Raw genomic sequence first — 57,671 nt, 5'->3', positions numbered from 1 at the left:
CTATCAATTACTTAACAAGATATATCATAACCTGTGGAGGTTACACCGTGATTGTTCCTGAGTTACACCCACATTAAGAAAAACCGGCTTAAATGACAAAGCGTAATGTGGTTAATAAGGTTGCAACATTAACCGGGTTTTCGACCTTTATTTTGCGCTGGTATGACGAAATCAGCGGTTTGACACAGTTTCTCTCGTAAATTAATCGGTCAAAAAGTGTGAATTTACCATCTTTTTTAGGCTAAACTGCAATTTCCAGCCAAATTCAACGCGTAAAGTTAGGCAACTCAGTGTGTTCTTCCGCCTTTCCGGCCACCAAAGTTCGTCCTCTACTATCAATTAGCTCGTAAATCACGTTACATCACAATCAGAGCCGGAGGTAGCCAGGGATGTAGCCAGCTGTGAAGGTGGTGTTGACTGGTGATTTTCCAGTCTACAGCACGGGCGACTTTGAAGACACGGGTTCTTCGTGGCTCCAAATTGAGCGAGAAGCCCGCCCTTTGGCTGAAGCGTCCCCACAGCAGGCGGAATCCCTGGCTACCGGAGTGCGCCTTTAGTTAAACAACAAAAAACGCCCATCGGACCTGCATCCGAGGGGCGTTACTTGAATTTAAACGTAAGTTGGTTGGTGCTACTAAACTAGGTTTAGTACCAGCCGTTTGCTTGCCAGAAAGCTTGGGCAGCTGACCATGAACCGTAACGGGAAGCAACGTATGAGTTAGCAACCTTTTCTTGGTTGGCGGCTGAGTAGTCACCATTCAAGTAGGAAGAGCTCAGTTGGTACTTACCGATGTATTGGCCGTTGGTAGCTGAGTATGAACCGCCAGATTCCTTGTTAGCGATCCAGGCCTTAGCACTGGCTTCTGAACCAGAAACACCAGTAGAAGCAGAAGTTGTGCTCGTGTGGTGGTTCGTGGTTGCCTGGCTAGTCGTGGATTGGCTAGCTGGCGTAGTCGTTGCTTGGTGACTGTAGTTTTTAGTAGAAGCGTTAGCTGAAGTCGTGGCAGCTTGCGTGCTGCTTGGCACGTTTAACTTTTGACCCACGAAGATCAGGTTGGAGTTGCTCAGGCTGTTTGCCTTTTCAATGGCACTAACGGATGAATCATACTTGCTAGCTAATGACCAAACAGAATCCCCCTGCTTGACCGTAACATTAGTATCGGCGTTGGCCGTGACATTAGTGGCGAAGATACCGGCACCGACAACGGCAACCGTACCCAAAGTATTAACTAAAGCTTTTTTGATATTCATAAGAATGAATGTCCTCCTTTGTTTGCTTAACGGGTATTAGAATAACCGATGGTTGTGTCAACCAGATTGGCGTTGTGTTACGCCAGTGTTAAGAAAAATATTACTGTATGACATTTCGTAATATTTGTAACGTCACTGTCACATAAACCGCTTTTTTGACCCCATATTTGCCCATTTTAGCGAAAAAGAGGGTAAATTTTTGGTGTGTTTTGCACCAAATAATCACAAAAATTTGGTCACTTTCATGAAAATTTGATGATAAATCCCCTCTTTTATCAACATTTTCATTATTCACCGCTATTTTCATCCCCAATAGCTTGGTCAAAACCACCTAATTTAGTCAAATTGACCGGCCCATTTCAAAATTCAGCGAATATTTTTATTCATATAATATAGTAGAAACTCGTTCAATCACCAAACACATATCAGCTAAAACCTTACGCACCCGTCACTCAGCACGACTTCAAGTACAGCAAAAAGGTCAGGCGCTGAGGCACCTGACCTTTTTATCTCTAGTCACAATAGTTCTTACTTCTCGACATGCTTACCGTCGTATTCGTCAATCATGATTTGCTTTAGTTCAGAAATCAAAGGTTCCTTAGGGTTAGCCGTCGTGCATTGGTCCTCGAAGGCTAATTCAGCCAACTTGTCCACGGCCTGATCGAAGTGCGCCTTGTCAACGCCGTTAGCCTTCAAGCTAAGGGTTACACCAACTGAGTGAGCCAAGTCGATGATCCGCTTAACCAGGGCTTCCTTCAATTCTTCCTTGCTGTTACCGGATAGTCCCAGGTAACGGGCAATCTGTGCGTAATCTTCGTCGGCTCTGAAGTGATCGTACTTTGGCCACATGGAGAGCTTCGTTGGTTCCTTGAAGTTGTACCGGATAACGTGAGGCAACGTAATCGCAATGGCCAACCCGTGTGGTAAACCGAATTCTCCACCTAACTTGTGAGCAATCGAGTGGTCGACCCCTAGGAAGGCGTTCGCAAAGGCCATCCCCGCCAACGTTGAAGCGTTATGCATTTCTTCACGGGCGTGAATATCACCATTGTAGGAATCCGTCAGGTTTTCCATAACCAACTTCATGGCTTGTAAGGACCATGGCCGCGTGTAATCGGAAGCCATGTTAGACACGTAGGATTCAATCGCGTGGGTCAACACATCCAAGCCAGAGTAAGCAACCGTCTTCTTAGGCACCGTTTCAATAAATTGTGAGTCCACGATGGCAACGTCTGGGGTCAATGCGTAGTCAGCCAATGGGTACTTCACGTGCGTCTTAGAGTCGGTGATGACGGAGAATGGCGTGACTTCTGAACCAGTTCCGGAAGTCGTTGGAATAGCAACAAATTGGGCCTTGTGTGGCTTGTTGAAGCTGTAAGTCCGCTTCCGAATATCCATGAATTTCTGCTTAGCACCAAAGAAGCTAGCGTTAGGGTCTTCATAGAAGAGCCACATGTTCTTGGCAGCGTCCATGGCAGAACCCCCACCTAAAGCCACAATGGTATCTGGCTTGAACATCCGCATTTGAGCGACCCCACGGTTAACCGTGTCAGTCGTTGGATCTGGTTCAACGTCAGAGAATAAGGAGTATTCAATGCCGTTTGGTTGCCGCTTTAATTCATTTAAGACCGTGTCAATGTACCCTAACTCAACCATGGCGGGGTCAGTTACTAAGAAGACCCGCTTAACACCAGGCATATCGTTCAGGTAACGGACAGACGTCTTTTCAAAGTAAACTCGAGGTAATTTAATCCATTGCATATTATTTCGCCGCTTTGCAATCGTTTTGATGTTCAACAGGTCGAATGAGGAAACGTTATGGGAAACGGAATTCTTACCCCATGAACCAGTCCCTAACGTCAAGGAAGGTACCATTTCGTTGTACAGGTTCCCAATTCCACCGATAGCGGATGGTGTGTTGACCAACACCCGACTAGCCTTCATGACGATACCGTACTTAGTGGCCAGGTCGTCATCCATGGTATGGATGGCTGCCGTATGCCCTAACCCACCGAAATGGAGTAACTGGTTGCAGAGGTCAAAGGCTTTCTCTTGACTGCTAGCCTTGTATACGGAAATAACTGGGCTGAGTTTTTCACGAGAGAGTGGGTACTTTTCGCCAACTCCGGTGATTTCAGCTGCTAAGACCTTGGTGCTATCTGGCACCTTGATGCCTGCCAAATCGGCAATCTTACGTGCTGACATTCCAGCGATTGGTCCCTTGACCCCACCATTTGGCACAAACATAGCATCGGCTAAAGCCTTCTCGTCGGCCTTCTTAATGAAGTAAACACCCCGGTCTTGCATTTCTTGCTTCACATCGTTGTAAATCTCAGCGTCGATGACGGCACTGTTTTCAGAAGCACAGACCATCCCGTTATCAAACGTCTTGGATAAGACGATGTCGTAAACGGCCCGCTTGATGTTGGCCGTCTTTTCAATGTAGGCAGGACCGTTACCGGGTCCAACCCCTAAGGCTGGCTTACCAGTTGAGTAGGCTGCCTTAACCATGCCAGGGCCACCGGTAGCCAGAACACTAGCCACCATCGGGTGATTCATCAGTGCAGTTGTGGCTTCCAAACTAGGCTTGTCGATCCATTGGATGACGCCTTCAGGTGCCCCAGCAGCAATCGCAGCATCCCGCACGACCTTGGCGGCCATGACAGAAGACTTCTGGGCTTGTGGGTGGAACGCAAAGATGATTGGGTTCCGCGTCTTTACGGCAATCAAGCTCTTAAACAGCGTAGTTGAGGTCGGGTTCGTAACTGGTGTGACCCCAGCTAAGATGCCAAGGGGTTCAGCCACCGTAATCAGTTGCCGTTCGCGATCATCTTTAATAATTCCGACCGTCTTATCGTTTTTAATTGAGTGCCAGATTTCTTCAGTGGCAAACATGTTTTTAACTGCTTTATCTTCCATCACACCACGACCAGTTTCTTCATAGGCCGCTTTAGCTAACGCCATGTGGTGGTCCAAGCCAGCAATGGCCATCTGATGCACAATGTGGTCAACTTGTTCTTGGGAAAAATCGTCCATGCCACACAAGGCATCATGGGCTTTTTGCGTGAGCCGGTCGATCATTTGGTCGACGGTTTCTTCGCTTTCTTTTGCATTTAATTTAGAATTCTCTTTCACATCTTTTAACATATCCATGCCTCCGTTTTTGAAAACATCTTTGTTAACTTCTTCACGAATATAATCTTAACATGTTTCTGAAAATCTGCAAGACCTTTTTGTTAAAAATATCACAATTAATTCGTTTGATTGCTTAACCGGCTTTACATCAGGCTTCTTATCACACCGTCCGCGTTGGTCGTGACCCGCATTTCGCAAAAGACTTAGCCTTAACATACGTGTGAATTAAATCACTATAAACTGCAAGCGCTTTCATTTTAATGATCAAGATTCTCACGGCGCACCACTCGTTTAGTCTCCTCAACGACAAAATATCTTATTTTTTCTGAGGACGGCGGTGGGATATGCTAAAGTAGAGATATTAATCAGGCTACGGTCTCCCTAGTACGTCTTCCACGCTAGAACTTCACCGGGCCCATTTGAGAGGAGCTGAGAACTGTGCAAGCTTGGCGGTTCTGGCGGGAAGCAACCCACCACTTTTTCCAACACTGGGGCAGTTACGTGACCCTGGTCTTCGTAACCAACTTAGTTATTAGCTACTTAGCAGTCCCCGCGTTCACTTGGTTGACTGCAGCCCTTATGAAATGGCAACGTGTTCCTTACGTTTCCTATACCAACATCGTTACCATCACGCTCCAACATCCCCTGGCTATCGCTGGTCTGTTGCTGATTCTCCTGGCAATTATCACCCTGATCTACTGGCAGTTTGCCTACCTTTTACTGGGGATCACCAACATTCGCAGTGGTCGACCGGATTCTTCCAGAGCCGTTTTGACTGAAACGGTCCGCAGCATTGCGGGGGCTTCGCCTAGTACCTTCCTATTCTTCATTGGCTACTTTATCGTCATCATGCCGTTTGGGAGCGAATTATTTACCACCCCTTTGCTCAACAAGGCCAAGATTCCTTCATTCATCGTCAGCTATCTCATGGATAACCCCCTGTGGGCCGTACTACTGGGTCTATTTTACGTGGTCGCTGCCTACCTCGGTACTCGTTTGATTGCGGTACTCCCGTTGATGATGATCGACCATTATCACAGTCGTGAGGCCATCCGTCTCAGCTGGCAGCGAACCCGCGGCGAATTTTGGAATTACCTCAGTAAAATTGTGCTGACTTTGATTATGGTCAGCATTGCCGTGACTATCATCTATGCCGCCATCTATCTGGGTCAGCTGATCTTCGATAAAACCAGCATTGCGTTGGCAATCGCGACGTTCAATCTCTTCTTAATGGAAGTTATCACAGAATTCATCGTCTGCTACTCGACCATCCTCTTTATGATGGTTATTCTGAGTAGTCACGATACTCACCGGCGGACACCACTTTCCCTCTTCAGTTTTCGGGAACCGGCCAAGACCAAGTTACGAACTCGCCTCCTGATCATCAGCGGTCTGACCGTCATCAGTGCCCTTATGGTTGCCTTCAACCTGATTTACTTAAATGGCCTGGCCATGAGTAAACCACTCACAATTGCCCACCGAGGTGTGGACAACGGTAACGGGGTGCAGAACACCATTCCAGCCATGGTTAAGACCAGTAAAGAAAAACCAGACTACGTGGAAATGGACATTCGTGAGACCAAAGATCATCAATTTGTGGTCATGCACGACGCCAACCTGAAAAACTTAGCTAATTTGAAACGGTCAGTCTCTAAGATGACGTTGGCCCAGCTAACTAAGGTCACCGTCACAGAAAACGGTTATCAGGCTAAGATTCCCAGCTTCGACCACTACCTGAACACCGCCATTCAACATCATCAGAAACTACTGATTGAAATCAAAACCAGTTCAGGTGACACCAAGGACTTACCCGACCGTTTCTACCGACAATTTGGCACCCGGATCATGGCCCATCATGAGCAGGTGCACACCCTGAGCTACGGTATCATGAATCGCTTGAAGCAGGCACATCCACAGCTCTTCGTCAGCTACATTCTGCCGTACAACTTAACCTTCCCCCACACTCGGGCCAACGCTTACACCATGGAGGCCACTACTTTAAACGATACCTTCATTGATCAGGCCAACCGAGAGCACAAGAAGGTCTACGCTTGGGATATCGACGACGTTACCACGATGGACCAGATGATGTTCATGGGCGCTAACGGTGTGATTACCAACAATCTCAGCCTGATTCAACAGGAAATCAAGGACAACACGGACCACCCAAGTTACGCGAACCTCCTGCTGACGTTCATGAATGATTTATCGTTAGAAACGCAAACGCAGTAACGGTGTAGGTGAGTTTTAGGTATTTTAGCTAAAGGTTGAAAGTTAGAGAACCGTTATCAAACCAAGAATAATAAGGCGTTATAGACTTAAAATTAGCCTCACCAGCCACCTGTGGCTGTCAGAGATTCCGCCTGCTGTGGGGAACGCCTGCGGCCTGAAAAGCGGTCCTTCGGCTCGGTTTGAAGCCTGGAAAAACCACCAGTCTCCAAACCCGTCCCACGCTGTAAGCCGAAAATCGGCTAACAGCGTCGACACAGCTGGCTTCACCTCTGACCACCTCCGGTTAAACGGGTTCTTGAAAAATAAGCTAGCTTGCATGCCTGAATGACTGCACTTACGCAATATTATTGGCGTACCACTAGGTAGCCAAGAGTGAGTCAAATTTGGACTCAGTCGTGAGATTTTCAAATAATTTTCTTGAAAATGGCGACTCAAAGACGGTTTTTGTGGCTTCAAGCGAGGGGTAAGACCGCTCTTTGGCTTGTCCCGTCCTTCCCAAAGCGTTCCCAGTCCAAATTTGGTGATCGGTGAGGCGGCAATTTCCTACTACTGACTAAATCTCAATACCCAATCCTTGTTATATCAGGCATAGTGGGTATTTCAATGACTAGCTTTATAAGCTGACTACCTGATACCCCATCTAGTCAAATCAAGTGAAACAGCCAATAGCGATTGCTTCATTTTCGGCTAAACACACTAACTTTCACATGAGACCACATTGTCGTCGACGGTTGGCAGGGCGGGGACCAGCCGTGTCGGTGTTGTAAGTCCGGGGGGCTTTCCCGAACTTACAACACGGAACGCACTTGGATACCCGTGACTTTTACGGGGATTCAAGTCGAGGCCAAAGACCGCCCTTTGGCTTTGGCCGTTTCACACAGCAGGCCCCGACCTGCCAACCGTCGGCACCGTTCCAGCCCATCTGCTGCGACCGGTAAGGCGCCAAGTATCGCATAGAAAAGGCTCGGACAAAATGTCCGAGCCTTTTGGTTGCACTATTTCTTTTCAATTTTACGTAATGGGCGTTTAATCAGCTTTAACAGCTTTTCAGACTGCAGCCGGGCGACTACAGCATCCACCGCGACCTGCATCAATTTTTCATTTAAGTTCTTAGTGGCTGGTTGAATCTGGTCCTCACCCAAATGATGCAAGCGATTCTCCAACTGCTCAATGAAGTTGTCATAAGCTTGCTTGGGATAGTCCCCAGCCGTAATCTGGTCGATACCTGTCCGAACCGTATCCGTCTGGAACATGGGTTTCAACAGGCTGATCATCAAAATATCCGTCAGCTGCATGGTTTGGTATTTCTTCTTCACTGGTGCCAAAATCACATTGTGTTTCACATAATTGTTAATCATTGCCGGCGTCACCATATCAATGCCCAACGGCCCTAACGCATCGTTGACCAGTGCGGTCACCTGATCCATGTAAAGATCAAACTTGGGTAAGTCATCCCAACGTGGCAACTTCACACCGTGCATCTGGTGTTCCCACCGCGTATATTGATTAAAATCCGCCATGTATCTTCCCTGCCCTTCCGTATCTAGTCTTGATTATACCATAGTATCTAGTCTCAATGACTAGATAAAGACTAGAAACGACAATTTATCCTAGCGCCAACGTATTCGACTAAGAATTCGGTGACCCAGCACGTCCTGAACGACGATGAATACGGGAATCACGCTGACCATGAGTGGCAAGTAGATTAGGGCCAAGCGCCAGTTGAGCAAATTAACCAGCGAAAAAATTGGACCAAAGAAGAGGAAGACCATCGCAAATAGTCCCGCCATCAACGCCACCAACCCAATTTTAAACCGGTTCAGTGGCCGAGCCACCATCAATAAGGCGTTGAGACTGATCATCCCCGTCAATAACACACTCAACGTGGAGGTCGTGGCAAAGGCGAGTTTAAACTGCGTTCCAAGTGCCATGATCACCAGAATATACCCAATGACGCAGACCGCTGCGGGCGCTGCAATTTCCATAACTTGCTTCATAAACCGTCCCGCAATCCGGGCGTAGTTTGGTTGCAAAGCCAGGAAGAACGTTGGAATCCCCACCATCAACGATGAGATAGGCGTCAATTGAATCGGTTCAAACGGGTAACTGTGATTCATGAAGATAAAAATTAGGGTCAGCGCCACGGAATACATCGTTTTAATCAGGAATAACGAGGCGACCCGCTCAATATTATTGATGACTCGCCGACCTTCATTTAAAACGTTGATCATTGCATCAAAATTTGAGTCGACCAAGACAAAATCAGCCAGACTCTTAGTAGCTTCACTCCCCGAAGCCATGGCGATACTACAATCAGCTTGACGCAGCGCCAGTAAGTCGTTGACCCCATCACCGGTCATAGCAACCGTATGTCCCGCCGTTTGATAAGCCTTGATCAACTGCTCCTTTTGCTGTGGCGTCACCCGGCCAAAGACGTTATAGTCTTGGACCAACTGCCCGTAATCAGGGGTGGCGCCCACCGTACTCATGTCAATCAATTGCTGGGCCCCGGTAATCTCCGCCCGTTCAGCAATACTGGCAACCGTTACGGGATTATCTCCCGAGATGACCTTCAGGGCAACGTCCTGATTGGCGAAAAAACTAAAGGTATCTTTGGCCCGTGGCCGCAACTCATCCGTAATTAGAATCAGCCCCAGTGCCTGGGGATTCGTTGGTTTGGGTGTCGTTAACCGGTCAGCTTGTGCTAATAGAAGTACCCGGTAACCCTGCTTTGCCAAAGCTTCGATCCGCTGCTTCACATTGGCAGGTACCGTCTCAAAAATGAATTCTGGTGCCCCCATGATGTACGCCCGGTCGGCCAACTCAGCCCCACTCCACTTTCTACCGGAGGAGAAAGGCAAAACATTTTGGGCAGCAACCACTGGCGTACCTAAAACGTTTTGAACAGCCTGAGCCGTTTCATTATCATCCCCCGTGGCCGCCACTAACTGGGCTAAAATCGTTTCCAGCTGGGCAACTGATGTCGTGCCAATCGGCTCCACCCGATCCAACTGCAGTTGGCCGTTGGTAATGGTCCCAGTCTTATCCAAACACAGGACGTCAACTCGTGCCAACGCCTCAATGGCCGGCAACTCTCGTACCAATACGTTCCGCCGGCCTAAAGTAAAGGCACCCGCCGCCAACGCTACGGAAGTCAACAGGACCAACCCTTCTGGAATCATCCCCACCATTGAGGCAACAGTTCCTAGAATGGCTCGGTTTTGGCTTTGCCCCCGCATCATGGACGAAATAAAGAGCGCGGCTCCCAATGGGACAATGGCGAAGGTCAAAACTTTAATAATACGATTAATGATTGTGAGTAACTCACTAGCATTGCGGCGCTTTTGCTTAGCAGAGTGGGCCAACTGCTTCACAAAGCTCCCGCTACCCACCGTTGTCGCCTGGACCATGGCCCGGCCGCCTAAGATGACGCTACCTGAGATCAGCGTGTCACCGGTATGCTTCTCAATGGGCGTTGACTCCCCAGTAATCTGGGATTCATCGACTTCCAAGCCGGCAGTGTCACGAATCAGACCATCGACGGGTAACTGATCCCCACGTCCTAGCGACAAGATATCATCCAACACGATATCATCTTGATGATGCGCTGTTAGCTGTCCATCACGGAGCACGTCAATCGTCCCCTCTGACAGCAGGGCAAGCTTGTCGACTTGGCGTTTAGACCGGATTTCTTGAAAAATACCGATACCCGTATTGACCACGACTACGCCTAGAAAGAGTAAATTTTTATAGCTCCCGGTTAAAAATACCAGGGCACCCAAGATAATGTTGATTAAGTTAAATAGAGTTAATAAATTATCCCGAAATATTTGTTTTACACTTCGGGTCAACGGTGGTAGCGGATCATTCTTCTGGCCCGCCGCCACCCGATCACTCACTTTCTCTGCGGTCAATCCACAGTCCAGTGGTGGTAAGTAACGCTCATGTGCCGTCATCACACCAAGCCTCCTTCACCGGTTCTTTACCCCATTGTACTAGATAAAGGCCCCCTGACACCCAAAATTCATTCAGCTTTTTCGAATCCTTTACCGAATCGCAACTACTCACATAAATGACTATAATGAAGGTGGTTTAATCATCCAAGGGAGGAATTACTATGAATCATAAATCATCTGCGATCATCTTATTTATCCTCTACATTGTGCTACTAGGTTGTATGCTCGCCCATCAAGATATGTTGGCTATGTGGTTAATGACGGCTGGGATGTTGATTGAGGCTAGTATCAACCTATACGACCAGTTTAAACGACCACGGTAAGCGTTGTCATTTTTATTGTTTTAGCCTAAGATAGTACTTATCGACTGACATAAAGGAGAATGACAATGGCACTTACCAGTATTTCAGATACCATCACCCTCGCTGACGGTAAGAAGATGCCCGCAATGGGTTTCGGCACTTACTTAATTAGCGACCAAAAAGCAATGAACCACACAATTCAAACCGCATGGGACGCTGGCTACCGACTCTTCGATACCGCAATGCTTTATCGAAATGAAGATATCCTGGGACCTGCTCTGCATCAACTCGGTTTACCCCGCGAAGCGCTCTTCTTAACCAGTAAGGTCGCCGAAGCTGTCCAAGGTTACGACCGGACTATGAAGGCCGTAGAAGGCTCACTAAAGCGCCTACAGACTGATTACTTAGACCTGCTGCTGATTCATTGGCCCGTTCGTGAACACTTCTTTGAAACTTGGAAGGCGCTCGAACAATTAAAGGCCAACGGTCAGGTCAAATCCATCGGGGTCTCCAACTACACCGTGGCCCACTTGGAATTACTGGCAACGCAGGCCAAGGAAATGCCTGTCGTGAACCAGGTTGAGTTCCACCCCTACTTAAACCAACAGGGCTTGCTGGCCTATGATAAGGAACAAAATATTGTTACCGAGGCCTGGAGTCCCCTGGGCCGACGAGCCGTCCTTGGGGACCCAATGATTGCCAAGATGGCGCAACACCATCAAAAATCGGTAGCTCAAATTATTCTACGGTGGGAATTACAACACGGTATTTTACCAATTCCCAAATCGCAACACGCTGAGCGAATTCAAGAAAACGCCCAAGTATTTGATTTCACGCTTGCCGAAGATGAAATGACGATGATTGATCTACTGAACAAAAACCAACGGACCGGGAATGAACCAGAAATTGTTTACGAAACGGGTAAGCAATACTAATCCGAAAAAATAAGGGTCCAGGACAAAAGTCCTGGACCCTTTCTTATCGCCACTGTTATCCTACTGAAGCGTGTGCCAGAAGGCAACTAGCTACCATCAACGCCGAACGTTAACGCCCACTAGCTAAACGCCTTCTGCCTCACTCGCTTCAGGATACAACACTTAATTAGTCGATACTGATTTTATGGTTATCTTCAACCTTCGTCTGCTTAGGCAGCGTTAGTGTCAAGATACCTTCATTGTAGTTAGCTTGAACATTTTCGAGATCAATGTCTGGCAGATAGAAGGAACGGGCCACGTTTTGACTGTGACGTTCTTGCCGCAAGACTCGACCATCGTCATCCTTAGTCGCTTGCTTAACTTCCGACTTACCAGCAATCCGCAACGTTTCGTCACGATAATCAACGTGAATGTCATCCTTCTTGAATCCTGGCATCTCAGCAGTTACAACGTAATTCTTAGCGTGTTCAACGACGTCGGTCTTCATGGTATCTTCACCATTAAACATGTCGCGGCCCAAGTTGCCCACTTCATTGAAGAAATTCATTGGATCAAAGAAATCATAGTTCCGGTTCATAACATCGTTAGTCATAATCAATAACCCCTTTCTGCTTTGCTTGATTACATTATCTATAATAGTCAGTATTGGTCAGCAATGCAAGCAATTAGCACTCGGATATCTAGAGTGCTAATTCAAAGGGGTGTAAGCTGATATTTAAGCAATTTCATTAATACGATTACATATTTCCTAGATAAAAAGAGTAAAATAGCTGTTTAAGGTCAAAGATAGTTAGTCAAATCAAGCAGGCGTATATCGAACCAGATCTCAGCGACCATCCATCGATCACCTCATACTCAGCTTAACCGATAGGCGTCCCCGTACATCCGCCAACTGAGTGGCCGCTTAAGCTGATAATTTTTATCCTTAATGAATTGACGTTGAACGTTCAATCGTGATAAATCCTTATGTGCCCGTTCTTGTTTCATTACCTTAGCTCGTGCTTGTAAAAACGCCCGCAAGTAGTCCGCCTGATTCCCACCTTGTCGGGGTGTTTTAGCAAACCGCTTAGCCTGGCGGCGAATACCGCCGAAGCTCTGACTATCTTCACCAGGACCATGAACGACCACAGCATCGTAATAAATATATTGACCCAGCGGGCTCAGATCATCCTGTTTGGCCGCCTTCAGAACCGGTCGTAAGTACTGGCGATTCAGGATTGTGTCCTGGGCGCGAATCATCTGCGGATCCTTGGCAGCCTGATGCCAAGCTTTAACAAAGCCCGAGCCCAGTCCCGTGTGCGATGCCGAGCCATTGACTCTGCGTAGGGCTGGCAAATAACGCCGTAACCCATTGTGATAGGATTTTAGCCGGACATACCGTTGGACAACCTGGCGCAAGTCACCCGTCGCGCTGGTGAACCCAATAATACCCGCTGTATAGCCACGGCCGTCGCCAATATCTTCAATATAACCGTACTGTTGGTGGTAATTGGTCGTCGAATTCTCCGCACTGGCCACCAAAGAAAACGTCGTCGCCCGTAATTTTCCCGTCTGAATTGTGTGCTTTGCCCGATAGCCTGATGTGGCGGTACACCCTGTTAGACCACTGACTAAAGCCAGCAGCAATAATCCCTGAACGATTCTTCTCATCCGTATCACCTGAATCTTCCCTAAAAGTCATTTTTCTTTCAGCCTACCAATTTGATGGTGCGTTCGCCACTAAGTTCCACTTTTAAACGTCCAAGTTAGCCACATGCTAACCCTCTCAATTCGCAGACAAACAAGCTACTAACTGGGTAAACTAAAAAACTTTTCTGAAAGACCCATCCGCTACTCATCCATGCTATACTTAGCTTCACGCCAAATTTAGTAGTCACCGATTCAGGGACAAAAAAGGCGTGCAGAAAATTTCTGCGCGCCTTTCTGAAAACACGGCCATCATACACAAGCGGTCGTGCCCCTGCCAAGTGCTTGTAGTATAGCACTTTTTCTGAACGATCACTGTCAAAAAAGGATCCAGTGCTAGGCACTGAATCCTTTATCACCAATTTTAGTAAGTGGTTTGTTGAACGTCATGATCAACAATCTTTTCACCCAGTGCATCGGCTAAGTCGTGCAAAGCGCCTTCACGGGTCTTGACGACGTCCATGTTAAAGATGATAGAATCAATGTCCCCACCGGCAAAGTCAAATTGCTCGAAGTAGACGTAAGGGTCGTGGTCATCGTCGTCGTTTAAGAAATGCTTCGTTACAGCATCAGATAGCGCGGTTGCCCAGGCTAAATCTGCCATCTTTGGTAGATCCTTTTTCGTCACATACCCCGGATCCAGAACCAACTTCGAAGCCTTTTCCACGTCTTCAGCTGGAATGTCGATCTTCGGTGTTTCTGCTTGTTCTTCCTTTGGTGTATCTGCCATAATCAAAATCTCCTTTGATGTTACTAATTCAAGTCTAGTCCTTTTTTTGCCAAACGTTAAGTATTCCATTCTATCTTGACTTTTTTGGCGATGTTCGGTTGCTAAGCGAACCTATAAAGGGTACAATTTGCTTCAATTCACCCCCTGTGAAATGGTGCTGAGACGCGCTATAATAAAGGGATAGAACTAATGAAATGAGGAATGATGTGTGGATAGCGGTCAGATAGTTGTGAATCTAATTATTATTTTAATTACCTTCTTTTTTGCAGCTTTCTTTGTTGCCTGCGAGTTTGCTTTGGTTCAGACTCGGCCTAGCGCTCTTGAAGAAAAAATCGCCGAGAGCGATAAGCCGTCAACCAAGCTTAATCGGGCCATGAAAATGGTCACCAATTTAAATGAATATTTATCAACAACTCAGGTAGGGGTGTCCCTTGCCGGTATTATCTTAGGGTGGATTGGGGAAACGTTCTTCGTTGACCTCTTGCTAGACGGGATTGCACCCGCCCACCTAAATGGCGCGACAGCTCACACTATCGCGGTCATTTTCGGGGTTTTACTCCTGACTTACTTAGAAGTGGTCTTCACCGAAATCGTCCCCAAGAACATTTCTATCGACATGCCAATGAAGGTTTTAATGTTAGTGGTCACACCTCTGCATTATTGCCACGTTCTATTCTACCCATTCGTTTGGTTACTCAACTCCAGTGCTTCCGGCGTTGTGCGCTTGATGGGTCTTAAAGTTGCTAACGAAAGCGACGAAGTCTTCTCCCAAGCTGAAATTTTGAACCTCTCACGGAGTGCCGTGGAAGGTGGGGAGCTTGAAAAGAACGACTTAGTCTACATGCAGCGGGCCTTCGAGTTGAACGACAAAGTGGCCAAAGACATCATGATCGACCGGACGCAACTTGAGGTTATCGACATTACGTCGACCGTCAAGGAAGCCTTGACGGTGTACCTCCAGGAACGGTTCAGCCGGCTTCCTGTGGTTGCTGACAATGATAAAGATAAGATTTTAGGCTACGTTTATAACTATGACTTAATTCGTCAAACGCAAGTGGATTCTTCCATTCGTGTAGACAAGTTAATTCGAGATATTTCAACTACGCCTGAAACCACACCAATTACCCAAGTCCTACAGCAAATGATCAAGAAGCGGACCCCTATCGTCGTTGTCGTTGACGAATATGGGGGAACTTCCGGGATCATTACGGATAAGGATATTTACGAAGAACTGTTTGGGACCGTCCGTGATGAAATTGACGATGCCAACGACCAATATATTTTCAAGCAACCCAACGGCACCTTCCAAGTGAATGGGAAGATGACGACCTATGACTTCGAACGTTACTTTAATACAGACATTAAAGGGTTTGAAGCCTCTGATACGGTTACGATGGCTGGGTTTATTATCGATAACTACCCAGATGTAAAGGTCAATGACGTCATTCAATTGAAGAACTTCGACTTAAAGGTCCTGGACTACGAAAATTCCTTTATCAATTGGTTAGAAGTTACGGTCAATCCGCCACAGAAACAGATCACGACGGAAGCACCTGATGAAGACAAAGAAAACTGAAGATAAGCCTTGTAGAAGCGCGACTTAGTTGTCGCGTTTTTTTTGTAAAAAAAAAACGGCCATTTGGCCGTAAACACCTTATGTAGACTGTTCTAACTAGTGACGAATCTTAACTAACCCCTTAACAAAATAAAACACGCCACCTAAGAATAGTAGGAAACATACCCACCAAAAAACACTGGCTACTCGGAATGGTAAAATGTTCCAAATCATCAGAAACATAATCAAGATGCCACTCCAGAAATCCAATGAATGAACAAAGCGTCGGTTGAAAGTCATACTGTCCCTCCTGCTTTTAATCACTAACTAGCCCCCGCCAGTCAGCTATTATTTAGAATCATCCTGGCCCATTCTAACAACGATTAAACCACAGAACAACTCGTAAATTCCCAAGACAATGAGTGCGAGTGAAAAAACTAGATCCAAAATACTCGTGGTCGTTAAGGGCGAAAAGCCCCAAAACCCCAAGATTTCAGCAGAAATTCCACCCCAAAAGTTCATTGATCGATAAAAATTTTTGTTTAAATGCATCCGTTACAACCCCCTACCCCGAAAACCAGCAAATGATGCCCTTGATGGTTTTCACTATTCATTGTATTACTTATACGGACGCGAGAAAAGGCGTGTCATCATTGACATTGCCAAAAACTTGATTACATAATAAAACCTAGTGTTATTTTCATATCAGTTTTGAGAGGAAGCAACGCACACCCTATGGATATTTCCCAGCTCGCAAATCAAATTATCTTAATGTTTATTCTAATGGCCGTCGGTCTACTCACCAATAAATTAGGGTTCATGCACGGCCAGACCGCTACCGACTTAACCAACATTCTCTTATACATCGTTTCCCCTTGCTTAATTATTAATGCATTCGAGCAACACTTCTCTACCAGCAGATTACGTACCCTAGGCATTGTCATGTTAGGCATCATCATCACTTACTTCATCATGGTCCTCGTAACGAACCTCATCTTTAAACGCGTCTCAAATCCTAATTTAAAACGTATCATGCAGTTTGGAGCGGTCTATTCAAACGCCGGTTTCATGGGTATTCCCTTAGCCAGCGCACTCTTTGGCAGCACTGGCGTTTTCTTCGCCGTTGCCTCCCTAGCTGGATTTAACGTCTTTTGTTGGACGCACGGCATTGCCCTTTTTACGCCCCATAATGGTCAAGATTCACGCGTCAAATGGCGCCAAATTCTTCTAAATCCCAACATCATCGCCATTATTATTGGCCTCTTAATCTTTATGAGTGCTGCGCAGCTGCCAAGCCTCTTAAACCAAACCATCACTTACGTCAGCTCAATCAATACGCCATTATCCATGATTGTTATCGGCAATAGCCTAGCTGCGGTTAAGCTCAATCGACATACGCTAGACGCCCGGTTATGGACGCCGCTCCTACTGCGAAACTTAATTTTCCCAGTTATCTGCCTGCTGATTTTGACCGGATTTGGCGTAACCGGCATTCCCCTGTACACGACCGTGCTCATGGCAGCCTGTCCCGTGGCGGGTAACGTTGTGCTCTTTACCCTAAAGGATCACGGAGATACCACGCCCGCCGTGACATTGATGAGTTTGTCGACTATTCTCTGCATCGTCACCATCCCAGTAGTCTTCACCTTAAGTAATTGGCTATAATCCTCTTAATACCGAAAAAAGACCGAGCGCGCTTGCTCGGTCTTTTTGTTACTTACTTTCAGTTTTAGGTAAACGTAAAGCTAACAGGAAACCAACTAACGCTAAGATAAACGTAAAGTAGAACCCATAGTGGGCACCGTTTACGAAGGCCCCAGCGGCGTGGTTCACACCACTCGTCGCAGTGTATGCTGCTTGACCAATTCCCAACAGACTAGTCGCAATCGCCGTTGAAATCGCCCCAACAACTTGTTGGAACGTATTCATGATGGCACTCCCGTCGGCGGCAATTGGGCCCGTTAAGGCGTTTAACCCATGGGTTTGCGATGGTGACATCGCCAATGGTACCCCAATCATGAGGACAACGTGAGCTAAAATAATATACCAAACAGCTGATGAGGTCGACGTAAAGGCTAACATTAACGCCCCCACCATCGAAATAATAAAGCCTACTCGGACTGGCTTCTGGGCACCTACCCGGTCGTACAACCGACCAGCACCGGCTGACACAAGGGCATTTACAATCCCACCAGGGAACATGATGATCCCGGTTAACGCTACTGGAACCAACAGTCCTTTTTGAATAACCATTGGTAACAGGTACATGGCAGATAAGATAATCCCAAAGTTAATCATAACTAACACGGCACCCATCCGGAAACCAGGAATAGCAAAGGCTCGTAAATTTAAGACCGGCTTCTCCGTATTCAATTGACGGTGTGTATACCAAGCTAAGACAACCAGGCCCAAGATCAGGGCACCAATGACAGCACCTGACCCCCAACCATGATCACTAGCCAAGCTGACCCCCATGACTAAGCTCCCAAAGCCGATCGTGGATAAGATGATCGATAATAAATCCACCTTAGGCCGCGTAATTTCAGCAATATTAGTCAAGGATGTTACCGCGAAGATAAAGGCAATAACTAAGAAAGGTACGAATAGCCAGAAAATCCATCGCCAAGAAGCGACGCCCAAAACAATACCCGCTAAAGTTGGGCCAACGGCTGGTGCAAACATAATCACCAGACTAATCACACCCATAGCAGCACCCAACTTATAAGGTGGGAAAATTTGCATAGCCACCGTAAACATCAACGGTAAAATCAGCCCAGTCGCAATCCCTTGGATCATCCGACCAAACAGCAGAACGCCGAAACCTGGTGCGGTGGCCGAGATGACGGCACCAACAGCGAAATCAATCAACGCGAACAGAATAACCTGTCGTGTGGTAAACCATTTTGTAATAATACTTGATAGTGGTAAAACAACCCCGACCATCAACATATAACCCGTAACTAACCACTGAATCGTGGCCGTCGTAACGCCCAGTTGGACCATTAACTGTGGCAACGCAATGTTTAAGGACGTTTCTGAAAACATCCCAACAAAGCCCCCGATTAACATCCCCATCATTGCAAGCATAGGATGTTCAACTTGTACACGAGCTTTTTTCGCCATTTCTGAATGGCTGTCTTGTACTGAATCCATTTGTTTTCACACTCACTTTCATTTCGAACACAATGGATTACTTTAGCAGAAAAAACAAGTCTTCGTAAGCGTTAATTTAGAAAAAGCTAATAGAAAGCGATTCCATCGGCATTTTCTTAGTAAACTCTCAGTTTACTTCGCTTTTAACGCCGCGATTTGTTCACGTAATTCTCGCAAACGTTGGGTATCAAGTTCAGGCGCCATCATCAATTGATCATATTCAAATTGTAATCGCGGTAAGTCTGAAGCTGGAGTCCCCTTGGCTGTTTTGGTGGGATCCAACAATTTTTGGTTCTTGAAAACCAAGGTCCGGGTGGCCACCTGTTGCCGAAAATCTTGGTCATGCGCCACAAAGACCACGGTACCCGGATAATTAACCAGATATTCTGCCAACGCCTGCAACGCAGGTAAGTCCAGATAATTGGTTGGTTCGTCCAAAATCAACAGGTTGCTAGCACTGACTAAAATCGCAAGTAATTGGAGTTTAACTTGTTCGCCCCCACTCAACTCACCAATGAGCCGTTCGTAGAAGATTGCCGATAATCCAAACGCCCCCATAATCAGACGAGTACGATTCCCATCAAGCGCCGTGGCCCGACTCATAAACTGCCAAACCGTTTGCTCCTGTGGCAATACAGTCATATCTTGATGGAAATAACCCACCCGGGCACTGGGCGCCAATCGCGTATTCGCCTGATGCGCTAAAATTGCTTCAATCAACGTTGATTTACCACTACCGTTCGGTCCGACCAAAGCAACCCGTTCACCAGGTGCTACCCGTAAACTTGCTCGTTGTAAGAGCATCCGCCCGTCGCGTTGTAAATCAAGTTCATTGACGGTCACTAAGAACTTACCGCGAACTGGTGGTAGATCGGTGGCAACTAATTTTAACGGTGCCGTCTCATGTGGTTTAACCGTCACTGTCTGCCGGTTGGCGCGATCCTTTAAGGCCCGGGCACCACGTTCCATCTTACCGGCATTCTGTTCCCGAACCGACTGGGAATTTGCACGTTCGCCAGCACTCATCTGCCGACTCCCCTTGCGAATACGCGCAGCCTTTTCATGTCGTGCTTGAACAGCTTCACGTAAGTCACGTTGCTCACGTTGTTCGTGGTGATATTGCGACAAAGTATTTTCTCGTCGCTGTTCACGATACGTGGTGAACTTTGCAAAGTTGCCATTATATGGTGTATACGTCTGTTCTTCTAACGACCAAACCTGCGTTGTAATTGCCGTCAGGAGTGACCGGTCATGCGAGATGACAATTAGAATCCCCTTAAACCGCAATAACTGTTCCTGTAACCAGCGCTGATGCTCATCGTCTAGATTAGCGGAAGGTTCATCTAAAATTAAAATCGCTGGTCGTTGCGCCAGGGCCACCCGCACTCGCGCCAACATACTCTGACCACCCGATTGCCCCATCGCCGGTGCAATCTGTGGGACCAACGTCACCGGCGCCGTCACGTGCCGCTCACCGCTAAACTGCGTATCGACCCCAGCAATAATCTTGGCCAGGGTTGTTTTACCCGTCCCATTTGCTCCGATAATTCCTACCCGGGCACCATCCGTAGCCGACAACCGTTGAACTGTAAACAAAGTCGTACCAGCAACTGTCTTTTCAATATTCGCTAAATTTATTTGTGTCAAAAGTTCGTCCCCCTTTAATAGCAGGGATTGATGGTACTAAAAAAGTGGCCGCTTTCCGTTCGGAAATGGCGCCCACTGAATGTCCTTAGCCACTCAGCCGGCGTAACCATCAACCCCAAATCACAAGCCCACTCCACCCGTCTAGCGGTGAAAGTTGACTGACATTTGTGGATTAATTAGTTACGCATCGGCTGAATACCTCGTTCTTTCTTAGATTACCAAAAGAATAGCATACTGTTTTTTGTTTGACAAGTCCCCCTATCACCAGCATTTCGATTCAAAATCGTGTACACTGAAACCAATAACTCAGAAAACCGGAGGGAAAACTATGCAACCTTTACGTATTTTATTTATATCTATCGAAGGTAACACGCGTAATTTCGTCAAGAATCTCACGGCGTACGCCGCTAAAAAACACGCGGCGGACCCTGACCTTCCGGAAATCAACGCAACCGAAATCGATGAGATGACCGATTTCAAGTCTGAAACAGCCCCTTACTTTTGCTTCGTTCCCACCTACCTGGACGGCGGTAACGGTATTGATAACGGCGTCAAAGAACTCATGACGAATATTCTAGGTGAATACATTGATTACCAAGATAACGCTAAGGCATTGATAGGGGTGGTTGGCAGTGGTAACCGCAATTTCAACGAACAGTATTGTCTGACTGCTAAACGTTACGCGCAAAAATACTCAGTCCCGTTTGTCGCCAACTATGAATTACGTGGTGTCCCCCGCGATGAGACCCGCGTCTATGACGCTCTCGTAGCTCGCTCACGGGAGGTGACTGCTCATGGCTAGCCCAACCCTAACAACCCTGCAAAACCATCGGAGCGTTCGTAAATTTACGTCTGAGCCACTCACAGAAGCCGAAGTCGCAACTTTAATTGATGCCGCGCAACATGCGGCCACCAGCACGTTCTCTCAACAATATAGTATCATCAGTATCACCGACCCAGCTAAGTTGGCCGTGTTAGCCGACATAACTGGCCACCACTGGCTAGAAAGTGCGGGCCACTACTTTGTGATGATTGCTGATCAGTACCGGAACCAGAGCCTAGCACCCAACGATGACACCACCCAAGCTAACTTGCATAGTCTGGATAAGTTACTTGCTGGTATTTTTGATGCCACTATTGCCACTGAAGCCATTGTGACTGCTGGTGAAAGCTTGGGTCTAGGCAGCACCATCATGGGCAGCATTTTAAATGACGTCCCACGTCTAATTAGCCTCCTAGATTTACCGGAACTAACTTTGCCCGTTCTTGGAATTGCCATTGGCCATCCAGCCGAGCAGCCGGAACAGAAACCTCGTCTGCCACAACAGCTAATGCACTTCACTAACGGTTACCACGTTCTGTCACCCGCTGATCAGGTGCTACAAAGCTATGATCAACTCGTCACTGACTATTACCATCAACGCGGCACCCATCAGCGTGATGAAACCTTTACTCACCACATTGCTACCGAACTATCCCGAGATCCACAGCAACGTGCTGGAATCTTAACTAGTATTCATCAGCAGGGATGGTTACATTAATTAGATGATCTGGAGGGTGGGAAGCTTTCCCACCCTTTTTGGGCATCATAAGGTAAAGGTCGCCCGCAAGATACCCATATCCACGTTAGGTTGTGATTGCATGGCCACCTGCCGGGCAGCCATCTCGGGAGCCAATTGTTGGGTCAAGTGGCTTTCCCCGCGATAATTCTTAGTGACCAGGTACAACTGATCAGGACGTAGCTGACCACCCAATAGACCAAATTGCGGCGTTACGAGCACAATCTGACTGTGCATGGCCGTTGAATTCACTAAGGCTAGCAAAGCTAGGGCCACTTCCGGGTGCAACGCACTGGCAAATTCATCGGCTAGTAATGTCTGTGGATGAGCCGCCGTTTGTGCCTGAATCAGGGCAAGACCAAACGCGACTAGTTGCTGGGTCCCGACTGAAACTCGTGATAAGGGTAGTTCGACAACGTCTACAACCTCGCCCGCATCATCGTACTTTTCATAACGCAAGTAGAGGTCGGGTCGGTCATAACGTGACCCATCTAAAAATTGAACTGCTACTTGATGCTGAATTACGCCAGCCACCTCGCACCCCACAGCGTGTAGAAATTGCGTCAGCTGAGCTACAACATCCTCGTTTAAGCGCCCGTTAACCCTTGGCTGACTATCCAAACTGACCAAATCATCACTGAACCAGCGAAACACCTCGATAGCCGGTGCGTAATTCCATTTCTGTAGCGCAAACAGCATCAATGCATTCGGCCGTGTATTATTAATTGCTGTATGCTGGCCAACTGGTACCTGAACGAATTGGCCACCTTCTCGCGAGAATAAGACCTTGGGATTCTCACCAGGAATCGTCGCCTGAAGTGACTCATCCAATACTTGATTTGCTTGATAACTAAAAGCATATCGGTAGGCGATTCCCGCTCGTTTAAACGTTACCGCAAAAGTGGTGGGTCGTTGGCTAGAACCACCATCCAATTGGAATGGCTCAAAGGGCAAATCATCTGTAATTTCTTCCGTTGGGGTTACGACCATCTGTTGCATCCGTAATAAACCAGCTAAAACATTACTCTTGCCAACACCGTTCGTGCCACATAAGGCAGCACACTTCAGTCCGCGCTTCGTTCCAGTTAATGGCAATGAGCGTTCCGCCCCACCAGCGTTGGTGGCCACTAACGACAACGTTACTGGATTCTTGAATGAACGGAAATTTGTCAGCGTAAAATCAATTAACATGGCGTAACCTCCCTTTTCTTTGCATCTTACGCCTCTCAAACTTAGATACAATCATCAGCTCTGCAAACAACGAAATCTCCTATTACAATATTAATATCCCTTCCAAATTTGACAGCGAACGATTTCATAACTAATTTAATCAAAACAAAAAAAGAGTTGCGCATCAATTCACAATCGAATTGACACGTAACTCTTTATTTTTAGAATTTTAACGCACCTAACGCTTAGTCTTCCTTAGTCTTAGGTTCGTCGTACTTCCACTTCTTCTTCAGGTACATGTAGATTGGAATACCAATTGCCGTAGCAACGACACCAATCATCGTAGTCGTAAATTGTTGGATGATCGTGGAAACCAGAATGAAGATACCACCAACCAAGGCAATCAACGGAATAACTGGGAATAGTGGAACCTTGTATGGCCGGTTCAAGTTAGGCTGTGTCTTCCGTAAGAAAATAACAGCAGCGAAGGCCATGCAGTAGAATACCCAGATAACGAAGATCAACATGTTGGTAATCGCATCAAATTGCCCAGATAAGATCATGATGAAGGCAATGATGTATTGAATCAAACCAGCAGCCCAAGGGACACCAGCTTTGTTCAATTTAGCAAAGACATCACCAAATGGTAATTTGTGTTCTTTACCCATGGCATAAGGAATCCGCATACCAGTCATGGTATAACCGTTCAACCCACCAAATACGGAGATCAGGATACCAATCGTGATGAACTTACCACCAACACCACCGAACAATACCTTAGCAACATCGGAGGCAACGTTCAAGTTACCAGCAACGTGGTCAACTGGTTCGATGTACAGGAACACAGCGTTAACCAGTAAGTAAACAACCATGATGAGGGCAATACCTAAAGCAATAGCCTTTGGTAAGTCCTTCTTAGGGTTCTTCATTTCACCGGCAATGTTCCCAACGTGCAGCCAGCCATCGTATGCGAACATAGTGGCAAGCAGCCCGTTACCTAATGCAGACCAGAATTCACGGTGTGGTCCGGCAACAACTGGGAACAGAGAGAAATCAACGCTGGTTGAGTGGAAGAAACCAAGCAGCACGATAACTGCCAATGGAATCAACTTAACAACCAAGGCAACTGAAGTTACCCAACCACCAGCCTTAGCACTGATCCAGTTGATCAGAACTAAGGAGAAGGCAGTGATTAACCCAACTGGAACAATCCAGCTTTGTGCTAAGCCAAACAGGTTCGCAAATTGCGTCCCGAAGGCAATGGCAATGGCGGCAACGTTAGCCGGGAAATAAATAATTGCTTGTGCCCAGCCGGCTAAGAAACCCCAGAAACCACCGTATGAGTGTTCGATGTACTTGGTCAACCCACCGGTTTCAGGCCAAGCAGCGGCCAGTTCGGCCCCCGTTAACCCGGCACAGATGGTAATAACCCCACCTAAGAACCAAACGAGTAATGCTAAACTGATGGTTCCAGTTGAGTCGGTAACAGCGGCGGCTTTAAAGAACACCCCGGTACCAATAACCGTACCCATAACAGTTGATAAGGCGGCGAAGAAACCAATCGACTTCTTCATTCCCCCAGAATTTGCTTTATCAGCCATGATCAAGTCCTCCTAACTTTTTTGACAACCTCATAAATAAGGAACAGGCATATGATCCACAATACAGAAACGTACAGTGAAAGACGCATGCTAGAGCTGAAAAACAGGATGACAAAGATAATCGCATAAAATGCAAGCGCAATGTAGTCGGCGTAAGGATAGAATGGTGCTGGAAAAATATTATGTTCAGCGCTTTCTTTATTCTTACGTCTATAGACTAAGTGAGTGATGATCAAGACGGACCAAACGAATAGGAAACTAACCGTGGCCACACCGGAAATTAAACTAAAGACATCCTTCGGCATCACATAGTTCAACACAACCACAATCAGCAAGGCTGCTGAGGACAGTAGTAGCGCGTTTTGTGGAACGTGATTTTTATTCACGTGCTTGAACCGTTGTGAAGCGTTGTGACCCTTTGCTAATGACCATAGCGTACGACTAGTGGTGAAAATGGCAGAATTGCAGGCAGACAAGGCTGCAGTCAACACAACAAAGTTAACGACACCAGCAGCTGCATTGATACCAATATCAGCAAACATTTGGACAAATGGACTTTGCGTTTGAGCTAATTTGTTCCAAGGATAAACGGACATGATAATGATCATTGAACCAATGTAGAACAACCCAATCCGCAGCGGCAAACTGTTAACCGCTTTGGGCAAGTTCTTCTCGGGACTTTCCGTTTCACCAGCAGTGATCCCGACCATTTCAATCCCGACGAAGGCAAACACAATCATCTGGAACGAGGCCATGAATCCTTTAATACCAGTTGGGAAGACCCCACCATGGCTGTACAAGTTACTAAAACTAGCAACTGTATTCGGCGTTGTAAAATTCGTACCGATAAGGTAAAGCCCAATCACAATTAACAACAGTATGGCAACGACCTTGATCATTGAAAACCAAGATTCCATTTCCCCAAACAAATCAACGTTGGCCAAGTTGACCAGTAATAACAACACGATGATGAGTAAGGGGGTCGCCCACTGTGGAAAATGTGGGAACCAAAACCGGATATAAATTCCAGACGCCGTTAAATCAGCCATGGCGATACTGATCCAACAGAACCAATACGTCCAACCTAAGACAAACTCAAATCTGTTCCCTAAGTAACGTCCCACGAAGTCGATAAACGAGTGGAGACGCGTATCCGAAAGCAACAATTCCCCGACACTGCGCATCAAAAAGAAGCAAATGATACCAGTAATCAGATATGACAGGATAATGGACGGTCCGGCTTCATGGATTGCAGTCCCTGAGCCTAAGAACAGTCCGGTCCCAATTGCTCCTCCAATGGCGATTAATTGAATATGTCTATTCTTTAGCGATCGCGATAATTGTTGATCATCATTCATACTTAACTCAATCCTCTTCGGAACAAAAGGGATGTTACATAGTCAACTGTTACATAGTCAACTGTAACATCCCTGATGTTCAACATACGTTACATTAATGCTTATTTATTTAATCTCTAGCCAATTCCGCCTTCAGTTTTAACTGGTGAGAAGAAGTGGTCGATGATGTTTGATACACGTTCAAGGTCAACGTTACCACCAGATACCATGGCAACAACCTTCTTGTCCTTTAACCACTTGTCGTCGATCTTGTGAGCTTCGAGGGCAGCAGTTGGTAAGGCACCAGCACCTTCAGCAACAACTTTGGTCCGTTGCAGTAAGTCCTTCATAGCCTTAGCAATGTCTTCTTCGGAAACTAAGACAATTTCGTCAACCAAGTTTGAAACAACTGGGAACGTAATGTCACCAGGAGTGGAAACATCGGTACCATCAGCAAGAGTTAAGTCTTTATGGTGGGTAACGATCTTACCAGCATCGATAGATGCCTTCATACCATGAACGTTTTCAGATTGTACACCGACAACGTGGATTGATGGGTTGAATGACTTCAAAGCGGTAGCAATACCACCGATTAAGCCCCCACCACCACATGGTACGATGACAGTGTCAACATCCCATAGGTCATCAAGGATTTCAAGACCGATAGTCCCTTGTCCAGCCATAACGTACTTGTCGTTAAATGGATCGACAATGGTCTTGCCTTCTTTTTTACCACGTTCTGCCATCCACTTGTGAGCATCGTCGAACAATGCACCGTGAATATCAACTTCGGCACCGTAGCCGGCAGTTGCGTCACGCTTCATTTGTGGAGCTTCGTCAGGCATAACAACAGTTGCGTCAATGCCAAGTAACTTACTGGTCAAGGCAACACCTTGAGCATGGTTACCAGCAGAAGCAGTGATAACACCACGAGCCTTTTCAGCGTCGGTCAAGTGGTTGATCTTGTTGTTAGCACCACGGAACTTGAAAGAACCGGTTAATTGCATGTTTTCCAATTTGAGGTAAACATCCCCACCAACAACGTTGTTACTCAGGAACATGGACTTAACCAATGGCGTTCTCCGAGCATACTTCGAAACAATACTTCTTGCTTCTTCGATATCTTGAATGTTGAGCAGGTCGTTCGTCTTTAATACTACATCATTTGCAGCCATTATTTTCACTCCTCAATTGTGTTTGAAACTCAAACTTTTAAGTTTTGAAACCTAAGTAAGATAAGCGATTATTAAGCGTTTTGTAATTCAGTGTATGGTAAGTCGAGTGACTTAGCCAAACCTTCATTAGTAACTTTACCTTCGTACAGGTTGACCCCTGAAGCTAAGGCTGGATCGGACTTGATAGCATCATCGATGCCCTTGTCAGCGATTTCCAATAAGTACTTCAAGTTTCCTGCAGCAAGTGCCATCGTAGCGGTACGTGGAACAGCACCTGGTTGGTTAGGAACAGCATAGTGAATAACGCCGTCTTTGATGAATACAGGGTCATCAATAGTCGTAGGCTTGTCAATCGTTTCAACGGTCCCACCTTGGTCGATGGCAACATCGACGATAACGGAGCCCTTCTTCATTGACTTAACCATGTATTCCTTGACCAACTTCGGTGGACGAGAACCAGGAATAAGAATAGTTGATACAAAGATATCAGCATCCTTGATTTCCTTAGCCAAGTTTTCTTCGTTGGACTTAACAACACGTACGTTCTTGCCAGCAAATTGTGTTTCAAGTTCTTTGATCCGGTCGTCATTTAATTCAATGATAACTACGGAGCAACCCAAACCTAAAGCCATATCTGTGGCACCAATAGCAGCGTGACCACCACCAAAGATAACAACGTTACCAGCGTGGATACCAGGAACAGGGATACCTGGAAGTAAGATACCTTCGCCTTGGTGTTGTGCTTCCAAGTAGTAAGCACCCATGATAACTGAACGACGCCCTGCGATTTGACTCATAGGGGAAAGCAATGCCAGCTTGCCATCTTCAACGATAGTTTCGCCACCAATTGCGGTCGTACCAGCCTTCATCATTGCTTCTACAGTAGGCTTAGATGAAGCTAAATGTTGAAAGCCCCAAACAATCTTGCCCTTGGAGAAGTATTGGTATTCTTCTGGATCTGGTTCCTTAACCTTGATGATCAGGTCAGCTTTCCAACCTTCAGCATGGCTAACGAGTTTCCCACCAGCTTCGACGAATTCATCGTTACTGAAACCAGCACCGACACCAGCGTCTTTTTCAACCAGTACTTCATTACCTGCTTCTACCATCTTGCGAACATTTTCAGGTGTTGCGGCCACACGGCCTTCGCCTTCCTTTTGCTCTTTAATAACGGCAATTTGCATGTAAAAACACTTCCTTGTAAGTTATTTAACTACGACTATTATGCTATACCTTTCACATGGAATTGGCAAGGATTTCATGGAATTTCGTCGAATTTTTTTCAAAAACGGAAGTCAATTATCACGTGATTGGAAGCGCTTTCCCCTTTAGTGGCGCCGGATTTGGTCGCTTTTACTGAAAACGTTGCATGCGAATATTTTTACAAAAGATTTTTTAATGAACTGCTCGTATTAATTACATAATACACAAGCTTCATTATAGGATTTCGCATAAGACTAGGCCTACCAAACCCCTTTGTGAAGGGCCATTTGCTTGTTTGTAAAGTGACCAAATAAAATAATAAGCAGTGTCTTTCAGTTGTGTCCGACTAAATTTATCCATTTAAACTGTAACCAGGCGGAATATCATTAGAGTTTTCTCATTATCGCTCAACTATGAAGGCCTTGTTTTCATTTCGGAAAAGCGGTATACCCGTATCTCCCGTTATAGGTATACCAATTCACAAAGTCGACCTTCTCACTAGCCAAATTATTCTTCTGGGCACCAAAAAAAATTGTTTTAAGCCTGGATCCCCCGGCCCACACCGGTTTATGCGGAGATTGCACCACCAAAAAAGGCTTTTACTGTCCCCCTAAAGGTTCAGCAAAAGCCACCCACACTGCTATTTAAAGGTGTTACCCTCTCCGACGATTCAGCCGGTTACGGCCCATCACACCAGCCAGTGCCAGCAACATCAGGCCCGTTACTGACCAGAATAGGGATTGATAACTACCGTATTCAATAATCAAGCCACCGTACAAGGGACCCACTGCCCGACCAAATGAAATGGCCATATTGTAGATGCCTTGGAACTTTCCCTTGTCATTATCACCAGCCAGACCATCGATCCACGCGGGGATTCCTGGAAAGCCGGTCATCTCACCAAACGTTAAGATAACCATGGTCAGGACAAACATGGCATAGCTCTTAGCAAACACTAACAATAGGAAGGAGAGGATAAAAATCAGGGTTCCTACCCAAATTTGAGAACTCAACCGGAAACGTGCCGCCAACCGATTGACGATTGGTTGGCCAAAGACGATCATGAGACCATTCAACGTCCAGAGAAGACTGTATTTTTCAAATGAAATCCCTAGGCCCGTCATATGAACCGAAATCACACTTTCCCACAGGGAATAGCTCATATAGAGGCAGAAGACTAGAAAAGCAATTAGCCAAATCAGATTCAACTGGGCTGGCTTTGCGGGCCCCCGACTATGTTCGAAGCTCCTCTGCTCAATGTTCGCCCGGAAATCAAACAAAAAGATCAGTAAGAGGGCCAGATAGCTCAACGCTGCCACGATAAAGACTAATGTGACCCCGTGAGCCATCAAGACCCCCACCATCAGTGTGCCGACAACGACCCCTAAGTTCATCCCAATATAGAGGTAATTGAAAACCTTGCGACTTTCAACAGACTTCACGGTCGCCGCAAAGGAATTGACCACGGTCATCACGATGCCGTCGCCTAACCCAATGAACAGGAGCATGATGCCAAAGATTGGCCACCCGTGGACAAAGATCAGCGTCATCATTGGTACCAAAGAACAGAGTGTTCCCACAATTGCCGACCAAAATGGCGACCAGCGGTCAAACATTCGGCCACCCAGCCAATTCCCCAGAATCATGCACAACGACATCCCCAGCAAGGCAATCCCCGCCAACGTCAGACTTTGATGGAGTTGATTATGCATGTAGACCGTCGTCAACGGCCACATACACGCTGCTGCAGCGTTCAATAGAAGGGTCGCCGATACAATACCGGCCATACTCACTTCTTTTTTTGTTTTTCCCATTATAGTCCCTCACTTAATTTTCACTCTGCATCCATTGTCGCATACTTAGCTTTATTGCGAAACACAAAGACCTAGACGCTAATGTACCCAATAATTTTCGATTTTCTTCAAATAAATGGGTGAACTTGATTTGAGTCAAGTTCTTTTGTCGCCACTGACCGTATACTAACTTATGTAATCAAGACAAACGAAAACCTAGGAGGTATTCATTATGAGTAAAGTAACCATGAAATTAGACGCGCTGACCTGCCCATCTTGCATGACTAAAATCGAAGGCGCTTTGAGCAAAAAGGATGGCGTGAAGAACGTCAAGGTTCTGTTCAACGCCAGCAAGGTTAAAGCCGAGTTTGATGACGCAGCCGTATCTGCCGATGACCTCGAAAATACCGTCACCGACCTAGGCTATGCTGTTCAAAGCTCTAAAGTTAAAGCTCTCTAATCCCTACTCACCGAAAGGAAGTTCATCCAATGACTACTACTATTGAAGACCGTTACGCTGCCGAACAAGCCCAAACTGAACACGACCACCACGTTCCCACCGCTGGTGCCATGACCAACCACATTCTCTCCAACCTGCATATTTCTATCGTAAAATTTCATCAGGTTCGCTGGTCCGTCAAGGGTCCGCTGGCTCTGAGCGTCCGTCAACTGCTCAACGGGTACATCGCCACCTACCGTCAACAGTTCGATGCACTGGGTGAATTGCTTTTAGATGAAGGCGAAATCGTGTCAACCACGACTAAGGAATTCCACAACTACAACATGCTACAAGAAGGCGGCGACAAGAAGTACTTACCCGCTGAAGAACAAATTAGCGAGTTAGTCCACGACACCGACACCCATAACTTATTTGTCGACCGGGCCATTAAACTAGCTGAAAAGGAAGAACGTCCTGCCTTAGCTAGTTTCCTAACCGACTTACGTGGAACGAACAACCACATCATTCGCGAACTTCAAGCTCTGCTGGGTAACGATGCTCGTGATGGTTTGGATGAAGAAGACGATGATGACGACGATGATTAATCAGCGTTAAGAATAGTGTTAGCACACTGCGAGGTGCTAACACTTTTTTTGTCGCCAAACTGAACCGGTTAAAGTGGCCATCACATTTTGCAACCGTTTGCATTGTCCGGGGGTAACCGTTTATTATAGAAGAGAAACAGTCAAAAGGAGTCTTACCCACATGTCTACCTTACCCAAGTATCAGCAAAATCAACAAACGATTACCTTTGATTACCCTCACCGACCGCTACAATTAAGCATCCTGACCCCTAGTATCATTCGGGTCTTTGCCAACCGCGGTGAAACCGGCCAGTCTTATGCCATTGAAGATGACAAACAGCAGCCAACCGACTATGACTTGACGGTCGTTGCTCACCAATATGTACTCACTACCAGTGACCTTACCGTCAAGCTCGACGCTGACGGTCACGTTGACGTTTACGATGCAGCTGGTCACGCACTCATCACTGATTTTCGTGGTGAGCGCCACCTCCTTGATAAAGGGGTCGATAAAGTTCACCAAAAACTAGTTGAAGCGGAAGGGCACAGCGTGACCAACGTCACCATTGATGATCATGCAAGTTACTACCAGGTCGTCAAAGAACTAGCCGCAGATGAACACCTCTACGGCCTCGGCGACAAGACCGGCTACCTCGACAAACGGGGGTTTGAATATGATAACTGGAATATTGATTACCCCGACCCCCAACTAGAAATTCTGCCCAATATTTATAAATCGATTCCCGTGCTACTAGGCCTTAAGAACGGCCACCCTTACGGCCTCTTCTTCGACAACCCCTATAAGAGTCACTTGGATTTGGGCAAGGAAAGCAACCACTACTACTTCTACAGCGCGGTGGCCGGCAACCTGGATTACTACATTCTAGGTGGTGCCACCTTGAAAGCTATCGTGACCAACTACACCTACCTCACTGGTCGCACACCACTGCCTCAGAAATGGACTTTAGGCTACCAACAATCCCGTTGGGGGTACAGTGCTAGCCAGGCCGAGGTGCAAGCCATTGCTGATAATCTGCGGGAAAAGAATCTGCCTTGCGACGCCATTCACTTTGACGTCGACTACATGCGCGGCTATCGCGTCTTCACTTGGGATCGCGCCAAGTACGCGGACCCGGCTAAGTTTGTTGCCCACCTGAAGCAGCAAGGATTTAAGGTCGTCCCCATCATTGATCCGGGCGTTAAGCAGGACCCCGATTACACCATCTACCAAGAGGGCCTGCAACACGACTACTTTGTGAAGACCCCGGCCGGTGAAACCTACATCAACAAAGTTTGGCCCGGTAATTCGGCCTTTCCAGACTTTGGTCGCCCGGCCGTTCGCCACTGGTGGGCACAAAATACGAAAGTTCTCACGGATACCGGCGTGGCGGGTATTTGGAACGATATGAACGAACCCGCATCGTTTGACGGTGAAATCCCTCTGGATACAGTGTTTAGCGACCAGGACACCCCCGCGACCCATAAAAAAATGCACAACGTTTACGGCCATAACATGGCGCGCGCCACGTACGCCGGACTCAAGGAACATCAAGGCACACGGCCCTTCGTCATCACCCGAGCTGCCTATGCCGGTACTCAGAAGTATTCGACTGTCTGGACTGGTGATAACCGCAGTATGTGGCCACATCTACAAATGATGATTCCCCAGCTCTGTAACTTGGGACTGAGCGGATTCAGCTTTGCCGGTACCGACATTGGTGGCTTCGCTTCCGATTCGTCCGCTGAACTCCTGACTCGTTGGATCGAAGCGGCCATCTTCAGCCCACTGTTACGGAATCACGCGGCCATGGGAACGCGACACCAAGAACCCTGGAGCTTTGGGGAACCCACCCTTAGCATTTACCGGCGCTATCTAAAACTACGTTACCGGTTCATCCCCTTCCTTTACGATCTTTTCGCTGACGAAACGCAGACTGGTCTGCCAATCATGCGGCCCCTTGTGTTGAATTATCCTGCCGACCAGCGTGTCCGCAACCTGGATGATGAATTCATGGTGGGTGACAGTCTGCTCGTAGCGCCCATCGTTCAAAAGTCTCAGACCAAGCGGCTGGTCTACCTCCCAGCTGGGGACTGGATCGACTTCTGGAATAATCAAGAGTATCGCGGCGAACAAGACATTGTCGTCGCCGCGCCACTGGATAAGTTACCATTATTCGTGAAAAAAGGGACGGTGCTTCCTTGGGGGCCAGCCGTTTCCTATATTTCAGATGAACCTGATACAACTATGACCTTCAAGCTTTACGGCAACACAACCACCTACCAGCATTATCAGGACAATGGGACTGACTTCGCCTACCAGGATGGCCACTATAACCGCTATACTATCAGCGTAACGGACGGACAGGTACAGGTTCGTCTAACCCATCATGGCTTCGAACCGGTTTATCAAACCATTCAACTAGACCTCGCTGACCACCAGCTTCTGCTTCACTACGATGCCGCCACAGCGAGTTATCAGGCATAAACTGCCCGCCATTTCCACTGCGCTTGCAGCGATTAAAAAGATTCGGGACCAATCCTCCCGAATCTTTTTTGTACATAAACCCAAATAGTGAGTCCGCCTTACCGGCCGGCAGATATGGGCTGGAACGGTGCGGACACAACTTGAAGCCTCGAAAAACACGAGTCTACAAGCTTGGTCTTATTCTAAGCCAGCGGAAAATCACCCGCTGACTAAGAATAACTTCGCGCCTGAGCCCATATCTGCCGACCTCACGGCTCTGATCTACACCCTGAGCTTCAAGTTCAACTTAGGCCACAAATAATCCCAGCCGGAGGCGGCCAGGGACGGGGCCAGCCGTGAAAATGGCATTGGTTGGCGATCTTAGCCAACCTAGGCCATGGGCGACTTTGAAGATACGTGGTTTTCGTAGCTTCAAATCGAGCGAGAAGCCCGCTCTTTGCCTGAAGCGTCCCCACAGCAGGCCCCGTCTCTGGCCGCCGGAGAGCGATTAATTTAAGCCAATTATTCTATCATGACTGAAAAATCGAAACGTTATACAAAAGAATTTCGCTAACTTGATTCACATCAAGTTAATGTCGCAGGTTCCGCGGCATAATAAAGACATCAACAAGGATAGAACAATTTAAACAGACACCAAGAAAGGATGCTTCCCATGAAATTTCAACGGTTTATCTACGCACATACGAATCCCATTACCTTCTGGTCAGCTGGCTTAATCATTCTCGGCTTCCTGAACACCTGGTTTACTCACGTTCCTTATGTTACCGACGTTGCCTGGATCGTCGCTTCCGTGATTGCCGCAGCACCAATTGTCTTGAGAGCAATCAGCGCCCTGAAGGCCAAAGTTTTTAGCATTGAACTGCTAGTCGGAATCGCCGTTATTGGGGCATTCGCGATTGGTGAATTTGAAGAATCTGCTATTGTGACTTTCCTATTTCTCTTCGGTTCCTACCTGGAACAGAAAACGTTGGCCAAGACCCGTGGCGCCATTCAATCCCTGACTGAAATGGCCCCCACCACTGCCGAACTGGTCCAAGACGACGGCTCCCTTGAAGAAGTCGATGTCGATGACCTAGAAGAAGGCAACGTCGTTCTTGTCAAAGCCGGTGGGCAAGTCCCCGTCGATGGTAAAGTTGTTAGTGGCTCCGGTTACGTTAACGAAGCCTCCATCACCGGTGAATCCCGGCCTATCAACAAAGCTGATGGTGACGGTGTCTTCTCCGGTGCCATGGTTGAAAGTGGCACCTTAACGATTGAAGCCACCCAGGTTGGTGACGAGACCACCTTCTCTAAGATCATTGAATTGGTTGAAGAAGCCCAAGATACCAAGTCTCCCGCTGAAAAGTTTATTGATAAATTCGCTCAATACTATACACCAGCCGTTTTAATCATCGCCATCTTAGTCTTTGTCTTCTCCCGCGACCTTCGCTTGGCCATCACCGTGCTGGTACTCGGTTGCCCTGGGGCCTTAGTTATCGGTGCACCGGTTTCCAACGTAGCTGGTATCGGTAACGGTGCTAAGAACGGTATCCTTATCAAGGGTGGAGACGTCGTTGAAAGTTTAGCTAAAGTCGACACCATTGTGTTTGATAAGACTGGGACGTTAACTACTGGCAAAATGACGGTAGCTGATACGAAATCCTACACTGACGATAAAACGCTCCTAGCCGGTGTCGCTCAAATTGAAAAGACCTCCGATCACCCCTTGGCTCAGGCCATTGTGGCCCACCTATCCGCTCATTTACCAGCAGATACTGCTACTTTAGAAACTGAAACTATCAAAGGTCGTGGCATGGCCGGCAACTGGCATGACAATCAGTTATTTGTTGGTAACGCTGCTCTGTTAAACGATAACGGTATCGAGTTGACAGCAGACCAGCTGAATGATCTCCACACCATGCAAGACGACGGTCAATCCACCGTTCTGGTTGGCTACCAAGGCAAACTAGCCTTTATCTTAGGCGTCGCTGATACCGTTCGTCCTGAAGTTCCAGAAGCTTTAGCCGCCCTCAAGCGGCAAGGTATCAAGCACCTGGTCATGTTAACTGGTGACAACCAAGCCACTGCTCAAGCCGTTGCTGAATCTCTCAGTATCGACGAAGTTCACGCCGACTTACTCCCAGCTGACAAGGTCACCTTCGTTAAAAAGTTTCAAGATATGGGTCGTAACGTTGCCTTCGTTGGTGACGGGATCAACGATAGTCCTTCCCTAGCCACGGCTAGTGTCGGCATCGCCATGGGTGGCGGGACCGACGTGGCAATTGAAACGGCCGACGTCGTCTTGATGCAATCCAGCTTCACAGCTTTGAACCACGCCGTTGGCTTAGCTAAAAAGACCTCTGCCAACACGAAGGAAAACATTACGATTGCCATCTTAACAGTAGCCTTCCTGCTAATTGGCCTGGTTTACGGCTACATCTACATGGCCAGTGGTATGTTCGTCCACGAAGCCTCTATCCTGGTCGTCATCTTCAACGCCATGCGGTTGATTGGTTACCATCCTCGCGGTACCAAGGATGCTAAGCCAGTTGCCCAACAACTCGCAACGAACTAATCCTTGCTTCTAACAACTCACAAATAGCGGTCACTCTTCCTAGAGGGTGGCCGCTATTTGTATCCATTAGTTTTACGAAAAAAGACTGGCACCCCATTACTGAGTTACCAGTCTCACAAGTTAAGTTTGAATTTTAAAGCCTACTTCGTGAAAGTCCACTTAGCAGCTGGAGCAACGCCGGCCTTAACGGCAACGACCTTGTTCTTGCTGTTAACGATCTTGAACTTCTTAGCAGAAGTGAAGCGCAGGTAAAGCGTCTTAGAGGACTTAGAACCCTTAGGGGTGTATGAAATCTTCCAGAACGTTGGGGTCTTAGCATCTACACTGTACTTAGCGTAAGAAACTAACGTCTTAACCTTCTTACCATTCTTGTAGAGGTATTGGTTAAAACCAGTCTTTTGGCTGAAGACCATCTTTTGTGAATACTTGTTAGCCGTGTTGGACTTCCAAGTACCAGTTGGTGTCTTCACGGAAAAGCTAGCCGTACTCTTCTTGGTTGAAGTCGTAGCTTTCTTGGTAGTTGTCTTCTTAGTAGCGGCCTTTTTAGTGGTCGTCTTCTTAGTGGTTGTCTTCTTAGTCGTAGCAGCCTTAGTCGAAGCAGCTTGGACCCGGATGATCCGGTAGAAGTAAGCCTTCGTCTTTGGATTCGTTGCGTAAACGTAAACGTTAGCGTTCTTCTTCAACTTCTTAGATAACTTAATGGAGAACTTCCCCGTCGTCTTTGAAGCAGTCCCACTAGCAAGGTTCTTCTTAGCATTCTTGGTTGCCTTAACAGTAACCTTAGAACCCTTAGTAGCCGTCCCCGCAACCTTGCTGGAAGACGTAGAGATAGCCTTAACACTCAGGCTGGGACCGATGTGCTTCGTCGCAGCGTGTGCCGTAGTTGTTGCTGCTGGAGTGATCGCCGTAGCTGGGACCGTAGCGCCTACCGTGGCTAACGTGACCAACCCGGTCAATGCAACCATAAATTTCTTCATTATTCCTGACCCCTTAATCTACCGGCGATTTCCAGCCGGTATTTATTTTTATAACCGACTAGTAGTATAACAGATTTTGTATAAATTAGTGCCCGTACCGAACAGGAGTTTACAGTTTTTTAATAAGGCTTAACACTATCTTTAATATACATGGCTAATGGCCCTAAGTATTCGCTAATAGTTACCTGACGAAGCTAACTCCCCTTTAATGAAGAAAACAGTTAGCCATCATAATAAATTGCTGTCGAATTAATCACTACCGATTGTCCCTAATTCAACGCCGAAGCCCACCTAATTCAAGCCCTCAGCTAAGTCCCGCTGCCGGTAGTATTCACGGGCGAAGTCGACTAGATCGCGCATTGAAAAGGCCAGCGCCGTCCGATCATTTCCAATGGCTGCCTGCCGCACACTCTCCGGCTTAGCTGCCATGAACTGCGCACCCATTTCATTGAAATCATCATAGGGCTCCAACTCCACCATTTTAAAGGACACCCATTGCTTTTGACCGGCCGTTTGAATCGGCGCTCGTTCTTCAAAAACCGGCCGCGGCAACGTGGATTCAGCCAAGTGAATCGCCGTTCCCGTTTCAAAATCAGTCCCTAAGAAGAGGACTTTCGCGTTCAAGTCGTATAACTTTTGAAGCGGTCCCTGGGCACCGAAGGGCAGATCATAGGTTGTTGTTTCACAAATATGTTGTGCCTGAACACCCCAAGCGGTCATCGAACAGGTTGGATGGCCGCTTCGTTGCGTACCCGGTAAGCTGCGAAAATACTCCGGTAACGCGCCAATCAAATGACACGGCGTGAGCTGTCGGTCAAAGCCTGGCAGTGCCGCCATCACTTGATCCTGATGCGCCGTTTGAACCGGTGGATTGATCCACTCATGGGGGTCAGATAAATCAGATGACTGAGCCGGCATGGCAATATTGCCTTTCGCCAGACCAGCTTTCAAAGCCGCAATTAGTGTCTGTTCACCACCCGGAATAAATCCAAAAGCACTTAACGACGTATGTACGAGACAAGTATCCTGTTCTTGTAAACCCAACTCTTGGAAGAGGGTCATTAAATCAGTATAGGTGGTCACTGTGGTAATTGGCTGTTGATACCAAGGCTGTTTCATAGGCATTCCTCTTTTCTAAATTACGCCTATTTTAGCACGCCTGCTTATTTAGATATCAAAATTATTTGCGCTGTTAATTCTGTAGCAATTTAATATGGTTATATAATGGATATTCTGGTGTAGTAACCACTCTACGACCAGGGTATGCTAATCATGTAAATAACTTATGGGAGGGATCAGCATGATAGTCAGCAGTAATCATGGATATATTAAACCTTTATCTCTAAAAACACATTGGGTACTTGCTGCAATAGCCAGTGGAATCCTGCTAGGAGGCGGAACGGTCACCGTTGGCCATGCAGATTCAATCCCAGATAACCAAGACAGTGAGACTAGTTCTCCTAAAGAGGACACTAGTTCAGCTCCAACTAAATCAGCAGTGCTGACCTCATCAACTCCTAGCAACTCAAGTAGCGATTTAAGAAACACCAATTCGGATAACCAGATTGACGATTCAACTAACAAGCCTAAGACTGAGCCAGTGACTAATGACGAAACAACCAGCGACAGTCACAAAGGGACCACACCACCAATCACACCAAAAAATCCCGTCAATTCTGATACGCCAGCTCCTGTCACAGCAGAAAACACCATCCGCCAGCCTAACCGGTCAGCATTGCTGAAAGCGGCAACTCCCGCTGATGATCAGATCGTAACAATTAAGGATGCCAGTTTAACCGCAGCCGTTAAGTCTGCGTTAGGCTTAACAACAACCGGTAGCCTAACCGTTGGTGCTATTCGGCAATTCAAAGGAACCACCTTAACCTTAAATCTGGCTACTATCAACGACATGAGTGGATTAGACGCCCTTCAGTACCTACCCTCAACTGCACTGATTGATCTAACCCTGACATACTCTCCAATTAAGTCTGACGGAACTGCTTCTCCTTACTTTGATCTCACACCGCTAACTAATCTACGGTTCACTAACCTCTCAATCACTGACTACTATTCCGGCTACCTTAGTGACGACATGCTGAACCAGCTCACCCGAATCGATCCCACTAAAATTGCCCGCTTTGCTCTCAGAGGCAATATCTATTCCAATGATTATCAAGCCTTACAGAATCGTCAGTTAGCCTTGTTAGCACCCTGGCTAACCATCATTGGCAATAATGGCTATCAACTAGGTATGACACCGCTCAGTCAAATCGATCTCTCTGGAAATAACCTGTCCGACTTCTCTCCACTAGGCGGTATCAAAGCCGACACACAAATCTTGGCAATCGGCGAATCCTTCTACAGTAATCATCAAGTGAACGTTGTTATTGGTCAGCCAGTGACGCTTATCCCCGACGAATCTTACGGTTTGGATGGACAACTTTTAGCGAACGGCAAAACCTACTCCTTTAATACCGCTGACGTAGGAACCTATACGCCAATTACTAACCTCAACAATGGTCAAATCTATTTTGATAATCCTCAGCAAATTACGAGTGCTAGCTTCTCTAAATACATCACATACGGTCAGCTTGGCTTTATTCGGGGAACTACCTCGCCAAATATTGCGTACATTAAAGCTACGTATGCAGGAGGAGCTGAGCTGATTTACGATACCCGGATCTTCCGCTTAGCCAACTGGCAGGCCTCACCAACTGTGACTATCTCCTTTACAGATGAAGCTGGAAGCGTTTTGCAGAACGACGTTAGCCTTGGTGCAGCTGCCAAATTGGGCGAAACTTATGATTTAACCGCCCTCACGCAACTTAAGGACTACCAACTAGTCGCCGGTCAAGCAGCTAAATTAAGAGGAGTCTACACGCTTGATCCTCAAGCAGTCACACTGGTCTTTAAGAAGCAGGCGCTTACCCCAACAACACCGACCTCACCAATCGCTGGCTTTGATATTACGGGTAATCTCCCGACGCCGCCAGTCGAGGACACCGATAGTACAGACGACCATGGCACCACGACAGCCGCAACCATCGCTCAACAGATCACCACACAAACAATAGCAGCAACTGCCGCAACAGCGCCTGCTGCTCAAACACAGCCAGTGAGCCACCCCCAACAACAGGAAATTGCAACAATCGTCGTCAATGGTGGCTCAGCCGACGCAATCGACGATACCCAAGCAGCCCTCAGTCCAGAGCAGTCGGTTTCCAAGCAAAACCGTGTTGCCTTGGCAGCCAATGTTCAGACTGCTCAATCGCCAGTCGTTCAATTACCCATTACTCAGAAATCCCCCACTCGTTCAAATCCCAAGCGCACCACAAAGGCCCAAACAACGCTACCCCAGACGAGTGACCGATCAACCTCATTCTTGGTTTTATTAGGGTTAGCTAGCTTGCTCAGTCTCTCTTGGCTCGGCAAGACCTACGTTAAAAGAAATTAATTTCAGCATTCCGCCCCGTTACACTTGCAGTGACGGGGTTTTCTGCTAGACTACAAGTGTTAGCGATTTCATTTTAAGCGATTGGCGAAAGGCGTTTCCATTGCAATTCACATAAAATGATTTGTTTTCATGAAAATGAATTTTTACTGAAAACGTTGTTTCTTCAGCGTTGCAACCGGTTGTCCAAATTTAAAATTCTTGCTTTAAAAAGTTAGCTTTTCACGGTGAAGTAGTGTATAATTCCTTTTTGAAGTGGTCTAGACAGTCGTTTAGATAACTCGCGGACTCAGTGTGGTTTTGCTCCCACACTGACTAACCGATTAATCATTGTTTTTTCTATTTGTAGATGCTACTCATATAACGTACTTAAAATTTAAGGAGTGACGATCTCGTGGCAACTGAACGTAAAGCTTTATTCGTATTCTTCGGTGGTACTGGTGACTTAGCTTACCGGAAACTCTACCCAAGTCTGTTCAACCTCTATCGGAAGGGTAACTTGCGGTCCCATTTCGCAGTTATCGGGACTTCTCGTCAAACACTCGACGACGAAAAGTTCCGGGCAGCTATCAAGAAGTCTTTGGCTGATAGCGGTAACCGGTCAGATTCTAAGGAAGCAACTGACTTCATTTCTCACTTCTACTACCAAGCACATGACGTTACGAACGTTGCTCACTACTCCGTCTTAAAGGACGCCGCTGACAAGCTTGATAAGAAGTACAAATTAGACGGCAACCGGATCTTCTACCTGTCCATGGCACCACAATTCTTCGGTACTATTGCCCAAGACTTGAAGACACAAGGTCTGATGTCCACGAACAAAGACGCCTTCAACCGTCTGGTCATTGAAAAGCCATTTGGCCGTGACTACGACTCTGCTAAAGAATTAAACGATGCCTTAAGCAAGTCCTTCGAAGAAGACCAAATCTTCCGGATCGACCACTACTTAGGTAAGGAAATGATTCAAAACATTGAAGCCTTGCGCTTTGGGAACACCTTAGTTGAATCCCTTTGGAACAACCGTTACATCGATAACATCCAAGTAACGTTGTCCGAAAAATTAGGGGTTGAAGAACGGGCTTCCTACTATGACAACAGTGGTGCCTTACGTGATATGGTTCAAAACCATATCATGCAAATCGTTTCTCTGTTAGCCATGGAACAACCAGTTGCCTTCACGGATACTGATATCCGGGCTGAAAAGGTGAAAGCTTTACGGAGCCTGCGGGTCTACAACGTTGCTGACGCCGCAACTAACTTCGTTCGTGGCCAATACGGTGCCGTTAACGACCAACCAGACTACCGTCACGAAGACAACGTTCCAGTTGATTCAACGACTGAAACCTTCGTTGCTGGTAAGTTATTATTTGATAACTACCGTTGGTCAGGTACCCCATTCTACGTCCGGACTGGTAAGATGTTAGCTGACAAGTTCACACGAGTTGACGTTGTCTTCAAGCGTCCATTAGTTGATATCTTTGCCTTCCCACAATCACAAAACACGCCATTGGCTGCCAACGTTTTGACGATCTTTGTTGAACCACACGCAGGGTTCTCACTACAATTGAACGCCAAGACGAACGACACTGGCTTCTCAACGGAACCAATCAAGTTGGATTACTTGGTTGATGCTGAAAAGTCCAAGGATACGCCAGAACCATACGAACGTCTGATTCATGACGTCTTGAACGGCGATGGGACCAACTTCTCCAGTTGGCCAGAAGTTTCCTACGCATGGAAGTTCGTTGACCAAATCCGTCGTGTTTGGGACTTACAAGAACCACAATTCCCTAACTACACGCCACATTCAATGGGACCAGCCGCTGCTGAAGAATTAATTCAACGCGACCACCGTGAATGGATCTACCGTTTGAACAACTAATCATAAAAGCAAAAACCGCTCATCGAAATTTCGATGAGCGGTTTTTTGCTAATTATAGGAATGACTTATACGGTAAGTTAATGTCGTGTGTGTAGCAATCTTCAAAACCACGTTCATGATAGTATTCGAGCTTATCCTTATCGTCCGGGTAGATGAAGTGTCCACCTGGTAACCATGAAAATGGATGGAACTTATAATTGAAACGTTCCTTGCGCATCTTCCAAACTTGTTCAACCTCTGTGGGATCACCAAGCATGTTCGACCAAACGTCCCAGTGTAAAGGAATAACAACATTTGTTTGTAGGGCTTCTGCAGCTCTCAAAACATCTACTGAGGTCATCTTATCTTGAACACCGATTGGATTCTCTCCATATGCTACCACAGCAACATCGACATCAAAATCCTGTCCGTGTTTGGCAAAGTAGGATGAGTAGTGCGAGTCGGCAGCATCATAAATATTGCCGGCACTCGTCTTGATGACGTAGTTAACGGCTCGCTCATCCATGTCTGGCACCTGACTATCATCCGGTAAATTCTTTTCATCCGGATCAGTAATCAAGACAGAACGGTCGAAAGAATCGGTTACGTCAATTTCAACATCCTTAATTTTAACGACGTCGCCTGGTTTGACCACCTGGCATCTATCCGCTGGCACTCCCCAATCTAACCACTGATCAACCACATCCTTGGGTCCGATGAAGGGAATCGGTTCTTCAACGTTTTGCAGAATCGCTGCCGCAACGTTCATATCAATGTGGTCATGGTGAAAATGGGTAACTAGATATGCATCCAAGTTATGAATCGCAAACGGATTAATTACCATCGGTTGTGCCCGCAAATTGGGCTGAATTTTACGACCACCAGTCAGTCGGGACCATTGATGGCGCGGAGACATATCCGGCTTATCATGTGTCGTTTTACCAGTACCACACCACAAATCGATAGCAATGCTAGTCTGATGATCAGACTTAATCCAGATTCCCATGTTGACCAGCCACCACATTGCAAACTTACCCTGAGCAACCTTAGTTCGGTCAATTTCTTCGTTTAGCCACGTTCCCCACTCGGGAAAAACTTCATCTTTCCAAGTCTGCTCAGTCACATCATTTACGTTATCTACTGTCATTGTTTATTCATGCTCCTCACGTAAAAGCGTTACTTTTGAAGTTCTGCCATCTTAGGGTCCAAGTGTGCTTTAATATCGTTCTTATCTACAAAATTAGTCAGAACAATCGTTTTAGCCTTGTACTCTTCTGGAAAGTTATCAAAAAGTTCACGCGTCGTAACGTAAATATCTGCAGGTGCGCTACGAATGCTTCCCAAGTCAATCGTATCAACAGTGACATCGTCTTTCCCCTCATCCGAGACAATACTTTCAATATTCATCTTAGCAATAACACTGGAACCAACACCTAAACCACATACCGCAATAATTTTCATGATAGAACCCTCCAAATTTTATTCTGAGATATTTTTTAAAGAATCATGCCAACAACTAACGTCCGAATCAACTTCAATAAGTACATCAATGGCATCCAAACAACGGCGTAGTCAATGTTTGACCAAGTTAATCCACTACCGTAAACGGCACCGGTCAGTGGGTAGAACAAAATGACTGCGGCTGAAGAAATAATACCTGTGATAAACCCAGCCATAATTGCACCACGCCAACCACCAGCCTTGTTACCAAATACCCCCATGACATTACCATCAAAATACATAATGATAGGACTTGGAAAAACAATCACTGGTGAATGGAGCAGGATTGTCGCAAAAGTAACAATAATACAACCAACCGTGGAACCTAAGAAACCAAACATACCACCCATTGGTGAGTAAGGAAAAATCGTTGGTGCATCCAAAGCTGGAATGGCGCCTGGCAAGAATTTGTCAGAGATTCCTTTAAACGCTGGGACAATTGAACCGATGAACATCCGAACCCCAGACAGTAAGATAACAATCCCAGCAGTAAACGTAAATCCTTGAATAATCAGCCACATGATCCAGTTGGTCGCATCAGGACCAGTTCCAGCTAAGGATTGAATCCCACTCTGGCCAACAGCTAACCCAATACCAATAAAGATAATTGGCATCAAGAAGAATAGAACAATGGTGTTGTCACGAAACATTGAGGCCCACTTAGGGAGCTTCATATTATCAGCATCTTGCTCTGGCTTTGAGCTACCAAACCACTTACCAATAAAGTGGGCAAGAATCGACCCCACTTGGTCCATAAACCCTAACGTTGAAACATCATGCATCCACGGACGAGAAATGATTCGTGGAATTGCAGGTGAATATGTGTAGTAAATGGCGTTTAAAATTGTTCCAACCACCACGGTCCAAAAACCATTTGTGTGTAAAACCACTGGTAACGTAACGTTCATAAAGGCTGCATGATAAAGCATCAGGTGAGCTGTTAAATATGCGTTTTTAAAGTCCTTACCTGGGGTAACTCTAACTAAAATCAAGTGTAGGAAGAACGCCAGCAAAAACGTAATAACCGTATCTTTTGCAATCGTACTAAACCGTAACACGACTCCAAACACAGCATCGTTAGTTGGCAAAACACCCTTAACATGTAGTGTTGAATTCAGCTTCGTAACCACTGGCGACAATGAAGAAATTAGAATACCAGCACCAGAAGAAAGGACTGTCAAACCAATGACAGTTTTTACGGTGCCATCAATCACCTGCGGGAATTTTTTTCGTTGTAATAGCAAACCAACCAGAGCAACTAAGCCTAGAAAAATCGTTTCGTTGCTAAGAACCTGGTAAACCAAAAAATTTATCACTTGCATGTCTAGTTCCCCCCATTAATTTGATTGACGATTTTCTGTGCTTCAACAGAGGTCGTTGCATTTCTCAAAACCTTCAAATTACTTGGTTCATTAAGAAATGCCACAATTTTTTGTAATAAGGCCAAATGATCCGTATCACTAACGGAGGCTAAAATAACGACTAAATCAACGGGGTCATTATCTTTGTTCCCAAACTTCACGGGATCACGCAGCGTTGCAATGGCAAAGCCGGTCCGATGAACATCGGCTGAAGGTCTAGCATGACCTAAAGCTAATCCCGGTGCAATAACAATATACGGTCCCAATTTCTTAACCGATTGAATCATTGCGTTCACATAACCATCCGTAATATTGTCACTATCTACTAACGGCTGTGCTGCAACCTTAATCGCATCTTCCCAATCATCGGCATGAACCTTTAACTGGACTTGGTCAATCGATAAATTTGGATTTGTAGCCATCTATAAGTCCCCCTTACATGAATAAAAGCCGAAACGTTATGTAAATATTCGTCATTATTAAAACAAATTATTTGATTCTTTTTTACATTTTCGATTATACTCATAAGCGCTTTCATTGCAAGGTGGAAAAACAGAAATTCAAATGTTAAGGTTATGACACAAACTCACTGGCGAATACTTAAGGGAGAATTAAATATGGAACTTAGCATTATCGAACGTATCAAAAAAATATATCCAGAACTGGGTCGAAGCAGTAAACGGATAGCCGATTACATCATTATCAACGGGACCAACGCTTCTTCGAAGACAGTTACCGAAATGGCAACTGATTGTCACGTGTCTGTTGCCACCATCTCCCGTTTTGCCAAGCAACTTGGATACACAAACTATTCCCAATTAAAATGGGCGCTCTCCAATCAGATGGAGGAAGATACGCCAATTATTCAGGAAATATCAGACACCGATACGCCTATGATGGTTGCCAAAAAAACGCTAGATGCAAATATTGAAACCTTGAATGGCACGTTTGACTTGATGAACGAAGACGATCTTAAGCGGGCTATTCATTACATCGTCCATTCAGACCGACTTGAATTTTTTGGACTTGGTGGCTCTAATATCGTTGCTCTTGACGCTTATCATAAATTTCTACGAGTACCACTAACAGTTCTACACGATGACGAATATCACCTAGCTCTCATGCAAGCCTCAAGACTAACCAAAGATGATTGTGCCGTTGTCATCTCCCATACTGGTAACGACACCGACACCTTAGATATTGCACGAGCTTTAAAACATAAACATGTCCCCATTATCGTCATCACTAGCTTCCCCAACTCACCTTTAGCTGACTTTGGTAACGTAAATTTCTTTTCAATCTCCGAAGATTCTCGCTATCGATCAGAAGCGCTCTTATCATTAACATCACAGTTGGCGATAAATGATTGCCTATACATGCTGACTGCACAATATTTTGGCGACGCGGCCGATAACGTCTTGAAAGATATCCGCCAGGTCATTCTCAAAAAACACCAATAAATAAAAAAATCGCGACCTTCATCAATTTGAAGAGCCACGATTTTTTTATTTATTTAACCCGACGCTTCAGTCCAAATAGCCCTAGTACACTGATTAATAAAGCAACTCCCCAAATTGCCGGTGATTGTCGATTTCCTGTTTGCGGCAACGTTGTGGCCTGGTGATCCGGTAAAGTAGTAGCTGCGGAACCAGTCATCGCTGTCGATGAATGCTGGTGTGCCAGTTGTACCGACCCTGTCGTTTCACTCGTTACGCCAGCACTACCGCCACCAATCGCGACGTTATCAGCTCCTGGTACATGGTCACCAGTATCCCCCGTAGTGCCAGTTGATGGCCCCGCTGGATTGCCCTGGTCGCCCGGTTGCGGTTGCTGACCCCCATCCGGATTGGGAGTTCCCGGCGTCTCCCCTGGATTTACCTGGTCGCCACCACCATCCGTTTGCAAAGGTGCGTAAATGTAGGTCACGGTAATATTCGTGTCACCAAACGTCCCTTGTGCGTTGGCGGGCGTTGTCAGCAGGACGTACCCCGTCGGCTGGGCTGCCTGGGTGGTGTAAGCCATCCCCGGTTTCCCCGCATAAACTTGATCAGCCGCCACCGTCTGTCCAGTCGCCGTTTGGTGGTGAACCGTGACTGTCGTTTGAGTCGCTGGTGGCGTCACCACTGGTGGCTTAACCTGCGTTCCCCCATTGTCCTGAGCGTACACATAAGTTACATCAATGGTCGTTTCGCCAAACTGGCCCGTCGCATTGTCTGGTGTCGCCGTCAACGTATACCCGGGAATGGTTACCGCCGCCGTGTTGTAGTTCTCACCCACCAATCCGGCCGTCAAGGTTTCATCCGGTGCCAGCTGGTTGCCCGCCGTATCCTGATGGTGAACGACTACGTTTGCCCCGGTATGCGACATTGCATAAGGTTGAATCACAACAAAATTGGGAATACTACTACCAGCAGGGCGGTTTACCCCCGTCAAATAATAATAATCTGCCAGCGGTGCCACTCCAAAGCCTGGAGCTGGCGATTCCGTCACGCCTGGCTTTTGTGGCTGAATATATGAGTAGTTCAGCCCCCCGTTACCATCCGCTACGGCATTCCCGCCCACATAATAAAAGTGATAGAGCGGTTCATCGGCCTCTGGGTCATTGAAGACCGGCTCACCAACCACACTCCCGTAAACCGCCAAGGGCGCCACAGAGCCATCGGCGTTTAAACATTGGATCTGCAGATGACCAGTCTGAGTCGCCTGATCGATCATTACCTGGTCCAGCAAAATAAACTGACTAAAGTTTTTAAACTCGTCGTAGTGCTTACCCTTCAACGATGAAAAATCCCGAATGTGGTTGTAATAAATGGTCAATGACGTCACGTTCTGTAGGTTCGCTAGCGGTGTCACGTCTTTAATCCGATTTCCCTGTAATGCCACCGTTGTCAGGTGTTGCAAGTTGGCCAACGGTTTGATGTCCACTAAGTCCCCAAAATAGGCGCCTGGCGATGCGTTAAAGTCATTCCCCATATCAATACTTTCCAAGTTAACTGCGTACTCGAGCCCCTCAATCGAAAATTCTGTCTTACCGTCAATATAGGTCGAATACCCTTTAAAACCACGAATATTTAATGATTTCAACAACGCCAAATCTTTCTGCGTGATGTCGGCAACACTATCCCAGGTCTTGTCCACACCATTCAACCCCTGCAGGGTTAATAAAATAACCTGCTGCAACGTTTTATTAGGCATCCATAAATCAATCGTCGCCGTGTCCTTACTATGGGCTAATTGAATTGTCGCGGGCTTAGCTAATTCAGCCTGCACTAGCGGTACAGCAGCAATCGTATGGTCAGCCCCCGAGTGATTTGCCACGGATGAAGCGGTTACATTTGCGGGGCGCGTCGTTGGTTCTGGTGTGGCGCTGGCCGGAGCCGCGGATTCAACGACCGTCATTGCCTGAGCTGGTCGCGTCGTGGCTGCTGGCGCTACAGTATCGGGCTGCTGATCTGCCACTGACGATGCGGGAACAGCAGTCGATGTCGCCGGTGCTGCTACAGCTGGTTGCGCCTCGGACATGGCAGCATCCCCTGGCTCACTACTGGCGGTGGATTCAACGGTCATCGTTGTCGCTGGTACTTCAGGCGTTGCCTCATTTCCAGTGACGGCCGTTTCCGATTCAGCCGCATCGGCTTGCTCAGCGGCAACCGTCTGGGTAACTTCAACCTCCGTGGTAGCCTTTGAAATGTTCTGCTCATTCGCCTGGGCAGTCACATTCCCAAAACTGACGGCCAAAATTCCAGCCGTGATGCTCGCGAACACCCACGCCTTCCCGCTCTTAAACATCTTATAATGAACCTTCATGTCACTTCTCTTATTCATAATATCCTCCCCCTAAAGCATTACCGTGGGAACTGCCATTCAGTCCCCCACTGACCCCCGCATTGTACCTGATACCACCGAGAAAGTGGCCATTTGCCCATAAAATAAACCGAATCCTACGTCACGTGAAATTTAATTGTCCGCAATCTAATTTTGCTATAATTTTCGGCCAAAAAAAGACGTCAGCCAGCAGCCAGCGTCTTAACAAATCTATTTATTCGCTGCCCACAATACCGGCCGCCATTGCTCTGGGTACAATCTCGGCCAGAACTCTAGGCAGCGATGGGCGACTATCACTTTAAACCAATGCCGCTTTAATCATTTGCAAATGCGGCGTGCTGTTAAACAGGAACATATCCCCTTCAACTTGATAACCAAATTTTTCATAAAAATGTTGCTTGTCGACCTGGGCTTCAATACTGATTGGCTCGCCTGGGAAGCTCCGCTTGATTTCGGCCTCAATCTGAGCCATCAATTGACGACCTAACCCTTCGCCACGATGTTCCGGTGCCGTCAAAACCCGACCAAAGGTGACGTGATCCCCGTCCATAAAGACCCGGGCGTAAGCTACCAATTCCCCATCCTGATAGCCCAGAATATGACGAGCCACGGGGTCAACGTCATCAATTTCTTGATAAATACGTTTTTGCGCGACTACAAAAGTCTCAATACGTTCATATGCAACTTTATATAAATCCATGGCGGACATATCTTCCAAGCCGTAAGTTAACCATTTAATCATAATATAAGACTCACTTTGTGTTATAATATAGCTATATTATGACACCTTTTAATTGCAAACGCAACTATCGGAGGAAAACTTATGCAAAATTATTTTAGAAGCATCGGATTGATTGCCCGGGCCAACGCCGTTATCGGGAATCGGGTATTTAAGCCTGACGACTTGCAAAGCAACCAATTTATCTATTTAATGCGAATCGTTGAGAACCCCGGCATCACCCAAACTGAGTTAGCTGATCAATTACACGTTGACCCTTCCACCTGTCTGCGAACCGTTCGTAAGTTGACCACCAACGACTTTGTTGAACGTCAACTCGACAGCCACAATAAGAAATTACGCTTACTCAAGGCCACCGCTAAGGGCCAGGCCATGTATCCCGCCCTCAGGAAATACGAGCAATCCATCCTTACCGCCGGGACCGCTGGTTTATCCACTGGAGAAAAAGCCCTCCTCGAAGAACTACTGGGTAAAGTGGCCGCAAATATTCGTAACTTCCAGCATGAACAAAAGTAGCGCCGTGATGCCCATAATTTACTGACTTAGCCCACCACTAGGGCCATCGTTAAGTAACCGCTGTCATTTGTAAATGGACTTTTGAAAAAGAAAAATTTCTTTCAAGAATGGGGTCAAATGATTTTCCTTTTATATTGTTCAATGCTACACTAATGGATGGAAAGTCGTTCCTAATTTTAAACACAAAGGAAGGTTACTAATGGCAGATCAAAAAGCAAATATTGGTGTTGTTGGTATGGCGGTTATGGGCAAAAACTTAGCCCTGAACATTGAAAGCCGCGGTTACACCGTTGGTATTTACAACCGTTCATCTAACAAGACGGAAAAAGTTATGGCAGACCACAGCGAAAAGAAGTTGGTTCCTAGCTACACAGTTGAGGACTTCGTCAAATCACTGGAAACGCCACGGCGGATTCTCTTGATGGTTAAGGCTGGTAAGCCAACCGACGCCGTTATTCATGAATTACTTCCACTGTTAGACAAAGGTGACGTCCTGATCGATGGTGGGAACACCAACTTCCACGACACGATGGCGCGGAACGCAGAACTCGACAAATCCGGGATCAACTTCATTGGTATGGGGGTTTCCGGTGGTGAATTAGGTGCCTTACAAGGTCCTTCACTGATGCCTGGTGGCCAAAAAGAAGCTTACGACTTAGTTGAACCAATCTTAACTAAGATTGCAGCTAAGGCCCCTCAAGATGGCAAATCATGTGTTACTTACATTGGCCCTAACGGTGCTGGTCACTACGTTAAGATGGTCCACAACGGTATCGAATACGGTGATGAAGAGCTGATCGATGAAAGCTACAACATCATGCGTAACGTTGCCGGTATCTCCGTTGATGACATGGCCGACATCTTTAAAGAATGGAACAAGGGTGAATTGGACAGCTACTTAGTTGAAATCACTGCCGATATCCTCTCCCGTAAAGATGACTTGGGCGACGACAAGAACTTACCAATCGTCGACGCTATCAAGGACCGTGGGAACAACAAAGGGACTGGTAAGTGGAGTTCCGAAGACGCCTTAGACGTTCAGGTTCCACAATCAGTTATCACCGAAGCCGTTTACGCCCGTTACATCTCGATGTTAAAAGACGAACGTGTCAAGGCTTCTAAGTACTTGCCAGCTGCTGAAAAGCAAAGCAACGTTGACGTTGGTGACAAGGACAAGTTTGTTGAAGAAGTTCGTCAAGCCCTCTTCTTTGGTAAGTTGATGAGTTATGCCCAAGGATTCGAACAACTTCGGTTCGCTTCTGAAGCTAACGATTGGGACTTGAAGTTCGGTGAATTAGCACAAATCTGGCGTGGCGGTTGCATTATCCGTGCCCAATTCCTGCAAAACATCACCGATGCTTTTGACAAGGATCCTAAGCTGACCAACTTATTGTTCGACAGCTACTTCAAGGATATTGCCACTAAGTACCAACAATCCATTCGTGACGTGGTTGCTATGGCTGTTCAAGCCGGCATCCCCGTTCCTAGTCTGTCAGCTGCTATCACTTACTACGATAGCTTCCGTGCTGAAGTCTTGCCTGCTAACTTGTTACAAGCACAACGGGACTACTTTGGTGCCCACACCTACGAACGTAACGACCGCGATGGAAACTTCCATTACAGCTGGTACGAAGAACAATAGAATCAATTTTAAATGTAAGCTTGAAAAGCTCACGACCATCTCGGTCGTGAGCTTTTTTGTAACTGAACTTAATTCAGGAATCCAGAATGCTGGTCAGCCAACTCTGCAAGCACGCTCAGCACAGTAATTCACCCAACTTAGTTACCGACACTACTATGCAACGTTATTACCATTGGCGCTCTAATTGCTAACCCCTGGTGGGCCAATTCGTCAACTGCTACTCACAACCTATTCTCTACCGCAATCGTTGGCTAGGCCTGTCTGGTTCCTCTTTGGGTAACGAACAGAATCGGTCCTCTCAAAGAATTAGAAAAGCAGTCGGCCAAACGGAAGTAGGCCTGCGCATTCCTAAAAAGTTAGCGCCATGATCTAAATTGCCCACCAAAAAATGCTAACCAACCGGTTAGCATTTTTTATTTTTCTTTACTGTTTATTGGATAATTATTGCCGTGTGTGGCCGCCGTGGGTCACACCAGCTAAGTTATCCGTCAATGCCATTTGAATCGCGTGGAGGCTCTCCCAGTGGGCAATTTCAGCTGCTAAGCCGGCTTCCCACTCTGCCTTCTCCCGACTTTTTTCAATAAACTGGTTCCAATCTAAGTCCGCCGTCGTCCGGTCAACCGTCTGTCGCCATTTCGCCCATTCATCAAGGTGTTTCGCTAGTTCCAGGGCTTGCGGCGGGGCCAATACCATGTTCTCAGTCATAACCGTAACCTCCTTAGCAAAAATCTGAGGGGCATTTCTAACTATTTATAGTTTAGCAAAGTCGTCCATAGTATGCAACAATTATGCCTACAGTTGATTAATAACCTGATTGATTGACTGCGTACCGCTCAACAGTGGAATCGTTTTGCCTATGGTTTGAGGCGCGTGGAGAGCAGCCACCATGAAGGCTGCTAAATCCGCGCGGGGAATACTCCCAACCGCTAGTGGATCACTCTGAATTTTGCCAGTCGCTGGATGGAAGGATAGCGCGCCAGGTTGCACAATGGTGTACGCTAAATTAGTTTGATGGACTAGCCAGTTATCGGCATAAAATTTCGCAACGTAGAGTGATTTCAGGGGATCAGCCCACCGGTTACGATCCTCAGCAAACAGCATGCTGATCATAATAAATCGATGAACACCAGCAATTTCAGCAGCCTGCATCGTCTTGACTGCGCCATCTAAATCGATCAGCAACGTCATGTCATCCTTCGTTCGACCACCAGACCCTGCCGCAAATACCACGGCATCGACGCCCATTAAAGCACTCGCAATGTGTTCCGGCTTCGTTAACAAGTCTAAGCGGCGTACCGCAACGCCTAAATCCTCCCAGTCTTCGCCATCCTCATCAGGCCGTAGCCCGGCAATGGGTTCATCCCCCTTTGCCAAAAGCTGAGTGACTAGCAAGCGTCCCACTTGGCCGTTGGCACCAACAATCAATACCCGCATTTGTCAGTAACTCCCTTCTCAATCATCACTTAAACATTATACACTAGGAATTTGTCTAGCTTAGCCGTTAAACACTAAAAAAATACGCCGCAACTCATCATGAATCAAAAAAATGTGCCATAATGGACTTAAGGGCACCGACCGACTTTGACCGATACTCGACGCAGTTTAGAATTTTTGAGGAGGTCTCCAATTTTGCAAAACGAAGATTTAACGATTACCGACCTAGATGAGAACGCCCGGCAGACAGCACTGAGTGACTTTGCTCACTTTTACATTCGGCATTACCGGACCAATGATTTGGAAATCTTATCTCAGTTCAAGGTTGACTATGCCATGAACGACATTAACATGTACCTTTATTCTAATAAATATTTTTCACCCGATGAGTTAGTTGCTGGTGTACTGGCGAATAAGTCAGACTTATTCCTCACAATTCTTAAGACCGTTAACTTGGCGTACAGCGCCAGTGGTGCCCTCAAGGACCTCACTTGGGACGGTTGGTACAAACAGCAATACGTTGGGATTCCAGAAGGAAAATAACGCTATATACGTGAAAAGGATTGCCTCCAAAGGACAATCCTTTTTTATTAACAGTTAAATTTTACCAACGAGGTTCGTTCCTGGCTTTAAGGTTTCATCACCAGGATGCCAGTTAGCTGGACAAACCCGGTCACCATGCTCAGCAACAAATTGTGCTGCCGTTAGCGTCCGCAGAATTTCACTAGCATTGCGGCCAATTCCCATGTCATTGATGGTGTATGACCGGACTTCCCCCTGTGGATCTAGGATGAAGACCCCGCGGTACGCCTGACCGGCAGACTCATCTAACACTTCGTAGTGCCGCGCTAATTGACCGGCTGGATCGGCAATCATAGGGTAGGCTACCTGGCCCACCTCTGGACTCTGTTCGTGCCAAGCTTGATGAACAAATTCTGTATCCTCTGAAATACTATAAATTTCTGCATTCTGTGCTTGAAAGGCAGCATAGTGTTCGGCTAGATCCCCCAGCTCCGTTGGACAAACAAATGAAAAGTCTGCGGGATAGAAGAACAAAACTGACCAGTGTCCTTTTAAATCAGCCGGGGTTAGGGTCGTAACCTCCCCGTTTTGAAACGCTTGGACCGAAAAATCTGGTAATGCTGAACCAATGAAATTCATATGAACGACTCCCTTCAGTTATGTCGTTGCGGTACACTCTTAGCATAACTGTTTTAAGCATCTTTATCAATAACCATTCTAAACTAGAGATTAAAACCTCAAATATCTTGGTGGATTGGGCGATTAGTTAGTTATAATAATTATTATTTAATGGGTATGAACGGTTTTGCTTGCGTCTGGTAAAAAAATACGTTAGACTAGAGTCATAGATAAATTAGAAGCTGTTAGGTGAGGCTCCTATACGGAAAATGCTACTGCTCAGAAACGTCGAGAAACGCCAATGAGTCAGCTGGTCAGGTCAAATTAAGGCCTGCTCTAATGTAGCTGTTATGAACAACTAACTACGCCGTATAGTGCTAAAACTCAACGACTAGCTAAATTCGTTCACAAAATGTCTTTCGGTGTGCGCTTAGCTAGTTATGGCTAAGCGCTTTTAATTTATCGTCAGTTGTCACTGTCGTCAATACATTAAGGAGGTGATTGAACATGACAACGCAACTTTTAGATGATCCCGGAGCGTGTTATTACTCGCCGGTGGGAGAGTTACAGTCTGTTCACACCTCTTGGTTGACGCTTTGAGGAGGACAATACTTTAGCTTTCCCTTTCCCGGACCCCGTAGCTTGATGCGGAGGTTCGACTAATGGACTTTAAACAGAATCGACTAGCCACTTTATCCCAAACGCTGTCGGCGTTGCAACCGACCGTAACTCGTTTGGCCTTCTCTGAACTCGTTCGTGAGCTAGTCGGATTCAAGCCTCTTACCTGGAAAACACAAGCTTGAGTTACGTCTTTTTCTCGGCACTATTCAACTACAATGCATTGACGTGCTAGTCCGAATAGCGTTACCACTCGTAACGACGCTTCACCGCTGGGGGAACCCTGTGGGGAGGAAAATAACTAGTAACTGACGCCGTTTCAAATAAGTTGGTTTTTAACTTCTAATGGTCGATACGAATAACCCAATACCAAACCAATCACTGGTTATCAATAGCAACTGTCAATTGCCCATGGGCTGATGGGAATCACCCCGCACGCGTTGTCCCGCGTTATTGATGAGCTGGTATTCCAAAGCGTTCCAATACGCAAAAAAGCAGCCGTTCAATTCTTGATGAATTGAACGGCTGCTTTTATTTATTAGGCTTTAGCCCGTCGATTTTTCATATGTTCTAAGAACTTTTGACTCTTGTCCTCATCAAATTCATGTTCAGACTTGGCAATAATAACCGTTGCCAGCGAGTTCCCAACAACGTTAACCGCCGTCCGACCCATATCAACGAGACGGTCGATCCCAGCAATAAAGGTCAGTCCACTCATTGGGACCCCAATCGTTGAAATCGTTGCTAGTAACACTACAAATGAGGCACCAGGCACACCGGCCATTCCTTTACTGGTAATCATCAACACCACCAGCAACGTAATCTGTTGACCAAGACTCAGATGAATATGGTAGGCCTGCGCTAAGAAGAGTGCCGCCAAGGATTGGTAGATAGCCGAACCATCCAGGTTAAAGGTATATCCGGTTGGAATAACGAAGGAGACAATTCCCTTGCTGACCCCGAATTTATCCATTTTATCAATCAACCGTGGCAGTGTAGCTTCGGAACTAGCGGTCGAGAAAGCCAAGACCGCTTCGTCCTTAATCACAAATAACAGGTCCTTGAGACTAAATTTAAAGATTCTAGCTGCAATCCCCATTACAACCAAGACAAACACTACCATGGTGGCATATGCCAACAGGATGAAATACCCCAAAGGTGCTAGCGCAGATAACCCCATTTGGGCCACGGTAACCCCAATCAATGCACAGACACCGATTGGTGCGGTATGCATGACCCAGTTGGTTACCCGGAACATTACCTGGGAAACGGCGTCTAACGCTTGCGTGATGACTTGCCCCTGTTTACCAATGGCTGCAGTTCCTAACCCAAAGAAGACGGAGAAGAAGATGACAGGCATCATGTCGCCCTCTGCCAGGGACTTGAAAATGTTAGTTGGAATAATTCCCATCAACGTTGCCCAAATACCCGAATCCTTAGCTGATTTAGCAGAAGATACGTACTGGCTGATATCGGTACTTTGCAGTTGGTGAATATCAATGAAGGAACCAGGTTGGAAGATGTTCCCAACCAGCAACCCCAGAGCAATTGCAATGGTAGTCATTACTTCGAAATAAATCAGCGTTTTACCGCCAATTCGACCTAACTGCTTAATATCACCCATGTTGGCGATTCCGACGGTTAAACAGGACACCACGATGGGTAGAACGATCATTTGAATCAACCCAATGAACATGTTCCCAATGTTTTGCATGGCGGTGATAGCCATCTTGTTTTGATAAAAGACCACACCAAGAATAATCCCTAAAATCAAACCAATTAAAATCTGCCAACCTAGGCTAAGACGATATTGTCGATATCTTTTCATTCCCATTCCACCTATTCTCTCTTATGTAAGATCTTACGAGTTGACTAATAATTCAAGTTGCCCTAAATCTTGTAATAACAACTATAATAGCACAAGCCTTCCGTTTGGAAAACCACCTCAACCGTATATTCTTCTAATATTCGTATATTAATGTACGCTATTACGATTTTTGTATATTTTATGGTATAAAAAAAGGAATCCATCTCTGGATTCCTTACTCTTCGCGTAGCGACGTCCTATCCTCGCAGGGGGCGATCCCCCAACTACTATCAGCGTGCTGAAGCTTAACTTCCGTGT

48 protein-coding genes and 1 riboswitch are annotated in these 57,671 nt (G+C 46.6%); of the genes, 18 read left to right on the top strand and 30 right to left on the bottom strand.

Going from position 1 to position 57,671, the window contains the following annotated elements:
* Positions 1–645 precede the first annotated feature (645 nt).
* From apf to adhE, 3 genes are all read right to left on the bottom strand, one after another.
* A complete protein-coding gene (gene apf, locus EKM75_RS00230; protein WP_125691014.1) occupies positions 646–1,251 on the bottom strand; it encodes an aggregation-promoting factor in 606 nt (201 codons plus the stop codon).
* Positions 1,252–1,351: 100 nt separating this feature from the next.
* Entirely contained in the window at positions 1,352–1,546 is a 195-nt protein-coding gene (locus EKM75_RS00225; protein ID WP_125691012.1) for a hypothetical protein, read from the bottom strand.
* Between the two features lie 233 nt (positions 1,547–1,779).
* The gene (gene adhE, locus EKM75_RS00220) at positions 1,780–4,398 is read right to left on the bottom strand and encodes a bifunctional acetaldehyde-CoA/alcohol dehydrogenase (RefSeq protein WP_125691011.1); all 2,619 of its coding nucleotides are present in this window, start codon (positions 4,396–4,398) and stop codon (positions 1,780–1,782) included.
* A 426-nt stretch (positions 4,399–4,824) separates the two neighbouring features.
* Between adhE and EKM75_RS00215 the strand changes: the two genes are divergently transcribed.
* A complete protein-coding gene (locus EKM75_RS00215; protein WP_125691009.1) occupies positions 4,825–6,618 on the top strand; it encodes a glycerophosphoryl diester phosphodiesterase membrane domain-containing protein in 1,794 nt (597 codons plus the stop codon).
* Between the two features lie 995 nt (positions 6,619–7,613).
* On the opposite strand, the gene EKM75_RS00210 is transcribed toward EKM75_RS00215, so the two are convergent.
* Positions 7,614–8,138: a DUF1836 domain-containing protein gene (locus EKM75_RS00210; RefSeq protein ID WP_125682386.1), complete on the bottom strand. Its 525-nt coding sequence runs from the start codon at positions 8,136–8,138 to the stop codon at positions 7,614–7,616.
* A gap of 90 nt (positions 8,139–8,228) precedes the next feature.
* Positions 8,229–10,574 carry a cation-translocating P-type ATPase gene (locus tag EKM75_RS00205; protein ID WP_125691007.1) on the bottom strand — a complete coding sequence of 782 codons (2,346 nt, stop codon included), beginning with the start codon at positions 10,572–10,574 and terminating at the stop codon, positions 8,229–8,231.
* 161 nt (positions 10,575–10,735) lie between these two features.
* Between EKM75_RS00205 and EKM75_RS12675 the strand changes: the two genes are divergently transcribed.
* Positions 10,736–10,897 (top strand): hypothetical protein, encoded by a 162-nt coding sequence (locus tag EKM75_RS12675; protein WP_164506432.1) that lies wholly within the window; start codon positions 10,736–10,738, stop codon positions 10,895–10,897.
* A gap of 65 nt (positions 10,898–10,962) precedes the next feature.
* Positions 10,963–11,811 carry an aldo/keto reductase gene (locus EKM75_RS00200; protein WP_125691005.1) on the top strand — a complete coding sequence of 283 codons (849 nt, stop codon included), beginning with the start codon at positions 10,963–10,965 and terminating at the stop codon, positions 11,809–11,811.
* A 166-nt stretch (positions 11,812–11,977) separates the two neighbouring features.
* Here EKM75_RS00200 and EKM75_RS00195 read toward each other — a convergent pair whose 3' ends face one another.
* The 3 genes from EKM75_RS00195 to EKM75_RS00185 all read right to left on the bottom strand — a co-directional run bounded on the left by EKM75_RS00195 (position 11,978) and on the right by EKM75_RS00185 (position 14,227).
* A complete protein-coding gene (locus EKM75_RS00195; RefSeq protein WP_125691003.1) occupies positions 11,978–12,403 on the bottom strand; it encodes an Hsp20/alpha crystallin family protein in 426 nt (141 codons plus the stop codon).
* A 263-nt stretch (positions 12,404–12,666) separates the two neighbouring features.
* A complete protein-coding gene (locus EKM75_RS00190; RefSeq protein WP_125691001.1) occupies positions 12,667–13,461 on the bottom strand; it encodes a chitosanase in 795 nt (264 codons plus the stop codon).
* A 400-nt stretch (positions 13,462–13,861) separates the two neighbouring features.
* Positions 13,862–14,227, bottom strand: coding sequence for a hypothetical protein (locus EKM75_RS00185; RefSeq protein ID WP_125690999.1), 366 nt, complete (start codon positions 14,225–14,227; stop codon positions 13,862–13,864).
* 208 nt (positions 14,228–14,435) lie between these two features.
* On the opposite strand from EKM75_RS00185, the gene EKM75_RS00180 reads away from it, so the two are divergent.
* Positions 14,436–15,803, top strand: coding sequence for a hemolysin family protein (locus EKM75_RS00180; protein ID WP_125690997.1), 1,368 nt, complete (start codon positions 14,436–14,438; stop codon positions 15,801–15,803).
* Between the two features lie 96 nt (positions 15,804–15,899).
* Here the strand turns inward: EKM75_RS00180 and EKM75_RS00175 are convergent, their stop codons facing one another.
* Positions 15,900–16,082 carry a hypothetical protein gene (locus EKM75_RS00175; protein WP_125682371.1) on the bottom strand — a complete coding sequence of 61 codons (183 nt, stop codon included), beginning with the start codon at positions 16,080–16,082 and terminating at the stop codon, positions 15,900–15,902.
* A 48-nt stretch (positions 16,083–16,130) separates the two neighbouring features.
* The gene (locus EKM75_RS00170) at positions 16,131–16,334 is read right to left on the bottom strand and encodes a hypothetical protein (protein WP_125682369.1); all 204 of its coding nucleotides are present in this window, start codon (positions 16,332–16,334) and stop codon (positions 16,131–16,133) included.
* A gap of 183 nt (positions 16,335–16,517) precedes the next feature.
* On the opposite strand from EKM75_RS00170, the gene EKM75_RS00165 reads away from it, so the two are divergent.
* Complete coding sequence (locus EKM75_RS00165) at positions 16,518–17,447, top strand: AEC family transporter (RefSeq protein WP_125690995.1); 930 nt, start codon at positions 16,518–16,520, stop codon at positions 17,445–17,447.
* A gap of 48 nt (positions 17,448–17,495) precedes the next feature.
* Here the strand turns inward: EKM75_RS00165 and EKM75_RS00160 are convergent, their stop codons facing one another.
* Positions 17,496–18,935, bottom strand: coding sequence for a DHA2 family efflux MFS transporter permease subunit (locus tag EKM75_RS00160; protein WP_125690993.1), 1,440 nt, complete (start codon positions 18,933–18,935; stop codon positions 17,496–17,498).
* A gap of 132 nt (positions 18,936–19,067) precedes the next feature.
* The gene (locus EKM75_RS00155) at positions 19,068–20,582 is read right to left on the bottom strand and encodes an ABC-F family ATP-binding cassette domain-containing protein (protein ID WP_125690991.1); all 1,515 of its coding nucleotides are present in this window, start codon (positions 20,580–20,582) and stop codon (positions 19,068–19,070) included.
* 328 nt (positions 20,583–20,910) lie between these two features.
* Here EKM75_RS00155 and nrdI point away from each other — a divergent pair, with 328 nt between their 5' ends.
* Both nrdI and EKM75_RS00145 read left to right on the top strand, forming a co-directional pair.
* Complete coding sequence (gene nrdI, locus EKM75_RS00150) at positions 20,911–21,384, top strand: class Ib ribonucleoside-diphosphate reductase assembly flavoprotein NrdI (protein WP_125690989.1); 474 nt, start codon at positions 20,911–20,913, stop codon at positions 21,382–21,384.
* Positions 21,377–22,123, top strand: coding sequence for a nitroreductase family protein (locus tag EKM75_RS00145; RefSeq protein ID WP_125690987.1), 747 nt, complete (start codon positions 21,377–21,379; stop codon positions 22,121–22,123). The genes nrdI and EKM75_RS00145 overlap by 8 nt, the downstream gene beginning before the upstream one ends.
* Before the next feature lie 45 nt (positions 22,124–22,168).
* Here EKM75_RS00145 and EKM75_RS00140 read toward each other — a convergent pair whose 3' ends face one another.
* From EKM75_RS00140 to EKM75_RS00115, 6 genes are all read right to left on the bottom strand, one after another.
* Positions 22,169–23,332 (bottom strand): AAA family ATPase, encoded by a 1,164-nt coding sequence (locus EKM75_RS00140; RefSeq protein WP_125690985.1) that lies wholly within the window; start codon positions 23,330–23,332, stop codon positions 22,169–22,171.
* 224 nt (positions 23,333–23,556) lie between these two features.
* The gene (locus EKM75_RS00135) at positions 23,557–24,912 is read right to left on the bottom strand and encodes an APC family permease (RefSeq protein WP_225426611.1); all 1,356 of its coding nucleotides are present in this window, start codon (positions 24,910–24,912) and stop codon (positions 23,557–23,559) included.
* A gap of 2 nt (positions 24,913–24,914) precedes the next feature.
* Positions 24,915–26,270 carry an amino acid permease gene (locus EKM75_RS00130; RefSeq protein WP_125682353.1) on the bottom strand — a complete coding sequence of 452 codons (1,356 nt, stop codon included), beginning with the start codon at positions 26,268–26,270 and terminating at the stop codon, positions 24,915–24,917.
* Between the two features lie 116 nt (positions 26,271–26,386).
* Entirely contained in the window at positions 26,387–27,424 is a 1,038-nt protein-coding gene (tdcB, locus tag EKM75_RS00125) for a bifunctional threonine ammonia-lyase/L-serine ammonia-lyase TdcB (RefSeq protein ID WP_125690983.1), read from the bottom strand.
* Positions 27,425–27,495: 71 nt separating this feature from the next.
* Complete coding sequence (gene ald, locus EKM75_RS00120) at positions 27,496–28,608, bottom strand: alanine dehydrogenase (RefSeq protein WP_125690981.1); 1,113 nt, start codon at positions 28,606–28,608, stop codon at positions 27,496–27,498.
* 672 nt (positions 28,609–29,280) lie between these two features.
* The gene (locus tag EKM75_RS00115) at positions 29,281–30,441 is read right to left on the bottom strand and encodes an MDR family MFS transporter (protein WP_125690979.1); all 1,161 of its coding nucleotides are present in this window, start codon (positions 30,439–30,441) and stop codon (positions 29,281–29,283) included.
* 211 nt (positions 30,442–30,652) lie between these two features.
* On the opposite strand from EKM75_RS00115, the gene EKM75_RS00110 reads away from it, so the two are divergent.
* The 4 genes from EKM75_RS00110 (at position 30,653) to EKM75_RS00095 (ending at position 36,482) form a co-directional block, all read left to right on the top strand.
* A complete protein-coding gene (locus tag EKM75_RS00110) occupies positions 30,653–30,880 on the top strand; it encodes a heavy-metal-associated domain-containing protein (RefSeq protein WP_125690977.1) in 228 nt (75 codons plus the stop codon).
* Positions 30,881–30,909: 29 nt separating this feature from the next.
* Complete coding sequence (locus EKM75_RS00105) at positions 30,910–31,464, top strand: ferritin-like domain-containing protein (protein ID WP_125690975.1); 555 nt, start codon at positions 30,910–30,912, stop codon at positions 31,462–31,464.
* Between the two features lie 160 nt (positions 31,465–31,624).
* A complete protein-coding gene (locus EKM75_RS00100; RefSeq protein WP_125690973.1) occupies positions 31,625–33,928 on the top strand; it encodes a glycoside hydrolase family 31 protein in 2,304 nt (767 codons plus the stop codon).
* 652 nt (positions 33,929–34,580) lie between these two features.
* Positions 34,581–36,482, top strand: a complete 1,902-nt coding sequence (locus tag EKM75_RS00095) for a heavy metal translocating P-type ATPase (RefSeq protein ID WP_125690971.1) — start codon at positions 34,581–34,583, stop codon at positions 36,480–36,482.
* A gap of 140 nt (positions 36,483–36,622) precedes the next feature.
* Here the strand turns inward: EKM75_RS00095 and EKM75_RS00090 are convergent, their stop codons facing one another.
* Both EKM75_RS00090 and EKM75_RS00085 read right to left on the bottom strand, forming a co-directional pair.
* Positions 36,623–37,459 carry an Ig-like domain-containing protein gene (locus tag EKM75_RS00090; RefSeq protein WP_125690969.1) on the bottom strand — a complete coding sequence of 279 codons (837 nt, stop codon included), beginning with the start codon at positions 37,457–37,459 and terminating at the stop codon, positions 36,623–36,625.
* A gap of 291 nt (positions 37,460–37,750) precedes the next feature.
* Positions 37,751–38,578, bottom strand: a complete 828-nt coding sequence (locus tag EKM75_RS00085; protein ID WP_125690967.1) for an aminoglycoside N(3)-acetyltransferase — start codon at positions 38,576–38,578, stop codon at positions 37,751–37,753.
* 181 nt (positions 38,579–38,759) lie between these two features.
* Between EKM75_RS00085 and EKM75_RS00080 the strand changes: the two genes are divergently transcribed.
* Together EKM75_RS00080 and zwf are read left to right on the top strand one after the other, a co-directional pair.
* Positions 38,760–40,913 (top strand): MucBP domain-containing protein, encoded by a 2,154-nt coding sequence (locus EKM75_RS00080; protein ID WP_164508690.1) that lies wholly within the window; start codon positions 38,760–38,762, stop codon positions 40,911–40,913.
* A gap of 391 nt (positions 40,914–41,304) precedes the next feature.
* Positions 41,305–42,792 carry a glucose-6-phosphate dehydrogenase gene (zwf, locus tag EKM75_RS00075; protein ID WP_125682330.1) on the top strand — a complete coding sequence of 496 codons (1,488 nt, stop codon included), beginning with the start codon at positions 41,305–41,307 and terminating at the stop codon, positions 42,790–42,792.
* 52 nt (positions 42,793–42,844) lie between these two features.
* Here the strand turns inward: zwf and ulaG are convergent, their stop codons facing one another.
* From ulaG to EKM75_RS00055, 4 genes are read right to left on the bottom strand one after another with little or no spacing between them, the layout of a single operon-like run.
* Positions 42,845–43,918, bottom strand: a complete 1,074-nt coding sequence (gene ulaG, locus EKM75_RS00070) for an L-ascorbate 6-phosphate lactonase (RefSeq protein ID WP_125690963.1) — start codon at positions 43,916–43,918, stop codon at positions 42,845–42,847.
* A gap of 29 nt (positions 43,919–43,947) precedes the next feature.
* The gene (locus EKM75_RS00065; protein WP_125682326.1) at positions 43,948–44,232 is read right to left on the bottom strand and encodes a PTS sugar transporter subunit IIB; all 285 of its coding nucleotides are present in this window, start codon (positions 44,230–44,232) and stop codon (positions 43,948–43,950) included.
* 35 nt (positions 44,233–44,267) lie between these two features.
* A complete protein-coding gene (locus EKM75_RS00060; RefSeq protein ID WP_125690961.1) occupies positions 44,268–45,593 on the bottom strand; it encodes a PTS ascorbate transporter subunit IIC in 1,326 nt (441 codons plus the stop codon).
* A gap of 2 nt (positions 45,594–45,595) precedes the next feature.
* Positions 45,596–46,054 (bottom strand): PTS sugar transporter subunit IIA, encoded by a 459-nt coding sequence (locus EKM75_RS00055; RefSeq protein ID WP_125690959.1) that lies wholly within the window; start codon positions 46,052–46,054, stop codon positions 45,596–45,598.
* 195 nt (positions 46,055–46,249) lie between these two features.
* On the opposite strand from EKM75_RS00055, the gene EKM75_RS00050 reads away from it, so the two are divergent.
* Entirely contained in the window at positions 46,250–47,092 is an 843-nt protein-coding gene (locus tag EKM75_RS00050; RefSeq protein WP_125690957.1) for a MurR/RpiR family transcriptional regulator, read from the top strand.
* A 49-nt stretch (positions 47,093–47,141) separates the two neighbouring features.
* On the opposite strand, the gene EKM75_RS00045 is transcribed toward EKM75_RS00050, so the two are convergent.
* Entirely contained in the window at positions 47,142–49,457 is a 2,316-nt protein-coding gene (locus EKM75_RS00045) for a MucBP domain-containing protein (RefSeq protein WP_125690955.1), read from the bottom strand.
* A gap of 298 nt (positions 49,458–49,755) precedes the next feature.
* Entirely contained in the window at positions 49,756–50,199 is a 444-nt protein-coding gene (locus tag EKM75_RS00040; RefSeq protein WP_125690953.1) for a GNAT family N-acetyltransferase, read from the bottom strand.
* Between the two features lie 81 nt (positions 50,200–50,280).
* Between EKM75_RS00040 and EKM75_RS00035 the strand changes: the two genes are divergently transcribed.
* Together EKM75_RS00035 and gndA are read left to right on the top strand one after the other, a co-directional pair.
* Positions 50,281–50,712 (top strand): MarR family winged helix-turn-helix transcriptional regulator, encoded by a 432-nt coding sequence (locus tag EKM75_RS00035; protein WP_125690951.1) that lies wholly within the window; start codon positions 50,281–50,283, stop codon positions 50,710–50,712.
* Positions 50,713–50,911: 199 nt separating this feature from the next.
* The gene (gene gndA / locus EKM75_RS00030; protein WP_125682314.1) at positions 50,912–52,354 is read left to right on the top strand and encodes an NADP-dependent phosphogluconate dehydrogenase; all 1,443 of its coding nucleotides are present in this window, start codon (positions 50,912–50,914) and stop codon (positions 52,352–52,354) included.
* 441 nt (positions 52,355–52,795) lie between these two features.
* On the opposite strand, the gene EKM75_RS00025 is transcribed toward gndA, so the two are convergent.
* Positions 52,796–53,059, bottom strand: coding sequence for a hypothetical protein (locus tag EKM75_RS00025; protein ID WP_125690949.1), 264 nt, complete (start codon positions 53,057–53,059; stop codon positions 52,796–52,798).
* 87 nt (positions 53,060–53,146) lie between these two features.
* Complete coding sequence (locus EKM75_RS00020; protein WP_125690947.1) at positions 53,147–53,788, bottom strand: SDR family oxidoreductase; 642 nt, start codon at positions 53,786–53,788, stop codon at positions 53,147–53,149.
* 195 nt (positions 53,789–53,983) lie between these two features.
* Between EKM75_RS00020 and EKM75_RS00015 the strand changes: the two genes are divergently transcribed.
* Positions 53,984–54,331 carry a hypothetical protein gene (locus tag EKM75_RS00015; RefSeq protein WP_125690945.1) on the top strand — a complete coding sequence of 116 codons (348 nt, stop codon included), beginning with the start codon at positions 53,984–53,986 and terminating at the stop codon, positions 54,329–54,331.
* A gap of 54 nt (positions 54,332–54,385) precedes the next feature.
* On the opposite strand, the gene EKM75_RS00010 is transcribed toward EKM75_RS00015, so the two are convergent.
* On the bottom strand, positions 54,386–54,949 hold the full coding sequence (locus EKM75_RS00010; RefSeq protein ID WP_125690943.1) for a peroxiredoxin: 564 nt from the start codon (positions 54,947–54,949) through the stop codon (positions 54,386–54,388).
* A 213-nt stretch (positions 54,950–55,162) separates the two neighbouring features.
* Positions 55,163–55,331, top strand: a riboswitch (M-box (ykoK) riboswitch).
* 259 nt (positions 55,332–55,590) lie between these two features.
* Between EKM75_RS00010 and EKM75_RS12670 the strand changes: the two genes are divergently transcribed.
* The gene (locus EKM75_RS12670; protein WP_164508689.1) at positions 55,591–55,731 is read left to right on the top strand and encodes a hypothetical protein; all 141 of its coding nucleotides are present in this window, start codon (positions 55,591–55,593) and stop codon (positions 55,729–55,731) included.
* 353 nt (positions 55,732–56,084) lie between these two features.
* On the opposite strand, the gene EKM75_RS00005 is transcribed toward EKM75_RS12670, so the two are convergent.
* Complete coding sequence (locus tag EKM75_RS00005; RefSeq protein ID WP_125690941.1) at positions 56,085–57,374, bottom strand: dicarboxylate/amino acid:cation symporter; 1,290 nt, start codon at positions 57,372–57,374, stop codon at positions 56,085–56,087.
* Positions 57,375–57,671 lie beyond the last annotated feature (297 nt).

Origin of the sequence: Levilactobacillus tongjiangensis (assembly GCF_003946345.1) — a bacterium.
GTDB classification, from domain to species: Bacteria; Bacillota; Bacilli; order Lactobacillales; family Lactobacillaceae; genus Levilactobacillus; species Levilactobacillus tongjiangensis.
This window is presented reverse-complemented; position numbering and strand designations above follow the sequence as displayed.

Coding starts and splice junctions, on each gene's coding strand:
- gndA (WP_125682314.1), top strand. CDS start 50,912: ATGGCAGATCAAAAAGCAAATATTGGTGTTGTTGGTATGGCGGTTATG.
- EKM75_RS12670 (WP_164508689.1), top strand. CDS start 55,591: ATGGACTTTAAACAGAATCGACTAGCCACTTTATCCCAAACGCTGTCG.
- EKM75_RS00110 (WP_125690977.1), top strand. CDS start 30,653: ATGAGTAAAGTAACCATGAAATTAGACGCGCTGACCTGCCCATCTTGC.
- EKM75_RS00210 (WP_125682386.1), bottom strand. CDS start 8,138: ATGGCGGATTTTAATCAATATACGCGGTGGGAACACCAGATGCACGGT.
- EKM75_RS00195 (WP_125691003.1), bottom strand. CDS start 12,403: ATGACTAACGATGTTATGAACCGGAACTATGATTTCTTTGATCCAATG.
- EKM75_RS00085 (WP_125690967.1), bottom strand. CDS start 38,578: ATGAAACAGCCTTGGTATCAACAGCCAATTACCACAGTGACCACCTAT.
- EKM75_RS00100 (WP_125690973.1), top strand. CDS start 31,625: ATGTCTACCTTACCCAAGTATCAGCAAAATCAACAAACGATTACCTTT.
- EKM75_RS00205 (WP_125691007.1), bottom strand. CDS start 10,574: ATGACGGCACATGAGCGTTACTTACCACCACTGGACTGTGGATTGACC.
- EKM75_RS00185 (WP_125690999.1), bottom strand. CDS start 14,227: ATGGCAGATACACCAAAGGAAGAACAAGCAGAAACACCGAAGATCGAC.
- EKM75_RS00140 (WP_125690985.1), bottom strand. CDS start 23,332: ATGTTAATTGATTTTACGCTGACAAATTTCCGTTCATTCAAGAATCCA.
- EKM75_RS12675 (WP_164506432.1), top strand. CDS start 10,736: ATGAATCATAAATCATCTGCGATCATCTTATTTATCCTCTACATTGTG.
- tdcB (WP_125690983.1), bottom strand. CDS start 27,424: ATGGCTGCAAATGATGTAGTATTAAAGACGAACGACCTGCTCAACATT.
- EKM75_RS00175 (WP_125682371.1), bottom strand. CDS start 16,082: ATGACTTTCAACCGACGCTTTGTTCATTCATTGGATTTCTGGAGTGGC.
- EKM75_RS00190 (WP_125691001.1), bottom strand. CDS start 13,461: ATGAGAAGAATCGTTCAGGGATTATTGCTGCTGGCTTTAGTCAGTGGT.
- nrdI (WP_125690989.1), top strand. CDS start 20,911: ATGCAACCTTTACGTATTTTATTTATATCTATCGAAGGTAACACGCGT.
- EKM75_RS00135 (WP_225426611.1), bottom strand. CDS start 24,912: ATGGCTGATAAAGCAAATTCTGGGGGAATGAAGAAGTCGATTGGTTTC.
- EKM75_RS00020 (WP_125690947.1), bottom strand. CDS start 53,788: ATGCGGGTATTGATTGTTGGTGCCAACGGCCAAGTGGGACGCTTGCTA.
- EKM75_RS00050 (WP_125690957.1), top strand. CDS start 46,250: ATGGAACTTAGCATTATCGAACGTATCAAAAAAATATATCCAGAACTG.
- EKM75_RS00105 (WP_125690975.1), top strand. CDS start 30,910: ATGACTACTACTATTGAAGACCGTTACGCTGCCGAACAAGCCCAAACT.
- EKM75_RS00170 (WP_125682369.1), bottom strand. CDS start 16,334: ATGCATTTAAACAAAAATTTTTATCGATCAATGAACTTTTGGGGTGGA.
- EKM75_RS00115 (WP_125690979.1), bottom strand. CDS start 30,441: ATGGGAAAAACAAAAAAAGAAGTGAGTATGGCCGGTATTGTATCGGCG.
- ald (WP_125690981.1), bottom strand. CDS start 28,608: ATGCAAATTGCCGTTATTAAAGAGCAAAAGGAAGGCGAAGGCCGTGTG.
- EKM75_RS00080 (WP_164508690.1), top strand. CDS start 38,760: ATGATAGTCAGCAGTAATCATGGATATATTAAACCTTTATCTCTAAAA.
- EKM75_RS00035 (WP_125690951.1), top strand. CDS start 50,281: ATGCAAAATTATTTTAGAAGCATCGGATTGATTGCCCGGGCCAACGCC.
- EKM75_RS00200 (WP_125691005.1), top strand. CDS start 10,963: ATGGCACTTACCAGTATTTCAGATACCATCACCCTCGCTGACGGTAAG.
- EKM75_RS00025 (WP_125690949.1), bottom strand. CDS start 53,059: ATGACTGAGAACATGGTATTGGCCCCGCCGCAAGCCCTGGAACTAGCG.
- EKM75_RS00060 (WP_125690961.1), bottom strand. CDS start 45,593: ATGCAAGTGATAAATTTTTTGGTTTACCAGGTTCTTAGCAACGAAACG.
- EKM75_RS00160 (WP_125690993.1), bottom strand. CDS start 18,935: ATGGATTCAGTACAAGACAGCCATTCAGAAATGGCGAAAAAAGCTCGT.
- EKM75_RS00055 (WP_125690959.1), bottom strand. CDS start 46,054: ATGGCTACAAATCCAAATTTATCGATTGACCAAGTCCAGTTAAAGGTT.
- EKM75_RS00095 (WP_125690971.1), top strand. CDS start 34,581: ATGAAATTTCAACGGTTTATCTACGCACATACGAATCCCATTACCTTC.
- EKM75_RS00065 (WP_125682326.1), bottom strand. CDS start 44,232: ATGAAAATTATTGCGGTATGTGGTTTAGGTGTTGGTTCCAGTGTTATT.
- EKM75_RS00040 (WP_125690953.1), bottom strand. CDS start 50,199: ATGATTAAATGGTTAACTTACGGCTTGGAAGATATGTCCGCCATGGAT.
- EKM75_RS00005 (WP_125690941.1), bottom strand. CDS start 57,374: ATGAAAAGATATCGACAATATCGTCTTAGCCTAGGTTGGCAGATTTTA.
- EKM75_RS00090 (WP_125690969.1), bottom strand. CDS start 37,459: ATGAAGAAATTTATGGTTGCATTGACCGGGTTGGTCACGTTAGCCACG.
- EKM75_RS00045 (WP_125690955.1), bottom strand. CDS start 49,457: ATGAATAAGAGAAGTGACATGAAGGTTCATTATAAGATGTTTAAGAGC.
- EKM75_RS00010 (WP_125690943.1), bottom strand. CDS start 54,949: ATGAATTTCATTGGTTCAGCATTACCAGATTTTTCGGTCCAAGCGTTT.
- apf (WP_125691014.1), bottom strand. CDS start 1,251: ATGAATATCAAAAAAGCTTTAGTTAATACTTTGGGTACGGTTGCCGTT.
- EKM75_RS00145 (WP_125690987.1), top strand. CDS start 21,377: ATGGCTAGCCCAACCCTAACAACCCTGCAAAACCATCGGAGCGTTCGT.
- EKM75_RS00165 (WP_125690995.1), top strand. CDS start 16,518: ATGGATATTTCCCAGCTCGCAAATCAAATTATCTTAATGTTTATTCTA.
- adhE (WP_125691011.1), bottom strand. CDS start 4,398: ATGTTAAAAGATGTGAAAGAGAATTCTAAATTAAATGCAAAAGAAAGC.
- ulaG (WP_125690963.1), bottom strand. CDS start 43,918: ATGACAGTAGATAACGTAAATGATGTGACTGAGCAGACTTGGAAAGAT.
- EKM75_RS00130 (WP_125682353.1), bottom strand. CDS start 26,270: ATGAATGATGATCAACAATTATCGCGATCGCTAAAGAATAGACATATT.